Source organism: Kitasatospora sp. NPDC001159 (genome assembly GCF_053598235.1).
On the sequence record NZ_JBSFJV010000004.1, the window covers coordinates 57,672 to 115,342 of the forward strand.

At 72.0% G+C, this 57,671-nt stretch carries 44 protein-coding genes (2 of these 44 cut by a window edge); 23 read left to right on the forward strand and 21 right to left on the reverse strand.

What is annotated here, in order from left to right:
* From ACWC9T_RS03600 to ACWC9T_RS03610, 3 genes are all read right to left on the reverse strand, one after another.
* Positions 1 to 245, reverse strand: the 5' end (the start) of a protein-coding gene (locus ACWC9T_RS03600) for an epoxide hydrolase family protein (RefSeq protein WP_449819388.1). It extends 955 nt beyond the left edge of the window; 245 of the gene's 1,200 nt are visible here — the first part of the coding sequence; it begins with the start codon at positions 243 to 245; the stop codon falls past the left edge of the window.
* 163 nt (positions 246 to 408) lie between these two features.
* On the reverse strand, positions 409 to 1,284 hold the full coding sequence (locus ACWC9T_RS03605; RefSeq protein ID WP_449819389.1) for a DMT family transporter: 876 nt from the start codon (positions 1,282 to 1,284) through the stop codon (positions 409 to 411).
* Positions 1,285 to 1,521: 237 nt separating this feature from the next.
* The gene (locus ACWC9T_RS03610) at positions 1,522 to 1,971 is read right to left on the reverse strand and encodes an ATP-binding protein (RefSeq protein ID WP_449819390.1); all 450 of its coding nucleotides are present in this window, start codon (positions 1,969 to 1,971) and stop codon (positions 1,522 to 1,524) included.
* Between the two features lie 163 nt (positions 1,972 to 2,134).
* Here ACWC9T_RS03610 and ACWC9T_RS03615 point away from each other — a divergent pair, with 163 nt between their 5' ends.
* From ACWC9T_RS03615 to ACWC9T_RS03625, 3 genes are all read left to right on the forward strand, one after another.
* Positions 2,135 to 2,947 (forward strand): helix-turn-helix domain-containing protein, encoded by an 813-nt coding sequence (locus ACWC9T_RS03615; RefSeq protein ID WP_449819391.1) that lies wholly within the window; start codon positions 2,135 to 2,137, stop codon positions 2,945 to 2,947.
* Entirely contained in the window at positions 2,944 to 3,132 is a 189-nt protein-coding gene (locus ACWC9T_RS03620) for a DUF397 domain-containing protein (protein WP_449819392.1), read from the forward strand. The genes ACWC9T_RS03615 and ACWC9T_RS03620 overlap by 4 nt, the downstream gene beginning before the upstream one ends.
* 210 nt (positions 3,133 to 3,342) lie before the next feature.
* Positions 3,343 to 4,215 carry a hypothetical protein gene (locus ACWC9T_RS03625; protein ID WP_449819393.1) on the forward strand — a complete coding sequence of 291 codons (873 nt, stop codon included), beginning with the start codon at positions 3,343 to 3,345 and terminating at the stop codon, positions 4,213 to 4,215.
* A 254-nt stretch (positions 4,216 to 4,469) separates the two neighbouring features.
* Here the strand turns inward: ACWC9T_RS03625 and ACWC9T_RS03630 are convergent, their stop codons facing one another.
* The 4 genes from ACWC9T_RS03630 to ACWC9T_RS03645 form a co-directional block, all read right to left on the reverse strand.
* A complete protein-coding gene (locus ACWC9T_RS03630; protein ID WP_449819394.1) occupies positions 4,470 to 4,937 on the reverse strand; it encodes an ATP-binding protein in 468 nt (155 codons plus the stop codon).
* Positions 4,938 to 5,156: 219 nt separating this feature from the next.
* Complete coding sequence (locus ACWC9T_RS03635) at positions 5,157 to 6,371, reverse strand: L,D-transpeptidase (protein ID WP_449819395.1); 1,215 nt, start codon at positions 6,369 to 6,371, stop codon at positions 5,157 to 5,159.
* Between the two features lie 187 nt (positions 6,372 to 6,558).
* The gene (locus tag ACWC9T_RS03640) at positions 6,559 to 7,818 is read right to left on the reverse strand and encodes a L,D-transpeptidase (RefSeq protein WP_449819396.1); all 1,260 of its coding nucleotides are present in this window, start codon (positions 7,816 to 7,818) and stop codon (positions 6,559 to 6,561) included.
* A gap of 299 nt (positions 7,819 to 8,117) precedes the next feature.
* Positions 8,118 to 9,353 (reverse strand): L,D-transpeptidase, encoded by a 1,236-nt coding sequence (locus ACWC9T_RS03645; RefSeq protein ID WP_449819397.1) that lies wholly within the window; start codon positions 9,351 to 9,353, stop codon positions 8,118 to 8,120.
* A gap of 242 nt (positions 9,354 to 9,595) precedes the next feature.
* Here ACWC9T_RS03645 and glgX point away from each other — a divergent pair, with 242 nt between their 5' ends.
* The 3 genes from glgX to ACWC9T_RS03660 all read left to right on the forward strand — a co-directional run bounded on the left by glgX (position 9,596) and on the right by ACWC9T_RS03660 (position 15,747).
* Positions 9,596 to 11,824 (forward strand): glycogen debranching protein GlgX, encoded by a 2,229-nt coding sequence (glgX, locus tag ACWC9T_RS03650; RefSeq protein ID WP_449819398.1) that lies wholly within the window; start codon positions 9,596 to 9,598, stop codon positions 11,822 to 11,824.
* Between the two features lie 105 nt (positions 11,825 to 11,929).
* Positions 11,930 to 13,777 carry an ABC transporter ATP-binding protein gene (locus ACWC9T_RS03655; protein WP_449819484.1) on the forward strand — a complete coding sequence of 616 codons (1,848 nt, stop codon included), beginning with the start codon at positions 11,930 to 11,932 and terminating at the stop codon, positions 13,775 to 13,777.
* Complete coding sequence (locus ACWC9T_RS03660; RefSeq protein ID WP_449819399.1) at positions 13,774 to 15,747, forward strand: ABC transporter ATP-binding protein; 1,974 nt, start codon at positions 13,774 to 13,776, stop codon at positions 15,745 to 15,747. Before ACWC9T_RS03655 ends, ACWC9T_RS03660 begins: the two co-directional genes overlap by 4 nt.
* Here ACWC9T_RS03660 and ACWC9T_RS03665 read toward each other — a convergent pair.
* Together ACWC9T_RS03665 and glgP are read right to left on the reverse strand one after the other, a co-directional pair.
* The gene (locus ACWC9T_RS03665) at positions 15,744 to 15,950 is read right to left on the reverse strand and encodes a hypothetical protein (RefSeq protein WP_449819400.1); all 207 of its coding nucleotides are present in this window, start codon (positions 15,948 to 15,950) and stop codon (positions 15,744 to 15,746) included. The genes ACWC9T_RS03660 and ACWC9T_RS03665 overlap by 4 nt on opposite strands.
* Before the next feature lie 19 nt (positions 15,951 to 15,969).
* Positions 15,970 to 18,711: an alpha-glucan family phosphorylase gene (glgP, locus tag ACWC9T_RS03670; RefSeq protein ID WP_449819401.1), complete on the reverse strand. Its 2,742-nt coding sequence runs from the start codon at positions 18,709 to 18,711 to the stop codon at positions 15,970 to 15,972.
* Positions 18,712 to 19,797: 1,086 nt separating this feature from the next.
* On the opposite strand from glgP, the gene ACWC9T_RS03675 reads away from it, so the two are divergent.
* The 4 genes from ACWC9T_RS03675 (at position 19,798) to glgB (ending at position 27,614) form a co-directional block, all read left to right on the forward strand.
* On the forward strand, positions 19,798 to 21,753 hold the full coding sequence (locus ACWC9T_RS03675; RefSeq protein ID WP_449819485.1) for an alpha-1,4-glucan--maltose-1-phosphate maltosyltransferase: 1,956 nt from the start codon (positions 19,798 to 19,800) through the stop codon (positions 21,751 to 21,753).
* The gene (treS, locus tag ACWC9T_RS03680; RefSeq protein ID WP_449819402.1) at positions 21,750 to 23,474 is read left to right on the forward strand and encodes a maltose alpha-D-glucosyltransferase; all 1,725 of its coding nucleotides are present in this window, start codon (positions 21,750 to 21,752) and stop codon (positions 23,472 to 23,474) included. The genes ACWC9T_RS03675 and treS overlap by 4 nt, the downstream gene beginning before the upstream one ends.
* Positions 23,475 to 23,728: 254 nt before the next feature.
* Positions 23,729 to 25,219, forward strand: a complete 1,491-nt coding sequence (locus ACWC9T_RS03685) for a maltokinase N-terminal cap-like domain-containing protein (RefSeq protein WP_449819403.1) — start codon at positions 23,729 to 23,731, stop codon at positions 25,217 to 25,219.
* A 94-nt stretch (positions 25,220 to 25,313) separates the two neighbouring features.
* Positions 25,314 to 27,614 carry a 1,4-alpha-glucan branching enzyme gene (glgB, locus tag ACWC9T_RS03690; protein WP_449819404.1) on the forward strand — a complete coding sequence of 767 codons (2,301 nt, stop codon included), beginning with the start codon at positions 25,314 to 25,316 and terminating at the stop codon, positions 27,612 to 27,614.
* 36 nt (positions 27,615 to 27,650) lie between these two features.
* Here the strand turns inward: glgB and ACWC9T_RS03695 are convergent, their stop codons facing one another.
* A complete protein-coding gene (locus tag ACWC9T_RS03695; protein WP_449819405.1) occupies positions 27,651 to 28,055 on the reverse strand; it encodes a type II toxin-antitoxin system VapC family toxin in 405 nt (134 codons plus the stop codon).
* On the reverse strand, positions 28,052 to 28,333 hold the full coding sequence (locus tag ACWC9T_RS03700; protein ID WP_449819406.1) for a type II toxin-antitoxin system Phd/YefM family antitoxin: 282 nt from the start codon (positions 28,331 to 28,333) through the stop codon (positions 28,052 to 28,054). Before ACWC9T_RS03700 ends, ACWC9T_RS03695 begins: the two co-directional genes overlap by 4 nt.
* 177 nt (positions 28,334 to 28,510) lie before the next feature.
* On the opposite strand from ACWC9T_RS03700, the gene pta reads away from it, so the two are divergent.
* The 3 genes from pta to pyk all read left to right on the forward strand — a co-directional run bounded on the left by pta (position 28,511) and on the right by pyk (position 33,474).
* Positions 28,511 to 30,640, forward strand: a complete 2,130-nt coding sequence (pta, locus tag ACWC9T_RS03705; protein WP_449819407.1) for a phosphate acetyltransferase — start codon at positions 28,511 to 28,513, stop codon at positions 30,638 to 30,640.
* 73 nt (positions 30,641 to 30,713) lie between these two features.
* Positions 30,714 to 31,952, forward strand: coding sequence for an acetate kinase (locus tag ACWC9T_RS03710; protein WP_449819408.1), 1,239 nt, complete (start codon positions 30,714 to 30,716; stop codon positions 31,950 to 31,952).
* Between the two features lie 94 nt (positions 31,953 to 32,046).
* Complete coding sequence (pyk, locus tag ACWC9T_RS03715) at positions 32,047 to 33,474, forward strand: pyruvate kinase (RefSeq protein ID WP_449819409.1); 1,428 nt, start codon at positions 32,047 to 32,049, stop codon at positions 33,472 to 33,474.
* Positions 33,475 to 33,549: 75 nt separating this feature from the next.
* Here the strand turns inward: pyk and ACWC9T_RS03720 are convergent, their stop codons facing one another.
* From ACWC9T_RS03720 to ACWC9T_RS03735, 4 genes are all read right to left on the reverse strand, one after another.
* On the reverse strand, positions 33,550 to 35,013 hold the full coding sequence (locus ACWC9T_RS03720; RefSeq protein WP_449819410.1) for a hypothetical protein: 1,464 nt from the start codon (positions 35,011 to 35,013) through the stop codon (positions 33,550 to 33,552).
* Positions 35,010 to 35,669, reverse strand: a complete 660-nt coding sequence (locus ACWC9T_RS03725) for a DUF6114 domain-containing protein (protein ID WP_449819411.1) — start codon at positions 35,667 to 35,669, stop codon at positions 35,010 to 35,012. Before ACWC9T_RS03725 ends, ACWC9T_RS03720 begins: the two co-directional genes overlap by 4 nt.
* A gap of 151 nt (positions 35,670 to 35,820) precedes the next feature.
* Positions 35,821 to 36,492: a DUF6230 family protein gene (locus ACWC9T_RS03730; RefSeq protein WP_449819412.1), complete on the reverse strand. Its 672-nt coding sequence runs from the start codon at positions 36,490 to 36,492 to the stop codon at positions 35,821 to 35,823.
* Between the two features lie 746 nt (positions 36,493 to 37,238).
* A complete protein-coding gene (locus ACWC9T_RS03735) occupies positions 37,239 to 38,234 on the reverse strand; it encodes a tetratricopeptide repeat protein (protein ID WP_449819413.1) in 996 nt (331 codons plus the stop codon).
* A 498-nt stretch (positions 38,235 to 38,732) separates the two neighbouring features.
* Between ACWC9T_RS03735 and ACWC9T_RS03740 the strand changes: the two genes are divergently transcribed.
* Positions 38,733 to 39,284, forward strand: coding sequence for a TetR/AcrR family transcriptional regulator (locus ACWC9T_RS03740; protein ID WP_449819486.1), 552 nt, complete (start codon positions 38,733 to 38,735; stop codon positions 39,282 to 39,284).
* Positions 39,285 to 39,353: 69 nt separating this feature from the next.
* Here the strand turns inward: ACWC9T_RS03740 and ACWC9T_RS03745 are convergent, their stop codons facing one another.
* From ACWC9T_RS03745 to ACWC9T_RS03755, 3 genes are all read right to left on the reverse strand, one after another.
* Positions 39,354 to 41,039 carry an acyl-CoA mutase large subunit family protein gene (locus ACWC9T_RS03745; protein WP_449819414.1) on the reverse strand — a complete coding sequence of 562 codons (1,686 nt, stop codon included), beginning with the start codon at positions 41,037 to 41,039 and terminating at the stop codon, positions 39,354 to 39,356.
* 199 nt (positions 41,040 to 41,238) lie between these two features.
* Entirely contained in the window at positions 41,239 to 41,580 is a 342-nt protein-coding gene (locus ACWC9T_RS03750; protein WP_449819415.1) for a DUF3817 domain-containing protein, read from the reverse strand.
* 76 nt (positions 41,581 to 41,656) lie between these two features.
* Positions 41,657 to 42,193: a MarR family winged helix-turn-helix transcriptional regulator gene (locus ACWC9T_RS03755; protein WP_393031633.1), complete on the reverse strand. Its 537-nt coding sequence runs from the start codon at positions 42,191 to 42,193 to the stop codon at positions 41,657 to 41,659.
* 497 nt (positions 42,194 to 42,690) lie between these two features.
* On the opposite strand from ACWC9T_RS03755, the gene ACWC9T_RS03760 reads away from it, so the two are divergent.
* Positions 42,691 to 44,319, forward strand: a complete 1,629-nt coding sequence (locus ACWC9T_RS03760) for a M4 family metallopeptidase (RefSeq protein ID WP_449819416.1) — start codon at positions 42,691 to 42,693, stop codon at positions 44,317 to 44,319.
* 448 nt (positions 44,320 to 44,767) lie between these two features.
* Positions 44,768 to 46,396 carry a M4 family metallopeptidase gene (locus tag ACWC9T_RS03765; protein ID WP_449819417.1) on the forward strand — a complete coding sequence of 543 codons (1,629 nt, stop codon included), beginning with the start codon at positions 44,768 to 44,770 and terminating at the stop codon, positions 46,394 to 46,396.
* A 99-nt stretch (positions 46,397 to 46,495) separates the two neighbouring features.
* On the opposite strand, the gene ACWC9T_RS03770 is transcribed toward ACWC9T_RS03765, so the two are convergent.
* On the reverse strand, positions 46,496 to 46,813 hold the full coding sequence (locus tag ACWC9T_RS03770) for a DUF3817 domain-containing protein (protein WP_449819418.1): 318 nt from the start codon (positions 46,811 to 46,813) through the stop codon (positions 46,496 to 46,498).
* 291 nt (positions 46,814 to 47,104) lie between these two features.
* On the opposite strand from ACWC9T_RS03770, the gene ACWC9T_RS03775 reads away from it, so the two are divergent.
* The 5 genes from ACWC9T_RS03775 to ACWC9T_RS03795 all read left to right on the forward strand — a co-directional run bounded on the left by ACWC9T_RS03775 (position 47,105) and on the right by ACWC9T_RS03795 (position 50,861).
* A complete protein-coding gene (locus ACWC9T_RS03775; RefSeq protein ID WP_449819419.1) occupies positions 47,105 to 47,926 on the forward strand; it encodes a DUF2127 domain-containing protein in 822 nt (273 codons plus the stop codon).
* A gap of 92 nt (positions 47,927 to 48,018) precedes the next feature.
* Positions 48,019 to 48,657 (forward strand): AIM24 family protein, encoded by a 639-nt coding sequence (locus ACWC9T_RS03780; protein WP_449819420.1) that lies wholly within the window; start codon positions 48,019 to 48,021, stop codon positions 48,655 to 48,657.
* Positions 48,657 to 49,307 (forward strand): AIM24 family protein, encoded by a 651-nt coding sequence (locus tag ACWC9T_RS03785; protein ID WP_449819421.1) that lies wholly within the window; start codon positions 48,657 to 48,659, stop codon positions 49,305 to 49,307. The genes ACWC9T_RS03780 and ACWC9T_RS03785 overlap by 1 nt, the downstream gene beginning before the upstream one ends.
* Before the next feature lie 197 nt (positions 49,308 to 49,504).
* Positions 49,505 to 50,305 carry an AIM24 family protein gene (locus ACWC9T_RS03790; RefSeq protein ID WP_449819487.1) on the forward strand — a complete coding sequence of 267 codons (801 nt, stop codon included), beginning with the start codon at positions 49,505 to 49,507 and terminating at the stop codon, positions 50,303 to 50,305.
* Positions 50,306 to 50,345: 40 nt separating this feature from the next.
* Positions 50,346 to 50,861 (forward strand): MarR family winged helix-turn-helix transcriptional regulator, encoded by a 516-nt coding sequence (locus ACWC9T_RS03795; protein ID WP_449819422.1) that lies wholly within the window; start codon positions 50,346 to 50,348, stop codon positions 50,859 to 50,861.
* 145 nt (positions 50,862 to 51,006) lie between these two features.
* Here ACWC9T_RS03795 and meaB read toward each other — a convergent pair whose 3' ends face one another.
* Both meaB and ACWC9T_RS03805 read right to left on the reverse strand, forming a co-directional pair.
* Positions 51,007 to 51,963, reverse strand: coding sequence for a methylmalonyl Co-A mutase-associated GTPase MeaB (gene meaB, locus ACWC9T_RS03800; RefSeq protein WP_449819423.1), 957 nt, complete (start codon positions 51,961 to 51,963; stop codon positions 51,007 to 51,009).
* 118 nt (positions 51,964 to 52,081) lie between these two features.
* The gene (locus ACWC9T_RS03805) at positions 52,082 to 53,275 is read right to left on the reverse strand and encodes an acetyl-CoA C-acetyltransferase (RefSeq protein ID WP_449819424.1); all 1,194 of its coding nucleotides are present in this window, start codon (positions 53,273 to 53,275) and stop codon (positions 52,082 to 52,084) included.
* 246 nt (positions 53,276 to 53,521) lie between these two features.
* On the opposite strand from ACWC9T_RS03805, the gene mce reads away from it, so the two are divergent.
* Both mce and ACWC9T_RS03815 read left to right on the forward strand, forming a co-directional pair.
* A complete protein-coding gene (gene mce, locus ACWC9T_RS03810) occupies positions 53,522 to 53,965 on the forward strand; it encodes a methylmalonyl-CoA epimerase (RefSeq protein WP_449819488.1) in 444 nt (147 codons plus the stop codon).
* Positions 53,966 to 54,479: 514 nt separating this feature from the next.
* On the forward strand, positions 54,480 to 57,671 hold the 5' portion of the coding sequence (locus ACWC9T_RS03815) for a hypothetical protein (RefSeq protein WP_449819425.1). The gene runs 1,536 nt beyond the window's last position; only the first 3,192 of its 4,728 coding nucleotides appear in the window; it begins with the start codon at positions 54,480 to 54,482; the stop codon falls past the right edge of the window.

Consider the following 57,671-nt stretch of genomic DNA (forward strand, 5'->3'; position numbering starts at 1 on the left):
TCGACGGTCGTGGTGAACTGCGGCCACTGGTTGAGCCGCGCCTCGGCGGCCCGCCAGTCGTACTCGTGCCGCCAGTACCGCGCCAGCTCCATCAGGTAGCCGCGCGGGATCCCGTAGGCCCAACCGACCCCCGGCAGCTCGTCCGGCCAGCGCGTACGGTCGAGGCGCTGGCGCAGGTCCTCCAGGTCGCTCTCCGGAACGGCGATGCGGAACGGGTGGATGCCTTCGTCGGACGGCGTCGTCATATCGGCTCATCGTAGTCGCCCGAACACGGTCAAGTTGGATGAGCTACCACCCAGCTGAAGCAGGGGGTCTGCGCTCAAGAGTTCAGATCATGGAGCGGCGGCATCCACCTGGCCGTCGGCCCGCCCCTCCGGTCGGGCCGACGTCCCGTGCGACAGCGGGCGGCTACCGGCGGCCCGGCAGGGCTAGGAAGGCCAGGCCACCGGCGAGGACGGCGAGGCCGCACCAGGACACCACCGGCAGGCGCTCGCCCAGGGCGGCGACGCCGAGGACGGCGGCGACGGCGGGTTCGGCGAGGGTGAGGGTGGTCGCGGTCTGGGCGGAGGCGTGGCGCAGGCCGTGGCCGAACAGGCGGTAGGCGAGGAAGGTGGTGATCACCGCGAGGTGCAGGACGACGCCGGCGCCGCGCGCCGAGAGCAGCCAGCCGGTCGGGCCGGCCGGCAGCACCGGCAGCACCAGCAGCGCCGCGCCGCCGAACATCGCGCCCATCACCCCGCCGGACGGGTGCCCGGCCCCGATCAGTCGGCCGCCGATCAGCGAGTACACCGCGTACGAGAGCCCCGAGAGCGCCGCCAGCAGCACCCCGACGGGGTCCACCGCCGCGCCGCCACCGGCGAGTTCGGGCCCGAGCACCAGCACACCGCAGCCGAGCACGGCCAGCGCCGTGGCCCCGGCCCAGCGTCCGCCGGGGCGGCCCTGGCGGGCGAGCCAGCCGAGCAGCCCGGTGAAGACCGGAGCGCTCCCCAGGGCGATCACGGTGGCCACCGCCACCCCGGTGCGGGCCACCGCCGGGTAGAAGGTGAGCGGGTATCCCGTCACCGCGACCGCCCCGAGCGCGAGAAGCCACCGTTCCCGAACACCGCAGGAGCGTGCCAGCGCCCAGACGGATCGGTCGGTGAGGAACAGCAGCAACCCACCGAGCACCAGCCCGGCGGCCCCGATCCCCACCGCCGGGGCACCGGCGGGCGCCAGCGAACTGGCGGTCCCGGTGGTGCCCCAGAACAGCGCGGCGATGAGGATCGTCCCAGGCCCGTCGATCAACCGGACAGGGCGAACAGCAGAGGTCGGGCGAGTACGCACAGGCGCAGACAAACGATTCGGCACAGTCGTGAACTTCCGTCGTCGAAGACCGTCAGAGGAACTGGTTCCGAGAACGGGCGCACGCCGCCGCCCCACAGCGGCCACACCAGGCCGAGCCGGGGGTTTCAGGGATCAAGCCACCGAAGCGCGCGCCCGATCAGGCGCTGAGCGGTGGCAGCACGACGTGCCAGTAGAGCTTCACCCGGCCGATGCTACCCGGGAAGAGCGGGCAGGCGAGGGGAGTGCGAGTTCGAACCAGACGGTTTTGCCGATGTAGCCCTCGCCGCGCGGGTGGGCGCCCCAGGACGTGGCGAGGGCGGCAACGAGTTCGAGGCCCCGGCCGGACTCGTCGTCGGGCGCCGCGTGACGGGCGACAGGGAGAGCGGGGCTCGCGTCGGAGACCTCGACGCGGAGGAGGGTGGGGGTGGGGAGGAGAAGGCGGACGCCGATCAGGCGGTCGCGCGGGGCACGGGCGTGGTGGCAGGCGTTGGTGACGAGTTCGCTGAGGAGGAGCATGGCGATCTCGGTGCACTCGTCGTGGATCTGCCAGTCGAAGGCCTGCCGGAGGAGACGGATGCGGGCACGGCCGACGGTGCGGGGGTGGCGGGGGAGCATCCACTCGATGGCGTCGACGGGCTGAGTGATCATCAGAGTCCTTGGGGTGTTGACTTTCGGGCGTCACTCACAAGGGGGCTGAGTTCGGCCATTTCACCCTTCAAGAGTCGGGAGCCAGGCATACCCTCAGTAGTCACACCGTTGGTACAGCGTGAGAGTCGACCGCTGGATGACCAGGGACGATGAGGGGGCCGGGATGACCACGCCGAAGCAGAACCCGATGGCCTGGAAGTACTGCGGCGATCAGATCAAGCGGTGGCGGGAGCAAGCCGGGGTCACCCGAGAGCAGTTGTGCAAGGCGGCGTGCTACGACTACGAGAGCGTGCGGTCGATGGAGGCGGGGAGGCGGAAGCCGTCGCTCAAGTTGCTCTCGGTGGCGGATGAGTTGTGCGATGCGAGGGGAATGCTGCTCGGGGCGGTGGACTACTTGAAGCCCGAGAAGTTTCCGTCCTACTCGAAGGGCTACACGGAAGCCGAGATTGAGGCCATTGCGATCCACTGGTACGAGGCACTGCTCATCCCCGGCCTGCTCCAGACCGAGGAGTACGCCAGGGAGCAGATCAGCCACTCGTTCCCGCCACTGGATGACGAGACCATCGACGCTCGCGTAGCCAGCCGGATACAGCGGCAGGAGAAGCTACGCCGCTCGCCCACCGTGATGTTCGGCTTCGTCATCTACGAGGCGGCGTTCCGTGCGCTCGTCGGCAGTTCCAGCATCATGAAGCACCAGCTTGAGCACCTGCTCGACGTCGGCAAGCTGCGGAACGTCACCATCCAAGTGCTGCCCGTCGACCGCGTGGCCCATGTAGCGCTGGAGGGCCCGATGGTGCTGCTGGAAACGCCCGACCATGAGCAACTTGCTTACTTGGAAGGGCAGTACGCGGGGGTCCTGTACGCCGAAATCGAGAAGGTGAGCGTCCTCGTGCAGCGCCATGGCATGATCCGCTCGCAGGCCCTCAGTATTGAGGAGTCGGAAGCGTTCATCAGAGCACTGGCGGAGAAGCTATGAAGTGGTTCAAATCCAGCTACAGCGATTCGCAGGGCGGAGCTTGCATCGAGGTGGCCTCCTCCCCCGCCACCGTCCACGTCCGTGACTCCAAGGACAAGGCTGGCCCGACCCTCGCTTTCTCCCCCGACGCCTGGTACGCCTTCGTCGCCTTCGCGGCCGAAGCTCAAGTCGCCAAGCCCGAGTGACCCCTTAGTGGAACGGGTGGGCAACCACCTTCCAACCATCCCCGCGCGCAGCAGATATGACTTATCGTCACGGCTTCACCACGGCCGGTCGCGCCGTGTAGCGTGCCCACTAACGAATCAACCCCCGCCGGTGCTACCAACACCGAACGGGGGTCTGACCATCACGATCGAAGAGGACTCGATCCTGTGGCTGCCCACGACTCTACCCCCATGGCCTCCCCCGGATACGGCAAGCAGACCGCCCCGGGGGAACTCCCTCCGGCTGCCGATGACTTCGCGCACCTCCCGGCCCGCGAGGCGTACCTCGCCAGCCTGATCAACCACCTCCCCGACGGCGCCGCGATGGACGTCAAGACCCTCGCCGTCTACCAGCCCCTCTTCGGGCAGATGGCCGTCCGCACAGCCCTCAACAACCTCTCCGCCGCTGGTCACCTGCGTCGCGTCCGCGAGCGCGTGAACACCGACCGGCCCCAGTGGGTGTTCCGCACCTACTTCTCCCGCACGCCTCGCAGCGACGCCTGGTGGAACCACTTCCTCGCCGCTGGAGAAGCACCGGGGGCGTCAACGGATTCGGCACCCGATCCCCCGGAGGAGCGAAGCGCCACCTCGCCCTCCCCGACGCCCCCGTCCTCCCCGGCCTACGCCGCCCTCGCCGGCCTGGGCGTCGCGGACACCCGCCTGGCCCTCTCCGCCGCAGACTGCGAGGCCCTCGAACCGCTCGCCGCCGAGTGGCTCGCCCGGGGCGCCACCCCCGCCCTCTTCACGGCGGCCCTCACGGCAGGCCTGCCGACCCCGGTCCACAGCCCGGCGGCCTTCACCCGCCGCCGCCTGCTCGACAAGATGCCACCGGAACGCCCCCACGGCCTCGCCCGTCACCCGCATCATCGAGTGCACCGACTGCCGCACCCCCTGCCGCCCGCACGCCCTCCTCGGCGGCCTCTGCCGCACCTGCCGTGGCACCCCCAAGGCCCCACCGCCGCGCCAACGCCTCTCCCCCGCCGCCGTTCGCGCACATGCTGCGCGCGCCCGCCAAGCGGTGATCACGTCATCGCGATCATGAATATTCACAGGTTGCGGCGTTAACCTATGCAAAATCTAAAGGTGAAGTAGGTTACAAACCTTGCAATCCAAGACGCCTGGTTTGCCCATATGCTGAGATCCGTGCGATAGTCAAGACATCGGACTTCGGCGGGCCCGACCTGGCACTGCCGACGCCCATCGCGCGGCACGCACCCCCTTGGCCGGCGCGATGACTTGCAGGGGCCCCCATCCGCCGGAACACGGCGAGCCCGGGGGCCCTGCGCGTATCCGGGGCCGAAGCCGTCCGCTCAGTGCCGCTAGCGCACCCGCAGCTCGAACCAGACGCCCTTGCCGCGCGGCAGCAGGTCCGCACCCCACCGGTCCGCGAGGTCGTCGACGATCTTCAGCCCGCGCCCGCGCTCGTTCACCGGCTTGGCCTCGGCGAGGATCATGCAGGGCAGCGCGCGGGAGGAGTCGCGGACCTCGACCCGCAGCCACCCGGGCTTGCGGCTGACGTGGAGGCCGATGGTGCGCCCGGCGGCGTGCCGCACCGCGTTGGAAACCAGCTCACTGGTGAGCAACTCCCCGGCCTCCAGGAGCTGGTGGAGCTCCCAGGACTCCAGGACGTCCAGCACCAGCTTGCGGGCCACCGGGCCCGACTCCGGCCGGGACGGCAACCGCACCTCGTTCGGCGCGGACTGATCGCACAGCCTGCCGGAATACATCTCCTGCAACTCCTCGGAACTGAGCCGCTCCAGCGCCGAGAGCGCGCTCCGCACGTCCATCCACGACGACTCCGCGACCACGCCGACCCCGGGAACCGATGACTGATCCGTTTCGCCCCAACCCGCCATGCGGACCATCATTGCGGAACGCAAGCGGCCGCGTACGGACAATGAGCAAACGATCTCCCCAGAGTTGGCATATGCCCGGGGCAGGAAAGCGACAACCCGGGCCTGCACTCGTCAAGCCCGGGTTGACCTCAAGACGCCCCTACCCGGCGGTTACCACTGGCTCCACGACACGTTCCAACCGCTCAGCCCGTTCGCCGGGTCGAGCGTCTCCTTCTTGGTGGAGTTCTTCACGATCACCACGTCCCCGACCATCGAGCCGTCGTAGAACTTGCCCATCGAGGTGCCGCCCCCGCCGCCCTTGACGTCGCGCAGACCCACGCAGCCATGGCTGACGTTGTCCTCGCCGAAGGCGTCGCTCCAGTAGTTGCCGTGCACGTACGTCCCGCTGGTGGTCAGCCGCATCGAGTGCGGCACCTGGAGGTCGTACGGCGAGCCGGTCATGCCGGGCAGGGTGCTGGACTGCATCCGCACCGTGCCCTCCTTGGACATGATGACCATCGTGCCGTTCCAGGTGGGGTGTTCGGTCGAGCCGGAGGTGATGTCGATGTCGCTCGACTGCCCGTCCCGGACCACCGTCATCTTGTGCGTCGCGGCGTCAACCGTCGAAACCTGGGATCGCCCGATCGTGAAGGGCTCGTCCCGGTCGGTGCCGTACACCCCCGGGGCGATCTCCACGCTCTTGAGGCGGTAGTGCACGGTCACCTTGGTGCCCGGCTTCCAGTACTGCTCCGGGCGGAAGTCCAGCCGGCGGTCGTCGAACCAGTGGCCCTTGACCGCGGTGCCGTTGTCGGTCTCGAAGGTGATCCCCTTCGCGACCGCGTCCTTGTTCTTGACGTCCTTGCTGAAGTCCACCGAGACGATCATGCCGACGCCGTAGGTGGCGTTGTCGTCCACGTTGTCGGAGGCCTTGGCCAGCGCCTCCGGGGTCAGCGTGGTGAAGCTGCTGTCCGCCGTGGCCACCACGCCGTTGGCGTCCGCGGCCATCGCGCTGACCTGGTAGGCGGTACCCACCGAGAGACCGGTGGACGGGGTCCAGCTGGCACCGTCCGCGGCGATCGTGCCGGGGACCTCCTTGCCGCTCTTGTCGCTCACCTTGACGGTGGTGAGCTTGCCGCCGGCCGCTCCGATCTTGAGGGCGCCCGGAGCCACGTCCACCGCGCCGGTCTTCGGCTCGATGCTCACCGTGGCCGCCGACACCTTCGGCGCCGAACTGGTCGTCGCGGCGGCGGGCTTGGAGGCGGCCGCACCGGCCCCCAGATCGGCCTTCGCGGCGCTCCCGCCCCCGTCACCACCGCCACAGGCCGCGGTCAGCGCCATCGCCCCGCCGACCAGACCGGCGGCCACCACCCTGCGTATCGACCTCAACGTCGATCCCTCCCTCAGAACTCCCCGTGGACCCCGACGCACCCGACCTACCGGAGGACCCGCCCCCTACACGCGCCCGGCCATCGGAAAGGTTGCGCCATTCGAGGGGCTTCTTGCCCCGAAAACCGGGCGGCCCGACCACCCCAACGGGTGAGGTTCGGGCCGCCCGGCGACAAACCCCCCGGGCCTACCAGTTGGCCCAGGACACGTTCCAGCCGCCCAGCCCGTTGGAGGGCGCGACGGTCTTCTCCTTGGTGTTCACGATCTTCACGACGTCGCCGACCATCGAGTCGTTGAAGAACTTGCCCGCGACCGAGGAGTCGCTGCCGCCCTTCACATCGGCCATCGCGACACAGCCGTGGCTGCCGTTGCTCTTGCCGAAGGGGGCCGGGTTCGCCCAGTAGTTGCCGTGCACGAAGGTGCCGGAGGTGGTCAGCCGCATCGCGTGCGGCACGTCCTGGATGTCGTACTCGCCGCCGAGGCCGACGGTCTGCGAGTTCATCCGGGTGACCTTCTCCTTTTCCATGATCACCATCGTCCCGCCCCAGGACGGCGTCGCGTCCGCGCCCGTGGTGATCGGCACGGTGGTGCTCGTGCCGTCCCGCTCGATGGTCATCTGGTGCGACTTGGCGTCCGCGGTGGAGACCATGGAGCGGCCGATGGTGAACGGCTCGTCCTTGTCCACGTCCCCGTAGATGCCCGGCGCGACCTCGACGCTCTTCAGCCGGTACTTGACGGTCACCTTGGTGCCCGGCTTCCAGTAGTTCTCCGGGCGGAAGTCGAGCCGGTTGTCGCCGAACCAGTGGCCCTTGACCGTGGTGCCGTCGCTGGCCTCGAAGGAGATGCCCTTGAGGACGGCGTCCTTGTTCTTGACGTTCCTGCTGAAGTTCACCGAGACGATCATGCCGACGCCGTAGGTGGCGCCGTCGCTGATGTTGTCGTTGGTGGAGACCTTCTTCTCCGGCGTCAGCGTGGTGAACGAGGTGGTCGACGCGGACACCATCCCGGCGTCGTCCTTGGCCTGCGCGTTCACCTTGTACGCCATGCCGACGGCGAGCCCCGCCGAGGGCTTCCAGCCGGTGCCGTCCGGGGTGATCGCACCCTCGACCGGCTTGCCGTTCTTGTCGGTCACCTCGACCGTGGTGAGCTTGCCGTTGGACACGGACACCTGCAGCGCGTTCGGCGCGACGTCCTGGGCGCCGTCCTTCGGCTCGACCGCGAGCACGGCCGCCGAGGCCTTCGGCGCGGCCGCATTGCCCCCCGGGGCGGCCGTCCCGTTCGCGTCCGCCGACGCCGTCGCGGCGGCGTCGCCCGACGTACCGCCCTTGTCGTCGTTGCACGCCGCGGTGAGCAGCAGCACCCCACCCATGACCAACGCCATCGCAGCCCTGCGCCCGTAGCGGTTGCTGGTGCGTATCGCGGCACTGGCCGCCTTACCCGTCTTCACGGAATGTCCCCTCCCGGTGTCCACTCTCTTGACGCGTTGAGTGCCCCCATGAGTTGCACCGGGCGCCGATCTTTCGCGCTGCTACTCGCCCGCTCGCCTCCAGGGCGCTCGGACCCGGTGCCGAAGCTCGTCGCTCCGGCGCTCGTCCCTCGCTTGTCGCTCCTCACTTTCGGCACCGGCGCGCCCCTTCGGCTCGGGGCGACCCCGACGCGCCGGAGCAGGATAGCTGGGCCGTCTGAGCGAAAACTCGGGGGAGGTGGGTGGAACGGGGGTGAATCACGGGTGAAGACGGCGGGCGGTCAGCGCAGGGCGCTCCCGGCCACCCACTGGTCCCACGGCACGTTCCAGTCGCCCAGCCCGTTCGACGGCGGCACGAAGTCCCCGGCCGAGGCCTTCACCTCCAGCACGTCCCCCGGGACGGTGTGCTCGAACAGCCAGCCCGCCGGGGTGTCCTTGCTCGTGCCGCCCTTGGTGTCGGCCAGGCCGATGCAGCCGTGGCTGGTGTTGGCGGTGCCGAACACCCCCGGGTCGGCCCAGTAGTTGCCGTGCAGGAAGGTGCCGGAGGTGGTCAGCCGCATCGCGTGCGGGACGTCCTTGATGTCGTACTCGTCGCCCATCCCGACGGTCTGCGAGTTCATCCGGGTCAGCTTGTACTTCTCCGACACCACCATCACCCCCCGGTAGGTGGAGTGGTCGGGGCTACCACCGGACACCTTGAGCACCCGGACCACCTTGCCGCCCTGCCCGGCCCGGACGGTCAGGGTGTGCGCGTCCAGGTCGACGGTGGAGACCTGCGCCCGGCCGACGGTGAAGTGCAGGTCCCGGTTCTGGGTGCCGAACTCGCCCGGCGCGCCCTGCACGTCCTTGAGCCGCAGGGCCACGGTGACCTTGGTGCCGGCCGCCCAGTACCGCTGCGGGCGGACGTCGAGGCGCTGGTTGCCGAACCAGTGCGCGGCCACCGGCACCGGCGGGTCGGCGGTGACCTGGACGGCCTTCTCCACCGCGGCCCGGTCCGTGATCGGGCGGCTGAAACGCAGCGAGACCGGCATCCCCACGCCGACCGTGGAGCCGTCCTCCGGAGTGAAGAAGGCGACGAAGGTGTGCGCCCGGGCGACCGTCGAGAACGCCGAGTGCTGGGCCGCCCGCTGTCCCTGGTCGTCCTCGGCGACCGAGTCCAGGGTGAAGGCGGTGCCGAGCGGCAACGGGTCGTCCGGCGCCCAGGTGGCGCCGTCCGGGCTGATGGTGCCGGGCAGCTCGGCGCCCCTGGCGTCGGCCAGCCGGACCGAGACCAGCCGCCCCTGGGTGGCGTTCACCCGCACCGGGCCCTCCGGCGGCACGTCCTGGGCGCCGTCCGCGGGCAGCGCGGTGAGCACCGTCCGGGACGGCGGCGGGGGCGGGGTGTACGACGCGCCCGGCGCGGCCCGGTCCTCCGCCGGGACGGCCGGGGAGCCACCGCCGCCGCACCCCGTGAGCACCACGAGGCACCAGCACGCCACCACCGCGCGCCGTGCCCACACCCGAACTCGGCGCCGCATCCCGGGGCCTCCCACTACTCGGGTCCGACGCCTGGAGCGTCCGACGCCGGGAACAACGACGGCGAACCGGGCGGGGACACGCGGAGCGGCACGGAATCGGGCCCGCTCCCCCGCCCACCCGGCACACGACCCCCCGCCCGCCATCCGCCGGTAAGCCTCCGTTCAGCGGCTTCCTCCCCCCTCAATCCGGGAAAGAAAAGGTGAACGGGGTCCGGGACACCCCGTCCAGGGAGGGTACGGCCATGGCGTCAGGGCAGGAGCTGGAAGCCGGGGTGCGGCCGAACGGCGGTCCGGACACCGCCGAGCCACCGTGGCCCGGCAGCTGGCAGCCGCTCGGCGCCCGCTTCCGAACCGACCAGAGCGGCGGCGAGGGCACCAACTTCGCGCTCTGGGCGGGCGGCGCCGAAGCCGTCGACCTGTGCCTGTTCGACGAGGACGGCCGGGAGAGCCGGCACCGCCTCACCGAGCAGGACTTCCAGATCTGGCACGGCTTCCTGCCCGGCGTACGCCCCGGCGCCCGCTACGGCTTCCGGGTGCACGGCCGCTGGGACCCGTGGACCGGCGCCCGCTGGAACCCGGCGAAGCTGCTGCTCGACCCGTACGCCCGCGCCGTCGACGGCTGTTACACCTCCCACGACGCCGCCTGCTCCGCCGTCCGCAACTGGCCGGAGGCCGACGTGGCCGACACCGTCCGGGACAACCGCGACTCCGCCCCCTACGTGCCCAGGTCCGTGGTCGTCCACGATGACGACGACTGGTACGACGACCACCGCCCGAAGACCCCCTGGGCCGAGACGGTGCTCTACGAACTCCACGTCCGCGGCTTCACCATGCGTCACCCCGACGTCCCGCCCCACCTGCGCGGCACCTACGCCGGCCTGGCCCACCCCGCCGCCGTCGCCCACCTCACCCGCCTCGGCGTCACCGCCGTCGAGCTGCTGCCGGTGCACCAGTACGCCAGCGAGGACCACCTACAGGCCCGCGGTCTGGTCAACTACTGGGGCTACAACACGATCGGCTACTTCGCCCCGCACGCCGGCTACTCCGCCTCCGGCTCCCGCGGCGGCCAGGTCGGCGAGTTCAAGCGGATGGTCCGCGCCCTGCACGCCGCCGGGATCGAGGTGATCCTCGACGTGGTGTTCAACCACACCGCCGAGGGCGGCGAACTCGGCCCGGCGCTCTCGCTGCGCGGCATCGACAACGCCGCCTACTACCGCCTCGCCCCGCACCGCCCGCGCGGCTACGCCGACTACACCGGCTGCGGCAACACCCTGGACACCCGCCGCCCGCAGGTGATCCGGCTGATCACCGACTCGCTGCGCTACTGGGTCGCCGAGATGGGCGTGGACGGCTTCCGCTTCGACCTCGCCGCCGCCCTGGCCCGGGGCACGGACGGGGTCGACATGGAGCACCCCTTCCTCGCCGCCGTCGCCCAGGACCCCCTGCTCAGCCGGGTGAAGCTGATCGCCGAGCCCTGGGACGTCGGCCCGGGCGGCTACCAGGTCGGCGGCTTCCCCCCGCTGTGGGCCGAGTGGAACGACAAGTACCGCGACACCGTACGGGACTTCTGGCGCGGCGCCCGCCCCGACGTGCGCGAGCTCGGCTACCGGCTCTCCGGCTCCTCCGACCTCTACCAGCGCGGCGGCCGCCGCCCGTACGCCTCCGTCAACTACGTGACCGCGCACGACGGTTTCACCCTGCGGGACCTCGTCTCCTACGACCGCAAGCACAACGACGCCAACGGCGAGGCCAACCGGGACGGCACCGACGACAACCGCTCCTGGAACCACGGTGCCGAGGGCGAGACCACCGACCCCGAGGTCAACGCCCTGCGGCTGCGCCAACTGCGCAACCTGACGGCCACGTTGCTACTCTCGGCCGGCGTCCCGATGATCACCGCCGGGGACGAGCTGGGCCGCACCCAGGGCGGCAACAACAACGCCTACTGCCAGGACGGCGAGGTCAGTTGGCTCGACTGGTCGCTGCTGGAAGAGCCCGGCTGGCGGGAGCTGTGCGAGCTGACCGCCCGGCTGATCCGGCTGCGCCGCGCCCACCCGGTGCTGCGCCAGCGGGCGTTCTTCTCCGGCCGGGCCGCCACCCCCGGCGGCCAGCCGGACCTCGCCTGGTTCACCCCGCTCGGCAAGGAGATGACCGAGGCGGACTGGTTCGCCCCCACCGCCTGCCTCGGCATGCTGCTCTCCGGCGGCGCGATGTCCGAACGGGACGAGACCGGGCGGCCGTCGTGGGACGACAGCTTCCTGCTGCTGCTCAACGCGGGCCGTGAACCGGTCGCGTTCACCCTGCCCGGCGAGCCCTGGGCGGCACCGGAGGCCGCGTACGAGACGGTGGTCGACACGGCCACCGCGGGCACGGGCGAGCCGCACCCGCGGGGCGCGGTGGTACTCGGCGGGCGCTCGCTCCAGCTGCTGCGCGCGCCCGCCCACAGTGATCCGGAGAAGCCTGCGGCGTGACCGGCCTCGCCCTGCTCTCCGCCCGCGCCCCGCCCGTCCGGGTGGCCGGTTCTCGCCGGACGCCGCCGACAGGGGCGAAAAACCGGATGAGAAGTGACGGGCTCTCTGCCTACCCTCACCGCGATGGCCGAGAACCGACAAGACGATGACGCCGTGATCGGGAGTCACCGCTCCACGGTCCGCTCCCTGCTGCGCCTGTGGCCCTACGCCCGGGCCGTGCGCGGCCGGCTCGCCGTCTCGGTGTCGGCCGCCTCGCTCGCCATGCTCAGCACCCTCGCCGTCCCGGTCGTGCTCGGCCGGATCGTCGACGGCCCGCTCGCCGAGCGCGACCTCGCCGGCCTCTGGCCGCCGGTCGGCCTGCTGCTGCTCCTCGGCATGGTCGAGGCCGCGCTGTTCTACACCCGCCGGGTGGTCCTCTCCCGCCCGCTGGGCCGGCTGGAGGCCACCATGCGCGCCGACCTCTACGCCAAGCTCCAGCGGCTGCCGGTCTCCTTCCACGACCGCTGGGGCTCCGGCCAGATGCTCTCCCGGGCCACCACCGACATGAACGCCATGCGGCTCTTCCTGGCCTTCCCCCTGGTGTTCCTGGTCGTCAACTCGGTGACCTTCCTGGCCGGCACCGTGGTGATGTTCACCCAGGACTGGCGGCTCGCCCTGATCGTCCTGCTGCCCGCCGCGCCGCTGTTCGTGCTCACCCGGCGCTTCGAGTCCGGCTACTCCGGCGCCGCCCGCCACGCCCAGGACCAGAACGGCGACCTCGCCACCGTGGTCGAGGAGTCCATCCTCGGCATCCGCGTCCTCAAGGCCTTCGGCCGCCACCGCTCGATGGCCGAGCACTTCCGTGAACAGTCCCACCGGCTGCGCCGCACCGAACTGCGCAAGGCCCACCTGCTCGCCAACCTGTGGGCGGTGATCGTCGGCCTGCCGGAGCTCGCCCTCGGCTGCGCCCTGGCCGTCGGCGCCTACCTGGTCGCCCACGACGAGCTGAGCGCCGGCACCCTGGTCGCCTTCCTCTCCACCGCGCTCGCGCTGCGCTGGCCGGTCGAGTCGCTCGGCTGGCTGCTCGCCTACGCCAACGAGGCCGCCACCGCCACCGACCGCTTCTTCGAGGTCATGGACGAACCCGAGACCGAGGACCCGGGCACCGCCACCGCCGGACAGGCCCCGGGCGCTTCGGACGGCATCCGCTTCACCGGCGTCCGCTTCCGCTACCCCGACGCCCCCGCCGACAGCCCCGACCTGCTGGCCGGCATCGACCTGCACATCCGCAGCGGCGAGACGATGGCCCTGGTCGGCGCCACCGGCAGCGGCAAGACCACGCTCACCGCACTGCTCCCCCGGCTGTACGAGGCCACCGCCGGCCGCATCACCCTGGACGGCCGGGACATCCGCGAGCTGCCCCGGGAGAAGCTGCGCGCACTGGTCGCGGTGGCCTTCGAGGAGCCCACCCTGTTCTCCGCCACCGTCCGGGAGAACGTCCTGATGGGCGCCCCCGGCGCGGACGAGCGGCAGCTGCGCTCCGCCCTCGCCACCGCCCAGGCCGGCTTCGTCGACAAGCTCCCGGCCGGGGTGGAGACCGAGGTCGGCGAACAGGGCCTGAGCCTGTCCGGCGGCCAGCGCCAGCGCCTCGCGCTGGCCCGCGCGGTGGTCGGCGAGCCGGCCTTCCTCGTCCTGGACGACCCGCTCTCCGCCCTCGACGTGCATACCGAGGCGCTGGTCGAACGGGCACTGCGCGAGGTGCTCGGCTCCACCACCGCCCTGGTGGTCGCCCACCGCCCCAGCACCGTGCTGCTCGCCGACCGGGTCGCGGTGCTCGCGGACGGCCGGATCGAGGCCGTCGGCACCCACCAGGAGCTGCTGCGCGACTGTCCGCACTACCGCGAACTGATGTCGGGCGAGGCCGCCCTCGTGCCGGACGGCCCCTTCGCCTTGGACAGGAGCCGCACCCGATGACCACCACCGCCCAGCCCGCCCAGCCCGCCCAGGCCGAACCGGTCGAGGAGGAGCTGCCCCCGCCCCCGGACGACGAGGAGGACATCCCCGTCCCGCCCGGCGCGCCGAGGGCACTGCTGCGCTCGCTGCTCTGCCCGCACCGGGCCCGGATCGCCGTCGCGATGGTGGTGATCCTGGTCCAGCAGGCCGCGCTGCAGTCCGGCCCGCTGCTGGTCGCCGTTGCGATGGACCGCGGCATCCCGGCCCTGCGCGAGCACGACTCCGGCCCGCTGGTCGCAGTGGTCGCCGGCTACCTCTTCTGCGCCCTGCTCAGCCCGCTGCTGCAGTGGGCGTTCATCAAGATCAGCGCCCGGATCAACCAGGACATCCTGCTGGAGCTGCGCGGCCGGATCTTCCGGCACGCCCAGCGGCTCAGCCTGGACTTCCACGAGCGCTACACCTCGGGCCGGATCATCTCCCGCGCCACCAGCGACATCGACGCGCTGCGCGAGCTGCTCTCCGAGGGCCTCCAGGAGCTGCTGACCGTCTTCCTGTCGGTCTGCTACATCTCGGCGCTGCTGGTGGTGCTGGACTGGCGGCTCGGCCTGGCCTCGCTGCTCTCCATCCTGCCGCTGGCCCTCATCGCCCACTCCTTCCGCACCCGCTCCCGCCGGGTCTACCGCCGCTCGCGGACCGCCGCCGCCGCGATGATCGTGCGCTTCACCGAGACCATGAACGGCATCCGCCCGGTGCAGGCCTTCCGCCGCGAGAAGAGCAACGACGCCGCCTTCGCCGTGGTCAACTCGCAGTCCTCCGCGGCCAACGCGGAGGGGTTCCTGGAACTCGCCCGCTACGTCGGCCTCTCCCGCGCCACCGCCAACCTCTGGACCACCGGCGTCGTACTGCTCGGCGCCTACCTGGTGGTGGACGACGCGCTGGAGCTGGGCGTGCTCACCGCCTTCGTGCTCTACCTGCGCCGCCTGTTCGACCCGATCGACCAGCTGGCGATGTTCCTGAACAGCTACCAGGCCGCCGCCGCGGCGCTGGAGAAGATCGCCGGCCTGCTGGCCCACGAGCCGACCGTCGCCGAGCCGACCGAGCCCGTGGAGCTTCCGCCACCGCCCCGAGCCGAAGGGCGCGCCGGTGCCGAAAGCGATGAGCGACAAGCGACCGACGAAGGAGGGAGTGCGGGAGCGGAGAGCGTCGGCACCGGGTCAGAGCGCCCGGAGGCGATTGGGCGAGTATCAGTCGGCAAGGGCCGCGAGGTCTCCTTCGAGCGGACCCGCTTCGCCTACCGCACCGGCAAGGAGGTGCTGCCGCCCTTCGACCTGCTGATCCCGGCCGGGCAGACGGTCGCGGTGGTCGGCGCGACCGGCGCGGGCAAGTCGACGGTCGCCAAGCTGCTGGCCCGCTTCTACGACCCGACCGACGGCCGGATCCGGCTGGACGGGGTGGACCTGCGCGACCTCGCGACCCCCGAACTGCGGCGCGGGGTGGTGATGGTGACCCAGGAGTCCTTCCTGTTCTCCGGCACCGTCGCGGAGAACATCGCGATCGGCCGCCCCGGCGCCACCCGGGCCGAGGTCGAGCAAGCCGCCCGCGACATCGGCGCCCACGAGTTCATCACCGCGCTCCCGGACGGCTTCGACACCGATGTGCGCAAGCGCGGCGGCCGGATCTCGGCCGGCCAGCGCCAGCTGGTCGCCTTCGCCCGCGCCCTGCTGGCCGACCCGGCCGTGCTGATCCTGGACGAGGCCACCAGCTCCCTGGACGTTCCCGGCGAGCAGGCGGTCCAGCGGGCGATGCGCACCGTGCTGGCCGGCCGGACGGCGGTGATCATCGCGCACCGGCTCTCCACCGTGGAGATCGCCGACCGCGTCCTGGTGATGGACCAGGGCAGGATCGTCGAGGACGGCTCACCGCAGGAACTGATCGACGGCTCCGGCCGTTTCGCCGCCCTCCACCAGGCCTGGCGGGACAGCCTGGTCTAGTGCCTGTCGCCGGGCCCCCGAATGTGCCCGGCCGGGTGCGCCGTCACGCACCCGGCCGGGCCGCCACCCCTTGGGAGCGCGGCCGGGCCGCCGTCCGCCGTGAAGTCGGTGTGCCGGTCCGGCGAGGGGCGGTCCGCCTGCCCGGCCACGTCCAGCGTGCCGCCCGGCAGCACCTGGCCGGCGACCGTCGAGGAGTCGATCACGTGTCGGCACCCGCGGGTGTCAGCGCAGCAGCCCCGCGTCCATCCCCGCCGACTCCGCCGGGAGGGCGACCAGCCCCAGTTCGGCCGGCGAGGCCAGCCGGGGGTGCGCGGGCAGCACCCGGACGGTGTAGCCGAACGGGCCGGTGCGGCAGAGCTCCAGCGAGCCCTCGTAGCGGGTGCGGCCGTCCAGGTCCGGACCGCCGACCGGCTTGAGGGCGAGCACCGAGGCGTCCGAGATGCCGTCGGTCTCGTCCACCCGGCCGGAGACCACCTGCACCTCGACGTCGCCCGGCTCCAGCGACCCGAGCGCGACCTGCACCCGCAGCGCCAGCGAACTGCCCAGCTCCTGTGCCTCAGCCGGGCAGTCGGCCTCGACGTGCTCGACCCGCACGGTCGGCCAGCCCTCCCGGACCTTCGCCTTCCAGAGCGCCAGCTCACGGGCGGCCGTGACCCGCCCGCCCGCCTCCGGGCACTCGGCCCCGGTGCCGACGCCTCCCTCGGCTCGGGGCGGGAGTTCCGCCCTCAGCTCCCGCTCGGCCAGCGCCGCCGGGGCGTACAGCCGCTCCACGTACTCCCGCACCATCCGCCCGGCCAGCACCTTGGGACCGAGGGTGACCAGGGTGTGCCGGACCATGGCGATCCAGCGGTGCGGCAGCCCGTCCGTGTCCCGGTCGTAGAACCGGGCGGCGACCTGCTTCTCGATCAGGTCGTACAGCGCGGCGGCCTCGATGTCGTCGCGCCGCTCGGCCTCGCTGCTCTCCGGGTCGAGCACGCCGCTGCCCTCGTCGGCGGTGGGGATCGCCCAGCCGTTCTGGCCGTCGTACCACTCGTCCCACCAGCCGTCCAGGACGGACAGGTTGAGGCAGCCGTTGAGCGCGGCCTTCATCCCGGAGGTGCCGCAGGCCTCCAACGGGCGCAGCGGGTTGTTCAGCCAGACGTCGCAGCCCGGGTAGAGGTGCTGCGCCATCGCCATGTCGTAGTCCGGCAGGAAGACGATCCGGTGCCGCACCGTCGGGTCGTCGGCGAAGGCGACCATCTGCTGGATCAGCCGCTTTCCGCCGTCGTCGGCCGGGTGGGCCTTGCCGGCGACCACGATCTGCACCGGCCGGGTGGGGTGCAGCAGCAGGGCGCGCAGCCGCTCCGGGTCACGCAGCATCAGGGTGAGCCGCTTGTACGAGGGCACCCGGCGGGCGAAGCCGATGGTGAGCACGTCGGGGTCGAGGACCGAGGAGACCCAGCCGAGCTCGGCCTCGCCGGCCCCGCGCTGGCGCCAGGAGGCACGCAGCCGGCGCCGGGCCTCGTCCACCAGCTGGGCCCGCAGGCTTCGGCGCAGGTCCCAGATCTCGGGGTTGCCGATCCGCTCCAGGCCGGTCCAGCGCTGGGTCTCGCCGGTGGTCATCGCCTCCTCGGCGCGGTCGGCGCCGATCTCGGTGGCGCCGAGGCGGACCACGGCCGGGTCGATCCAGGTGGCGGCGTGCACGCCGTTGGTGACCGAGGTGATCGGCACCTCGGCTGGGTCGAAGCCGGGCCAGAGGCCGTTGAACATCGAGCGGCTGACCTCGCCGTGCAGGGTGGAGACCCCGTTGGCGCGCTGGGCGAGCCGCAGGCCCATGGCGGCCATGTTGAACAGCTTCGGGTCCCCTCCGCGCCAGGTCTCGGCGCCGAGCCCGAGCACCGACTCGACCGGGACGCCGGGCAGCGCGGCGTCGCCGCCGAAGTGACGGGCGACCAGCTCGCGGTCGAAGCGGTCGATGCCGGCCGGGACGGGAGTGTGGGTGGTGAACAGGGTGCCGGCCCGGACGGACTCCAGGGCGGCGGCGAAGTCCAGACCGACGTCGTCGGGGGCGGCTGGGCCGGCGGCGACCAGTTCGCGGATGCGTTCGACGCCGAGGAAGCCGGCGTGGCCCTCGTTGGTGTGGAAGACCTCGGGGGCGGGGTGGCGGGTGAGCCGGCAGTAGGCGCGCACGGCCCGGACGCCGCCGATGCCGAGCAGCATCTCCTGGAGCAGCCGGTGCTCGCTTCCGCCGCCGTAGAGCCGGTCGGTGACGTCCCGTTCGGCGGGTGAGTTGGCCTCGATGCCGGAGTCGAGCAGCAGCAGCGGGACCCGTCCGACCTGGGCCTTCCAGATGTGGGCGGCCAGGGTGCGGCCGCCGGGCAGGGCGAGGTCGATCCGGCTGGGGGTGCCGTCGGCCTCCCGGAGCAGGCTGACCGCGAGCTCGTCCGGGTCCAGCAGCGGGTAGCGCTCCTGCTGCCAGCCGTCCCGGTTGAGGGACTGGCGGAAGTAACCGTGCCGGTAGAACAGCCCGACGCCGATGATCGGCACGCCGAGGTCGCTGGCCGCCTTGAGGTGGTCGCCGGCCAGGATGCCGAGGCCGCCGGAGTACTGGGGCAGCGTGGCGGCGATGCCGTACTCGGGCGAGAAGTAGGCGATCGCGGCGGGCGGCGGGGTGGCGTCGGCCTCCAGCCGGGTCTGGTACCAGCGCGGCCCGGTGAGGTACTCGCGCAGGTCGTCGGCGAGGTCGCCAAGTCTGCGCAGGAACCGCCGGTCGGCGGCGAGCGCGGCGAGCCTGGCGGCCGGGACCTCCCCGAGCAGCCGCACCGGGTCCTCGCCGGTCGCCGCCCAGACCTCCGGGTCCACGGACCGGAAGAGGTCCCTGGTCTCGGGGTGCCAGGACCAGCGCAGGTTGAGGGCCAGCTCGTGCAACGGCTGGAGTTGTTCGGGCAGGACGGTGCGGACGGTGAATCTGCGGATTGCCTTCACAGGCGTGAAGCGTAGCCTTCGGGATCGCCCTGTTAGTGGGTCAAGTGGGCTATTGGGCATCCGTTCGGCCTATTGATGAGATCGCATTCGGCGCACTGGTCTGCACAGGGGGCGCGCGCGGCGCACATTCCGGGGCTTCGCGCTACCAATGCGTGAACTCTGCGGAACAGATCCATTTCCGGTTGCCCGTCCACGCCGGACAAAGCCCGAAACTACTGTCGTACCGCTGCGAAAACCTGGCTCCCGATGCGAGGATGACCGAAGGTCGTCGGTGCTGCGGGGACGCCTCCCGTCGCCGTGAAGCAGCACGTCCGAATCCATTTCGCGTTGATCGTTCCCCTTCTTCCTTAACCCATTCGGCGCTCACCGCGCGGTGACGCGTGTCCTCGCCCTCGGTCGGCTCGTTCACGGGTGGACCGGGCCGCCAGGAGCGTGCCCCTGGCGGCGTGCGCCGGGACGCGCACGGGCTCCGGGGTGTACCGCCACCGGCGCGGCGGGCGCCGGGCAGGTTGCCGGGGACAGCGGCGCGGGCAGGATTCCGGTCGCACGTCCTCCCCACCCAGCAGTCCTCCCGGCACTCCCCTGGCCCGACCCCCCCGGCCCGCGGGAGCTGCCGCCGATCTCGGGCAGGAGTTTGGCATGCACGGCGACACGCGGGACCAGTCCACACCGGTGGCCGAAACCCACGACGCAGCGGTCGCGGAATCCACCGGACGGATGGATTCTGACACTCGGACAGACCCGGCGATGCCGTCGCCCAGGGCGTCCGTGGCGGTCGGTGCCGAATCCTCCGAAGCCACAGCACAGCCCTCCGCAGCGGCCCGACAACCCGGGGCCGAGGAGGGCCGGACCGCGGCACCGCGCAGGCGCACCACCACCACGCGCCGCACCGCCGCCACCGCGACGGCCACCACCCGCCGGGCCGCCGACCCCGAGGCCGCCGCCTCGACCGCTCCCGCCGCGAAGGCCGCTGCCCGCAAGGGCGGCGCGAAGAGCGGCACCGCCGCGAAGAGCAGCACCACCAAGAGCGGCACCGGCAAGACCGCCACCAAGCCCTCCGCCCGCAAGACGACAGAGAGCGATACCGTGATCGGCCGCATCCCCGTCCTGGACGTCAGCCCACTCGTCGACGCCGGCCGCCGCCCGGCCAAGGCCGTCGTCGGCGAGACGTTCCCGGTGACCGCGACCGTCTTCCGCGAGGGCCACGACGCCGTCAACGCCAACGTGGTGCTGCGCGACCCGCGCGGCCGCAGCGGCCCGTGGACGCCGATGCGCGAGCTCGCCGAGGGCACCGACCGCTGGAGCGCGCACGTCACCCCGACCGCGCCCGGGCGCTGGTCGTACCTGGTGGAGGCGTGGAGCGACCCGATCGCCACCTGGCGCAAGGCCGCCTCGATCAAGCTGCCGGCCGGGATCGACACCGCGTTGGTGCTGGAGGAGGGCGCCCGGCTACTGGAGCAGGCCGCCGCCGGGGTGCCGAAGAAGGAGGGCCGGGCGCACGTGCTGGCCGCCGCCGACGCGCTGCGCGACCCGGGGCTGACGCCGCTGTCCCGGCTGGCTGCCGCGCTCGCCCCCGAGGTGCTGGAGCTGCTGGCCCGCCACCCGCTGCGCGAGCTGCTCAGCGCCTCCCGTCCGCTGCCGCTTCAGGTGGACCGGGAGCGCGCGCTGTTCGGCTCCTGGTACGAGTTCTTCCCCCGTTCGGAGGGCGCGGTGGTGGACCCGAACGGGGTCGAGCCGCCGCGTTCGGGCACCCTGCGCAGCGCCGCCGAGCGGCTGCCGGCGATCGCCGCGATGGACTTCGACGTGGTCTACCTGCCGCCGGTCCACCCGATCGGACGAGCCTTCCGCAAGGGCCCGGACAACACTCTGACGGCCGGTCCGCACGACGTCGGCTCGCCCTGGGCGATCGGCTCCCCGGAGGGCGGCCACGACGCGGTCCACCCGGACCTCGGCACCATCGAGGACTTCGACCACTTCGTCGCCGAGGCCCGGGCGCTGAACCTGGAGGTGGCGCTGGACTTCGCCCTCCAGTGCTCCCCCGACCACCCGTGGGTGAACAAGCACCCGGAATGGTTCAGCCACCGCGCGGACGGCACCATCGCGTACGCCGAGAACCCACCGAAGAAGTACCAGGACATCTATCCGATCAACTTCGATCAGGACATGGATGGAATCGTCAAGGAAACCATCCGGATCCTCCAGTTCTGGATGTCCCACGGCGTCAGGATCTTCCGGGTCGACAACCCCCACACCAAGCCGGTGGTGTTCTGGGAGAAGGTGCTCGGCGACATCGCCCGCACCGACCCGGATGTCCTGTTCCTGGCGGAGGCGTTCACCCGCCCGGCGATGATGCACACCCTCGCGAAGATCGGATTCCACCAGTCGTACACGTACTTCACCTGGCGCAACACCAAGACCGAACTCACCGAGTACCTCACCGAACTCACCGGTGACGCGGCGGCCCACATGCGCCCCAACTTCTTCGCCAACACCCCGGACATCCTGCACTCCTTCCTGCAGCACGGCGGCCGCGCCGCCTTCGCGCTCCGCGCCGTGCTCGCCGCCACCCTCTCCCCCAGCTACGGCATCTACGCCGGCTACGAGCTGTTCGAGAACGAGCCGGCCCACCCGGGCTCCGAGGAGTACCTGCACTCGGAGAAGTACGAGCTGCGCCCGCGCGACTGGAACCGCACCGACACCCTCGCCCCGCTTCTCACCGTGCTGAACCGGCTGCGCCGGCGCCACCCCGCCCTGCAGCAGCTGCGCGACCTGCGCTTCCACCCCACCGACAACGAGCAGGTGCTCGCCTACTCCAAGACCGCGACCACCCCCGAGGGCCTGACCGACCACGTGATCACGGTGGTCAACCTCGACCCGCACCACGTCCAGGAGGCCACCGTCAGCCTCGACGGCGACGGCCCGTACATGGTGCACGACGAGCTCACCGGCGCCGCCTACACCTGGGGCCGGCACAACTACGTCCGGCTCGATCCCTCAGCCGAGCCGGCTCACCTCCTCACGGTTCGGAGGAACCCAGCGTGACAGTGAACGAGCCCGTCCCCGACACCTTCCCCGAGACCTCGAAGAAGAACCTGGACCCCGAGTGGTTCAAGCGTGCGGTCTTCTACGAGGTGCTGGTGCGGTCCTTCCAGGACAGCAACGGCGACGGGGTCGGGGACCTCAAGGGGCTCACGGCCAAGCTCGACTACCTCCAGTGGCTCGGCATCGACTGCCTCTGGCTCCCGCCGTTCTTCGCCTCGCCGCTGCGCGACGGCGGGTACGACGTGGCCGACTACAAGTCGGTGCTGCCGGAGTTCGGCGACCTCGCCGACTTCATGGAGTTCGTCGACGCCGCGCACGCCCGCGGCATGCGCGTGATCATCGACTTCGTCATGAACCACACCAGCGACCAGCACCCGTGGTTCCAGGCCTCCCGCGCGGACCCGGACGGGCCGTACGGCGACTTCTACATGTGGGCCGACGACGACAAGCAGTACCCGGACGCCCGGATCATCTTCGTCGACACCGAGACCTCCAACTGGACCTACGACCCGGTCCGCAAGCAGTACTACTGGCACCGGTTCTTCTCGCACCAACCGGACCTCAACTACGACAACCCCCGGGTCCAGGACGAGATGATCGCCGGCCTGCGGTTCTGGCTCGACCTCGGCATCGACGGCTTCCGGCTGGACGCGGTGCCGTACCTGTTCGCCCGCGAGGGCACCAACTGCGAGAACCTGCCGGAGACCCACGAGTTCCTCAAGCGGCTCCGCAAGGAGATCGACGCCGACTACCCGGACACCGTGCTGCTCGCCGAGGCCAACCAGTGGCCGGAGGACGTGGTCGACTACTTCGGCGACTTCGCCGGCGGCGGAGACGAGTGCCACATGGCGTTCCACTTCCCGGTGATGCCGCGGATCTTCATGGCGGTGCGCCGGGAGTCCCGCTACCCGGTGTCCGAGATCCTCGCCAAGACCCCGCAGATCCCGGGCGGCTGCCAGTGGGGCATCTTCCTGCGCAACCACGACGAGCTGACCCTGGAGATGGTCACCGACGAGGAGCGCGACTACATGTACGCGGAGTACGCCAAGGACCCCCGGATGCGCGCCAACGTGGGCATCCGCCGCCGGCTCGCCCCGCTGCTGGAGAACGACCGCAACCAGATCGAGCTGTTCACCGCCCTCCTCCTCTCCCTGCCCGGCTCGCCGGTGCTCTACTACGGGGACGAGATCGGCATGGGCGACAACATCTGGCTGGGCGACCGGGACGGCGTGCGCACGCCGATGCAGTGGACCCCGGACCGCAACGCGGGTTTCTCCTCCGCCGACCCGGGCAGGCTCAGTCTGCCGCCCATCATGGACCCGGTGTACGGCTATCAGGTGACCAACGTCGAAGCGCAGCAGAGCAGTTCGAGTTCGCTGCTGCACTGGACGCGTCGCATGATCGAGATCCGCAAGCTCAATCCGGCGTTCGGCCTCGGCACCTACACCGAACTGCCGTCCAGCAACCCCGCCGTGCTGGCCTTCGTGCGCGAGTACGAGAGGGACCTGGTCATGTGCGTGAACAACTTCTCGCGGTTCGCGCAGCCGACCGAGCTGGACCTGCGGCAGTACGGCGGGCGGTACCCGGTCGAGCTGATCGGCGGGGTGCGATTCCCGTCGATCGGCGAGTGGCCCTACCTGCTCACGCTGGCCGGGCACGGCTTCTACTGGTTCCAGCTCCGGCAGCCCCCGCGCCTGAGCGGCACCAGGCGCTCGAAGTAACGATCCGCCACGCCCCGCCGCGCACCGGTCCACACAGCACCACCAGACCCTCCGGGGGCGCGAGTTGAACCCCCGCGCCCCCGGAGTTCTCTGCACCGCCGCGTACGGAGAACAGCCCAACGGCCACCCACACGAAGGCGTGACACCCGAGCCGTGCTCGCGTGCCGCGACCGCCGCGCCGCCGAAATCCGGAAGACTGACGGACCCGGCCACGACCCGTCGGGCAGTCCGCGTGCTTCCGGGGAAAGGGAGTCATGTCCGAAACCTCCCGTTCTCAAGCCCATGTGCAGCACGACGCCCCGGCCGGTTCCGCCGCGCCGGCGGGCGCGCGGGGCACCGGGGTCCGGAGAACCGCCCTGGGGGTCAGCGAGCTCGTCCAGGCGGCCCTGCCGCTGATCGCCGAGTGGCTCCCCACCCAGCGCTGGTACGCCGGGAAGGGACGGTCCATCACCGGACTCACCCCAATGGTCGGAACCCCGCTACAGGTCGGCGACCCGGCCCTGCTGCACCTGCTGCTGCGGGTCGAGCACGCCACCACGGTCGGCGCCCCGCACGGCGACATCTACCAACTCCTGCTCGGCATCCGCTCACAGGGCCCCGCGGGCATCGAGCCCAGCGCGGTGCTCGGCCGGCTCAGCCAGGGCCCGTACGACGGCGCCGCGCTCTACGACGCGGTGCACGACCCCGAACTCACCGGCCGGCTGCTGGAACACCTGGCGACCGGCGACCGCTTCGGCTCGCTCTCCTTCCGCCGCACCCCCGGCTCCGGACTGCCCGCCAACCTCCCCGGCCGCGCCTCCACCGCCGAGCAGTCCAACAGCTCGGTCATCTACGGCACCTCGTACATCCTCAAGCTGTTCCGGCGCATCCACCCCGGCACCAATCCCGACCTGGAGCTCTCGCTCGCCCTCTCCCGGGCCGGCTCCACCCGCATCCCCCGGGTCGCCGCCTGGTTCGAGAGCCGGATGGAACGCGCCGAGCCCGCCACCCTCGGGTTGCTGCAGCGCTACCTGCCGGACGCCGAGGACGGCTGGGAGCTCGCCCTCGACCAGGTCGGCCGGCTCAAGGGCGACCGCTCCCCCGGCAACTTCGCCATCGAGGCGCACCGGCTCGGCCGCGCCACCGCCGAGGTGCACCGGGTGCTGGCCCGCTCGATGCCGGTCACCCGGCTCGACCGCACCCAGACCGGCCGACTCGCCACCGCGATGGCCGACCGGCTGGACAGCGCGGTCGCCGCCGTCCCCGGGCTGCTGCGGTTCCGGGCCGCGCTGCGCACCGCCTTCCAGCAGCTCGCCGACGCCCACCCGGACGGCCTGCCGATCCAGCGCATCCACGGCGACCTGCACCTCGGGCAAGCCATGCGCACCCCGCACGGCTGGGTGCTGCTGGACTTCGAGGGCGAGCCGGCCAAGTCCGTCAACGAGCGCCGCGAGCCGCAGCCCGCCCTGCGCGACGTCGCCGCGATGCTGCGCTCCTTCGACTACGCGGCCGCCCACCTGCTGGCCGGCGGCCCGGTCGACCCGGAGCTGGCCCACCTCGCCGCCGCCTGGGCCCAGCGCAACCGCACCGCCTTCTGTGCCGGCTACACCGCCGGGGGCGGCGCCGACCCGGCCGCCTCGCCGGAGCTGATGCGGGCGCTGGAGATCGACAAGGCGGTGTACGAGGTGGTCTACGAGGCCCGGCACCGGCCCAGCTGGCTGCCGATCCCGCTGGCCGCGATCAACCGGCTCGCCCTCTCCGTCTGATTCGAAAATCCCCTGACCCCGCGCTCCACCCGTCCCGCCCGAAGTCCACGCACCCCCGCCGTACGCCCACCCCCCGCCGCAGGAGGACCACGCCGTGACGCCGCTCGACCCGACCGGCCGCCCCACCCGCCCCGTTCCGGCCACCTTCCTGGCCGGGGCCTCCGTTCCCCCGGATGCTCCAGCGGACGCCCCCGTCGGGGCACTGCGCCTCCCCGAGGCGCCGCTGCCGCCGGCCGAGGTGGACCGGCTGGTGGGCGGGCAGCACCACGACCCGCACGCGCTGCTCGGCGCGCACCCGGTGCACGGCGGGACGGCGATCCGGGTGCTGCGCCCGTTCGCCGAGCGGGTGGTGGTGGAGACCGCCCAGGGCCCGGTCGAACTCACCCACCAGCAGGGCGGGTTGTTCACCGGCCTGCTGGCGGGCGGCGAACTCCCGGACTACACCCTGCTGGTGACCTACCCCGGCGGCGAGCCGCTGCGCCAACACGACGGCTACCGCGCCGCGCCCACCCTCGGCGAGCTCGACCTGCACCTGATCTCCGAGGGCCGGCACGAGCAGCTGTGGCGGGCGCTCGGCTCGCACGTGCGCACCGTCGGCGGCGTCACCGGCACCGCCTTCGCGGTCTGGGCGCCGAACGCCGCCGGGGTCCGGCTGATCGGCGACTTCAACCACTGGGACGGCACCGGGCACCCGATGCGCTCGCTCGGCTCCTCCGGGATCTGGGAGCTGTTCGTCCCCGGCCTCGCCGAGGGCACCACGTACAAGTACGAGATCCACACCCGGCAGGGCTGGGTGCTCGACAAGGCCGACCCGCTGGCCCGGGCCGCCCAGTGCCCGCCCGGCACCGCCTCGGTGGTCACCTCCTCCGACCACCGGTGGCAGGACGGCGAGTGGATGGCCCGCCGGGCCCGCGCCGCGCACCACCGCGCGCCGATGTCGGTGTACGAGCTGCACCTGGCGTCCTGGCGGCCCGAACTCACCACCTACCGCGAGATCGCCGAGGAACTGCCGCGCTACCTCAAGGAGTTGAACTTCACCCACGTGGAGTTCATGCCGGTGATGGAGCACCCCTTCGGCGGCTCCTGGGGCTACCAGGTCTCCGGCTACTACGCCCCCACCGCGCGGCTCGGCGGCCCCGACGACTTCCGGTACCTGGTGGATGCCCTGCACCAGCACGGCATCGGCGTGATCGTCGACTGGGTGCCCGCGCACTTCCCCAAGGACGACTTCGCGCTCGTCCGCTTCGACGGCGAGCCGCTGTACGAGCCGGCCGACCCGCTGCGCGCCGAGCACCCGGACTGGGGGACGCTGGAGTTCGACTACGGCCGCAAGGAGGTGCGCAACTTCCTGGTCGCCAACGCCGTCTACTGGTGCGAGGAGTTCCACGTCGACGGCCTGCGGGTGGACGCCGTCGCCTCGATGCTCTACCTCGACTACTCCCGCGAGGGCGGCGCCTGGACGCCCAACCAGTACGGCGGCCGGGAGAACCCGGACGCGGCCGCGTTCCTGCAGGAGATGAACGCCACCGTCTACCGCCGCTGCCCCGGCGTGATCACCGTCGCCGAGGAGTCCACCGCCTGGGACGGCGTCACCCGCCCCACCGACGCCGGCGGCCTCGGCTTCGGCCTGAAGTGGAACATGGGCTGGATGCACGACTCGCTGGTCTACATGTCCAAGGAGCCGGTGCACCGCAAGTACCACCACAACGAGATCACCTTCTCGATGGTGTACGCCTACTCCGAGAACTACATCCTGCCGGTCTCGCACGACGAGGTCGTCCACGGGAAGCAGGCCCTGGTCTCCAAGATGCCCGGCGACTGGTGGCAGCAGCGCGCCAACCACCGCGCCTACCTGGGCTTCATGTGGTCCCACCCGGGCAAGCAACTGCTTTTCATGGGGCAGGAGTTCGCCCAGGGCGCGGAGTGGCACCACGAGCAGGGCCCGCAGTGGTGGGTGCTCGACGAGCAGTGGCCGGCTCATCAGGACCACCTGGGCGTGCGCCGGCTGGTCCGCGACCTCAACCGGATCTACCGGGACACCCCGGCCCTCTGGGAGCTCGACACCACCCCGGACGGCTTCCGCTGGCTCGACGGCGGCGCCGCCGAGGACAACCTGCTCTCCTTCGTCCGGTACGCCGCCGACGGCACCCCGCTGGTCGCCGTCTGCAACTTCTCCCCGGTGGTCCGGCACGGCCACCGGGTCGGCCTGCCCGCCCTGGACGGCCGTGAGCAGCTCTGGGAGGAGGTGCTGAACACCGACGCCGAGACCTACGGCGGCAGCGGCGTCGGCAACTCCCACCCGGTCAAGGCCGACCCCGCCGGGTGGAACGGCCAGCCCCGCTCCGCCGAACTGGTCCTGCCCCCGCTCGCCACCATCTGGCTCCGCCCCGCCTGAGCACCGCCGAGCGCCCGCCCGCTCCCGGGCGGGCGCTCACCTCGGAGCCGTCACCGGGAACCCGAGATCCTCGGCGGCCCTGCCGAGCTCGCGGTCGTAGGTGACGAAGTCGGTGAGCTCGGCACGGAACGGCTCCGCGCTGGCCAGATGGAGCGCGTCCAGCGACCCCAGTCGCGGAGTGCGGTAGGCGAGGGCCCGGGCGAGCACCGCGCTGCTGAGATCGACCCGGTAGGCGCCCCGGAGCGCCTGGCCGACGTGGTACGGGACCAGTTGGTGCGAGAGGCCGGCGCGGATCAGCGTGCGGGTGATCTCCAGGCGGGCCAGCTCGCTGGTGATCAGTTCGGTGCCGTCGGGAAGCGCCTCCCGCCAGGCTCGCAGCGCGGCCGTCTCGGGCTCCGGCTTGATGAACTTGAGCAGCGCGCAGGAATCGAGATAGATCAACGGTTGCGCTCCTGGTCCCGGTCCTCGATCAGGAGGTCCGACAGACTGCCGACGTCCGGCAGCAGGTCGAGGGTGAGTTCGGGCATGCCGCGCTCGGCGGGCGGAGTGACCTCGCCGGCCGCGACCATGCGTTCGAGGGTCGTCTCCGGGGCCGTTTCCGGCACCAGTCTCAGCACGGGCCGCCCACGGTCGGTCACGACGATCGTCACACCGGCCCGGACCCGCGCGACCGCCTTCGACGGGTTCTGGTTCAGCTCACGCAGTCCCATGGTCTCCATGCCAGCCAATGTAACTACATCACGTAGGTACATCAAGGTCGAGCAGCGGCGCGAATCCCGGACCAGGCCCTTCGCCCCTTGCCTCCCTTGTCCGGTTCTGCTCGCGGACGGCCGTACGGGGTGCGAAGGTATGGTCGATATGACCACCTTCCGAGACGACGGAACGGAGACACCCACGTGGCGCGCAGCGTGTACGTGACCGGGATCGACCGGGGGGACGGCCGGCAGGCGGTCGAGCTCGGGGTCATGGAGCTGCTCACCCGCCAGGTGGACCGGGTCGGGGTGTTCCGGCCGCTGGTGCACGCGGCCTCGCCCGGTGAGGCCGGGTCGGACCACGTGGTGGAGCTGCTGCGCGGGCGGTACCGGATCGAGCTGCCCGGCTCGGAGCTGTACGGGCTGACCTACGAGGAGGCGGCCGCGCTGCAGGCCGCCCAGGGGCAGGACGAGCTGGTCTCCACCCTGGTCGACCGCTTCCGCGCACTGGAGCGGCGCTGCCAGGCGGTGCTGGTGCTCGGCACCGACTTCGCCGACACCAACATCCCGGACGAACTGGCCTTCAACGCCCGCCTCGCCAACGAGTTCGGCGCCGCCGTGCTGCCGGTGGTCGGTGGCCAGGGCAAGGACCCGGAGGCCGTGATCGCCGAGGTCCGCAACGCCCACCGGGCGTACACCGACCTCGGCTGCGAGACCCTGGCGATGATCGCCAACCGGACCGCGCCGCGCGCCAAGCAGCGGATCCAGCGCACCCTCACCGAGAAGCTGCCGATCCCCGTCTACGTCATCCCGGAGGAGCCGGCCCTGGCCGCGCCGACCGTCGCCCAGCTGGTCGAGGCGACCGGCGCCGACGTGCTGCTCGGCGACGCCGCCGGCCTGGCCCGGGACGTGCGCGGCTTCGTCTTCGGCGGCGCCATGCTGCCCACCTTCCTGGACGCGCTGACCGAGGGCGCCCTGGTGGTCACCCCCGGGGACCGCGCCGACCTGGTGATCGGCTCGCTGGCCGCCCACGCGGCCGGCGCCCCGCCGATCGCCGGCGTACTGCTGACCCTCGGCCAGCACCCCGGCCCGAACGTGATGGCGCTCGCCGCCCGGCTCGCCCCCGGCACCCCGGTCGCGGTCGTCCCCGAGGGCAGCTGGCCCACCGCCGCCACCCTGACCCACCTGGAGGGCAAGCTCACCGCGGCCAGCCCCCGGAAGGCCGAGGTCGCCCTCGGCCTGTTCGAACTGCACGTCGACACCGCCGAGTTGACGAACCAGATCGAGGTCGGCCGGTCCGAGCGGGTCACCCCGATGATGTTCGAGCACGAGCTGCTGGAGCGCGCCCGGGCCGGCCGTCGGCACGTCGTACTGCCCGAGGGCGCCGAGGAGCGGGTGCTGCGCGCGGCCGAGATCCTGCTGCGCCGCAACATCTGCGACCTCACCCTGCTCGGCGAGGTCGACGCGGTGCGCCGCAAGGCCGCGAGCCTGGGCATCGACCTCCCGCAGGAGGCGCCGGGCGCCGACCGCGCCCAGGTCCACCTCGTCGACCCGGCCACCAGCCCGCTGCGCCGCCAGTTCGCCGAACTCTACGCCCGGCTGCGCGCCCACAAGGGGATGACCGTCGAACTGGCCCTGGACGTGGTCACCGACGTCTCCTACTTCGGCACCCTGATGGTCCAGGAGGGCATCGCCGACGGCATGGTCTCCGGCGCGGTGCACTCCACCGCGGCGACCATCCGGCCCGCCTTCGAGGTGATCAAGACCTCGCCGGGCGCCTCGATCGTCTCCTCCGTCTTCTTCATGTGCCTGGCCGACAAGGTCCTGGTGTACGGCGACTGCGCGGTCAACCCCGACCCGGACGCCCAGCAGCTGGCCGACATCGCGATCCAGTCCGCCGCCACCGCCGCCCAGTTCGGGGTGGAACCGCGGGTCGCGATGCTCTCGTACTCCACCGGCACCTCCGGCTCGGGCGCGGACGTCGACAAGGTCCGCAAGGCCACCGAGCTGGTCCGCGAGCTGCGCCCGGACATCCTGGTCGAGGGCCCGATCCAGTACGACGCGGCGGTGGACGAGCACGTCGCGGCCACCAAGCTGCCGGGCTCGCCGGTGGCCGGGCGGGCGACCGTGCTGATCTTCCCGGACCTCAACACCGGCAACAACACCTACAAGGCCGTCCAGCGCTCGGCCGGCGCGGTGGCGGTCGGCCCGGTGCTGCAGGGGCTGCGCAAGCCCGTCAACGACCTCTCGCGCGGGGCGCTGGTGCAGGACATCGTCAACACCGTCGCGATCACCGCCATCCAGTCGCAGGAGCACAAGGAGCCCGTCGTATGAGTGAGCGCAGCGAGCGAATCACCAGAAGGTGCGTGTTTCGCGAAGCGACCGCCGAGCGCAGCGAGGTGGGCGCATGAGTGAAGGTACGCGCGTTCTCGTGCTGAACGCCGGCTCCTCGTCGGTGAAGTACCAGCTGATCGACATGCTGGACGGCGCCAGGCTGGCCTCCGGGCTGGTCGAGCGGATCGGCGAGTCCAGCGGCCGGCTGGCGCACACCCCGCGCTCGGGCGAGCGGCGCGAGGTGCTGCAGGTCTTCCCGGACCACTCGGCCGCGCTGAAGGCCGTCGCCGAGGAGCTGGCCGCCGACGGCCTCGGGCTGGACGCCCCCGAGCTGGCCGCGATCGGCCACCGGGTGGTGCACGGCGGCATGCGGTTCACCGAGCCCACCGTGATCACCGACGAGGTGCTCACGGAGATCCGCCGACTGATCCCGGTCGCGCCGCTGCACAACCCGGCCAACATCACCGGCATCGAGGTGGCCCGCGCGCTGCGGCCCGACCTGCCGCAGGTGGCCGTGTTCGACACCGCCTTCCACTCCTCGATGCCCGAGCACTCGGCCCGGTACGCGATCGACAAGGCCGTCGCCGACGAGCACCGGGTGCGCCGCTACGGCTTCCACGGCACCTCGCACCAGTACGTCTCGCGGGCCACCGCGCGGCTGCTCGGCAAGGACCCGGCCGAGGTCAACGTGATCGTGCTGCACCTGGGCAACGGCGCCTCCGCCTCGGCGGTCAGCGGCGGGCGCTGCGTGGACACCTCGATGGGCCTGACCCCGCTGGAGGGCCTGGTCATGGGCACCCGCTCGGGTGACATCGACGCCGGTGTGGTGTTCCACCTGCACCGGGTCGGCGGGCTGTCCGTCGACGAGATCGACGACCTGCTCAACCGCCGCAGCGGCCTGCGCGGCCTGTGCGGCGAGAACGACATGCGCGAGATCATGCGCCGCGCCGACGAGGGGGACGCGGACGCCCGGCTCGCCTTCGACGCCTACATCCACCGGCTGCGCAAGTACATCGGCGGCTACTACGCGGTGCTCGGCCGGGTGGACGCGATCGCGTTCACCGCGGGCGTCGGGGAGAACGCGGCGCCGGTGCGCGCGGCGGCCACCGCGGGGCTGGAGGAGCTGGGCATCGCCGTGGACCCCGAGCTGAACTCGGTGCGCTCCGGCGAGCCCCGGATCATCTCCCCCGCGTTCGCCCGGGTGGCGGTCGCGGTGGTGCCCACCGACGAGGAGCTGGAGATCGCCCGACAGGCCTTCGCCCTGGTGCACCGGGAGGGTGGGCAGTCCGAGAGCGGGCAGTCCGAGGACTGACACGTCGTCGTCTCACTCCTCGGAATCCTTCGTCGGCGATTCCCCACGATTCGTGCCGAATGCACCTATAACACGAACGGATAGACTGATCCATATGCGCCGAGCGAAAATTGTCTGCACCCTGGGTCCGGCGACGGACTCCTACGAACAGCTGAAGGCCATCGTCGAGGCGGGCATGAACGTCGCCCGCCTGAACATGAGCCACGGCAACCACGCGGACCACGAGGAGCGGTACCGAAAGGTCCGCCAGGTCTCGGAGGACACCGGCAAGGCCATCGGCGTCCTGGCCGACCTCCAGGGTCCCAAGATCCGTCTGGCGACCTTCGCCAACGGTCCGGTGACCGTCGACAACGGCGACGAGTTCACCATCACCACCGAGGACGTCCCCGGTGACCAGCACATCTGCGGTACCACCTACAAGGGCCTGCCCGGCGACGTGAAGCCCGGCGACCCGATCCTGATCAACGACGGCGTCATCGCCCTGGAGGTCGTCAGCGTCGACGGCCCGCGGGTGAAGACCGTGGTGATCGAGGGCGGCGTGCTCTCGAACAACAAGGGCATCAACCTGCCCGGCGCGGCCGTGAACGTGCCCGCCCTGTCCGAGAAGGACAAGGAGGACCTGCGCTTCGCGCTGCGTCTGGGCGTCGACATGGTCGCCCTGTCCTTCGTCCGCAACGCGGACGACATCAAGGACGTCCACGAGGTCATGGACGAGGTCGGCATCCGGGTGCCGGTCATCGCCAAGATCGAGAAGCCGCAGGCCGTCGAGGCCATGGAGGAGATCGTCCTCGCCTTCGACGCCATCATGGTCGCCCGCGGCGACCTGGCCGTCGAGTACCCGCTGGAGCGGGTGCCGCTGGTCCAGAAGCAGCTGATCACCCTGGCCCGCCGCAACGCCAAGCCGGTCATCGTCGCCACCCAGATGATGGAGTCGATGATCCACGCCTCGCGCCCGACCCGCGCCGAGGTCTCCGACGTCGCCAACGCCATCCTGGACGGCACCGACGCGGTGATGCTCTCCGCCGAGTCCAGCGTCGGCAAGTACCCGGTCGAGACCGTCCGCACCATGAGCCGGATCTGCGAGAAGGCCGAGGAGGAGCTGGTCTCCCAGGGCCTCCAGCCGCTCAACCCGGGCCGCAAGCCGCGCACCCAGGGCGGCTCGGTCGCCCGCGCCGCGTGCGAGCTGGGCGACTTCCTGAACGGCAAGGCGCTGATCGCGTTCACCAAGTCCGGTGACACGGCGCGTCGGCTGTCCCGCTACCGCTCGCCGATCCCGGTGATCGCGTTCACTCCGGACGCGGCCACCCGCAACCAGCTCTCGCTGAGCTGGGGCGTCTCGTCGTACGTCACCGAGCAGGTGGCCACCACCGACGCGATGGTCGAGCAGGTCGACCGCGAGCTGCTGAAGATGGGCGAGCTGACCGAGGGCGACACCGTCATCGTCACCGCCGGTGTCCCGGTCGGCGTCCCCGGCACCACCAACATGGTGCAGGTGCACCGCCTGGGCAGCCACGGCGAGTGACGCCCCGGTAGTACGAACGTCGGTGGGGCGGTCCTCCTTCACGGGAGGGCCGCCCCACCGGCGTTACGGCGTCCCCTACTTGTCGCTGTAGGGCGCGTCGTCGTTGAACAGGTGCATCCCGGGGATGTGCAGGGTGCCGCCGAACTGGCCGGCCTGCTTGGCGGTGACCTGGGTCAGCTCCAGGTCCAGCGGGATCGGGATGGCGCCGATCAGGTCGTACAGCCAGCGCGGCAGGGTGTCCGGGGTGAGGGTGATCTCGCCCAGGTCGATCGGGATCGGCAGGCCGAGCAGTTTGGACAGGTGGCCGGAGAGCCGCTCCACGTACATGGTGACCGGGCCGTTGCGCATGGTCGAGGTCGAGCCCGGCGCGCCCTGGACGTGGAAGGTGACGCCGTTGCCCTCCAGGGTCGACATGTCGAGGTTCTCGATGTCCACGCTGTCGACCACGAACTTCAGCACCCGCTTGGTGCCGGTCGGGGTCTTCACGTCGTAGACGCCGTGGAAGACCGAGCCGTGCAGGCCCAGGCGGCTGGTCTGCAGCGTCCAGTTCTGCTCCGGGACGACGTGTCCGGAGGAGGCCGCGCCGGCGGTCAGACTCCGGGTGTCCACCGCGCAGTTGGGGTTAGCGGTGGGCGAGGCGGACGGCGAGCCGGAGGCGCTCGTGCTCGGCGCCGGGGTCGCCGAGGCGCCCGCCGAGGGGGTCGCGGACGGGGACGCCTTGAAGCCGGCCTTGCCGGTCGGCGCGGCGGCCGCCGGCGAGGGCTGCCCGCCGGAGGGCTGGCCGCCCGAGGACTGCGCGGCGGGCGGCGCGGCCTGCTGGGCACCGGCGGCCGGGGCCTGCGGCTGGGCGGGCTGCGCCGGGGTGCCGACCCGCGGGGCCGGGGCGCCCGGGGCCTGGGTGGCGGCCGGCGCGGGGGTGGCGGTCGGCGTGGCACTCGGTGCCGGGCTCGCCGAGCCGCCCGGGTTCAGCAGGTGGTTGATGCCGCCGACGATGTCGTCGATCAGCCCGGCCTGGCTCGCGGTGGCCGTCCCGCCGCCGGTGCCCTGGTAGACCGCGCTCACCGCGCCCGAGCCACCGGTGTCGGTGGAGCGGACGACGGGCGGCTTCACCGGCGAGGTGGTCGGCGCGGCCGGCGGCTTCACCGGCGAGGTGGTCGGCGCGGCCGTCTGCGCCTGGGTAGGCACCGAGCTCGGACCGGTCGAGGGCGCGGCGGGCGCCCCGGAGGTCGGGGCCCCGGTCGGCGTACCGGACGGGCCGGGCGGCGGCTCGGGCAGCTCGCTCTTGGGGACCGGCGTCTCGATCGGCGCGACGTCCGGGACGGCGGCGGGCGCGGTGGGGCAGGGCTTGCCCGCCGCGGACTCGGCGACCGCCGGGTTGGGCGTGTACGCGGCGGCCATCAGCAGCGCCGTCGGCACCGCGGCCATCGCCAGCGCGCGGCCTCTCAGCCGGACCCGGACCGACGTGCGGGGCGCCGCGTGCCGGCCGGAGCGCTGCGCTGGGACGGCCGTGCCCTCTGCTTGCTCGGCCGACCCGGTCACCGCGCCTCCTCCTGGTCCCCAGCACCGCCCTGCTGCGGAACGGCGGCCTCGGCGGCGGGCTCGGCCGCTGCGGGCTCCTTGGGCGCGCCCTGGGCAGGCAGCTTCGCGGTGGGCGCCTCGGCGGCCTCGGCGGTCTTGGCCGTGGCGGTCGCGGTCTCGGCGGTGGCGGCGCTCTCCGCGACCGCGCCGTCCCCCGCCTTCTCGGCCCGGCGCGCGCGCCGTCCCTTGGCCGCCTCCTCGGCCTTCGGCTCCGGCAGCGCCGCCCAGGAGACCATCAGCCCGCCGCCGATCAGGCCCGGCAGCAGCGCCATGCCGAAGCCCGCGAGGTTGGAGACCGGGATCGAGACCAGGGTCAGCAGGATGGTCGCGATGCCGCCGAAAACCCGGACGGCGGGCTGGAACCAGGCGGTCACGCCGAGGATGATCATCAGCACCCCGATGATCAGCGACCCGGCGCCCGCCGTGGTGGACATCGCGATGGTCAGCCCGCCGAACGACAGGTGGGCGTACGGGAAGTAGAGGATCGGGACGCCGGCGATCATGGCCAGCAGGCCGCCCCAGAAGGGCCTGGTGCGGCGGAATTCACGGAAGTGCCGCCAGAGCCACCCGATGGGGTTCTGCTGACGGGGCCGCGTCTCGACCGTTGCGCTGGACATGGTGCAACTCCTCGACGTCGCTACGAGGGAAGAACAAAAGGGGGGTGGGCCGGGAACGGCGGTCGCCCGCCGCCCCCGGCCCCAGGTGGACCCGTCGCCCGGCACGCCCGGAGGCGCGCCGTCAGACTCGGCCCGGTGTGTCAGGCGAGGCTCAGAAGCACTCGTTGCCCGCGCCGTCGCCGCTCTTCAGCGCGAGGCTCAGGCCGTTCAGCTTGAACGTGCCGGCCGAGGTGGCCCGCGCGGTCTGCTGAACGCCGCTCAGGTCGGCCTTCTGAGCGGCCTGGGCGAAGCCGGTCGGACCGGACGGCAGACCCGCGCCGCCGCCCGCCTTGGTGACGCCCGGGTGCGGGGCCCAGCCCTGGGTGGCCGAGCCGGAGAGGGTGGAGGCGTCCTGACCGATGTTGATGTTGGTGAAGGTCGCGTCCGCCTTCAGCTGCTCCAGGTCGATCAGCAGGTTGTCGGCCTGAACCGGCTTGCCCGCCTCGGTGCCGGCGTGCAGCTGCAGGGTGATCTTGCCCAGGCCGAACGCGGACAGGTCGGTCACCACCGACTGGCACAGGTTGGTGATGTCGGCGTGGTCGAAGGCCGAGACCGCGACCGGGTGCGGCTTGCCGTTCGCCTCGATGTCGACCGAGCCGAACTGGGCGAAGTTGGTGCCGTGCAGCTGGTCGGTGCTGACCTTGAACTGCTGGCCGGAAATGCTGAACGAGGCGGCGAGCGCGCTGTTGGCGATCGAGACGCCGACCATCGCGGTGGCCGCGACGCTCGGCACCATCACCAGGGCGAAGCGCTTCCAGCGGGTCTTGCCGTAGGTCTTGGACATGCGAGTCCTCCTTCTAGGACGTACATCTCCGGCTCCCCGGCGGCGCGTCCCGCGCCGGTGGGGGCCTGGGATGGGAGAGAGCTACGTCCTCGGTAGCGGAGAGCGCCTTGGGCGTCGTCGGACGCGGGAGCGGCCGGCGCTATGCGGCACTCCCGTCCCGAAACCGGCCGTCCTTGCGGGACGACGGGTCGGACCGACGACATCGGCGATCACCCCCGAGCGACAACCAGCGACCGCGCAGGGCCGCGCGGCCGGTCGAGGACAGGAACCGCCGTGGGACCGCGGATACCCCCCTGCCCTCCCTACCGCCGGCCGGGGCCGGCGGATCACCCGGTGGGGATCCCGCGCTCCGCATCGGCCGACCGGCTGTCGGAGGGTGTGGAGTCTGGGACCGGGCGTGGCCGATCGTGCTTGAATCCCGGGCGAAGCACAAGGGGTGCCTTACTGACGGGTAATGCAACAGCAGGTGGCGTTGATCATGAAAACGTCCGAATTTACACCCTGCGTGACGACTTGAAGGAAGCGTGTCGACGAAATACGCCGGAAACACCAGCGAAACACCCGTGGGTGGTCACTGAACGTGACCACCCACGGGTGAAATCAAGATTTGGTAAACCTCTGTCCGGTTGACCGGATTGTCGCCAAATCACCAGCGACACCGCAGGTCATCCGCCGTGCCAGGCACCCGGTGCCAGGCACGGTCCCCGCACCCGGCCCGCTCCGGCCCGAAACGGCCGGAACCGGGCTCAGAACAGCACGCGCGCCAGCGCCGTACGGGCCGCGACGACGCGCGGGTCCTCGGCGCCGATCACCTCGAACAGCTCCAGCAGGCGCAGCCGGGCGGTGTCCCGGTCCTCGCCGAAGGTCCGGCCGACGGTGTCCACCAGGCGCCCGAAGGCGTCCTCGACATGACCACCCACCAGGTCCAGGTCAGCCGCCTGCAGCTGGACCCCGACGTTCTTCGGGTCGGCCGCGGCCGCCGCCCGGACGGCCTGCAGGTCCAGGCCCTCGACCCGCTGCAGCAGCTCTGCCTGGGCCAGGCCCAGCTTGGCCTCGGTGTTGCCCGGCTGCTCGGTCAGCACGTTCTTGTACGCCTGGATGGCGCCGCCCAGGTCGCCGGCGTCCAGCGCGTCGTGCGCCGCGGACAGCGCCGGGTCCTCGGGCCGCCGCGGGGCGGCGGCCGGGGCCTCGCCCGGGGCGACCGCGCCGCCGGAGATGCCGAAGCGCTGCTCGGCGACCAGGATCAGCTGGTCCAGCACCTTGCGGATGTTGGCGGCGCTCTCCGCGCCCTGGAACAGCGGCACCAGCTGGCCTGCCACCACGGCCATCACGGCCGGGATGCCCTGGATGCCGAACTGCTGGGCGATCAGCGGGTTGGCGTCCACGTCGATCTTGGCGAGCACGAACTGGCCGGCGTACTCCTCGGCCAGGCCCTCCAGGATCGGGCTGAGCTGCTTGCAGGGGCCGCACCACTCGGCCCAGAAGTCGATGACGACCGGCACCTCGGTGGAGCGCTGGACGACCTCCGCCTCGAAGGTGTCCTCGGTGACGTCGATGACGAGCTGGTAGGCGGCGGACTGGGCGGGGGCGACTCCGGCCGCTTCCGCGGCGGCCGCCTGACGGGCCCGCTCGGCCCGGGCCTGCTCGGCCTTCTGGGCGGCCTCGCCGGCCGCCTTCACTGCGGCGAGGTCGACCGCGCCGCGCAGGGCGGAGCTGTTGAGACGCGAATTCCGTGGCTGCATGGCACCATCCTCCCCCGTCCGCGCTGCCCGCGGGCACCAACCTCCGGAAAGTCGCCCCGCGCGGGCTGCGCGGCGACGGGTTCCCGGGGCGCTGCGCCCCTCTTTTCAGAGCCCCCAGTGGCCATGAACCGTTCGGCGCGGATCCCCACCCGCACCCGCGCCGCCCCCGTCCCACGGGATGCGGCGCCTGGTTGTCACTGCTTTCGCTACAGGTCGTAGCGTAACTGGAGCCGGTGCCCCGACCGCAACCCCAACCGGCGCTTCGGGGACGTGACCTGTCCCACTTTCCCGGTCCGCCCGACTGCCCGAATCGACGAACAGTCGCTACCGTTACCTGCCCCATCCAAGTTACTTACCAGTAAAGCGCAAGGAGACCCGGTGCCGGCCGCCCAGCCCTCCGCGAGCCCGGACAGCACAGTCCGGGGCAGCACAGTCCAGGAGGGGGCGAACGCGTCCCGGGCCAAGGGCCGCCCGCGCAGCGCCGCCGCCGACCTCGCGATCCTCGACGCCACCCGCGAAGCCCTCGCCGAACTCGGCTGGGGCGGACTGACCATGGGCCACGTGGCCACCCGCGCCGGGGTCGCCAAGACCACCCTCTACCGCCGCTGGCCGTCCAAGAACGAGCTCGTGGTGGACGCCGTCGCCAGCCTCTTCGACGAACTCGTGATGCCCGACCTGGGCAACCTGCGGGACGACATCGAGGCCGTGGTCGGCCAGTTCGCCGACCTGCTGGCCCGCCCGGAGACCCAGGCCGCACTGCTCGCGCTGTTCGCCGAGGGCACCCGCGACCCACAGCTGCGCCGCCGGATCCGCGAGGCGATCGTGGACCCGCAGAAGCGGCTGGTCCGGCAGGGCCGGGCAGCCGCCCAGGCGCGCGGCGAACTGGAGCCGGACACCGACGCCGAGTCGGCCCGCGAGGAGGTCGACATCATCTTCGACACCATCGCGGGCACCGTCGAGCACCGCGTCCTGGTCAGCGGCGAGCCGATCACCCCGGAGTGGATCCGCCGCTTCACCGACCTGCTGCTCGGGCCGCTCACCACCGGCTGAGGGCATGCCGAAGCCGTCGTACGGAACCCCGTACGACGGCTTCGCCGGCTCACCCGCCGGCCAGGACGGTCAGAACGCCGCGTTCTCCTGGTAGGTGCCCCACTCCTGCCGCAGCGCGTTGCAGATCTCGCCGAGGGTCGCCTCGGCCCGCACCGCGTCCAGCATCGGCGGGATCATCGACTCGCCCGAGCGGGCCGCCGCCAGCATGGCGTCCAGCCCGGCGCGCACCGCGGCCTCGTCCCGGGCCGCCTTGCGCTCGCCCAGCACGCGCACCTGCTCGCGCTCGACCTCGTGGCTGACCCGCAGGATCTCCAGGTCGGGGGTGACGCTGCGCGGGTGGCAGTTGACGCCGACCACGCGCTTCTCGCCCTTCTCCACCGACTGCTGGTACTGGAAGGCCGCTTCGGCGATCTCGCCGGTGAACCAGCCCTCCTCGATCCCGCGCAGGATGCCGGAGGTGATCGGGCCGATCTCGTGGTCCTCGCGGCCCTTGTCGAGGATCCGCTGGAAGATCGCCTCGGCCTGCTGCTCGATCCGGTCGGTCAGCGCCTCGACGTACCAGGAGCCGCCCAGCGGGTCGGCCACGTTGGTGACGCCGGTCTCCTCCATCAGCACCTGCTGGGTGCGCAGCGCGATCTCGGCGGCCTGCTCGGAGGGCAGCGCCAGGGTCTCGTCCAGCGCGTTGGTGTGCAGCGAGTTGGTGCCGCCGAGCACCGCGGAGAGCGCCTCGACGGCGGTGCGCACCACGTTGTTGTACGGCTGCTGCGCGGTGAGCGAGACGCCGGCGGTCTGGGTGTGGAAGCGCAGCCACTGTGCCTTGTCGGTCTTGGCGCCGAAGCGGTCGCGCATCCAGCGGGCCCAGATCCGGCGCGCCGCGCGGAACTTGGCGATCTCCTCGAAGAAGTCGAGGTGCGCGTCGAAGAAGAAGGACAGGCCGGGCGCGAAGACGTCCACGTCCAGGCCGCGGGACAGCCCCAGCTCGACGTAGGCGAAGCCGTCCGCGAGGGTGTACGCCAGCTCCTGCGCGGCCGTCGCCCCGGCCTCGCGGATGTGGTAGCCCGAGACGGACAGCGGCTTGTACGCCGGGATGCCCTTGGCGCAGTGCTCCATCAGGTCGCCGATCAGGCGCAGGTGCGGCTCGGGGGCGAAGAGCCACTCCTTCTGGGCGATGTACTCCTTGAAGATGTCCGTCTGCAGGGTGCCGTTGAGCACCGCCGGGTCCACGCCCTGGCGCTCGGCGGCGACCAGGTACATGCAGAAGATCGGGACGGCCGGGCCGCTGATCGTCATCGAGGTGGTGACCTCGCCGAGCGGGATGCCGTTGAACAGCACCTCCATGTCGGCGGCCGAGTCGATGGCCACGCCGCAGTGGCCGACCTCGCCGAGCGACTTGGGGTCGTCGGAGTCGTAGCCCATCAGGGTGGGCATGTCGAAGGCGACCGAGAGGCCGCCGCCGCCCGCGTCCAGGATCATCCGGTAGCGCTCGTTGGTCTGCTGCGCGTTGCCGAAGCCGGCGAACTGGCGGATGGTCCAGGTGCGGCCCCGGTAGCCGGTGGGGTGCAGCCCGCGGGTGAACGGGTACTCGCCCGGCCAGCCGATCCGCTCGAAGCCCTCGACGGCCTGCCCGGGGGCGGGCCCGTACACCGGCTCGACCTCGTCGCCGGAGAGGGTGGTGAAGTCCGCGTCCCGCTTGCGGGCCTTGTCGTACCGCTGCTGCCAGCGCTGCCGTCCGCGCTCGATCTCCTCGGCGTCCATGGGCCGAACTCCGCTCCGTACGGCCGCCACGGCACCGGGCGGCACAGCTGTTAGGACGTCCTACTAATTTACTCGGACGTCCTAGTAGTTGTCGATGGCAGTTGGCAAGGGGCGCGCACCGATGGACGACCGCCCCGGAAACGCCGAGAGCGCCCCTCCCCCTGATCAGGGAAGGAGCGCTCTCGCGGAGCTTCTCGACTCAGACGCCGGCCGGCTGGCGGGCACCGTCGCCCGCCGGGAGCCGCTCGGCGGCCTCGCGGGCCACCCGGCGCTCGAAGACGAAGGAGAGGAAGGGGATGCAGCCCGCCGCCAGGGTCAGCACCAGCCGGCCGAGCGGCCACTTCAGCTTCTGCCCGAGCAGGAAGGTCACGATGAAGTACCCGATGTAGAGGTAGCCGTGCAGCATCGCGACGTAGGTGGTCACGTCCGCGGCCGCGTCGAAGCCGTACTTCGCCACCATGAAGCCGCAGAACACCAGCAGTGCCACACCGGTCGCAATGGCCAGGCCGCGGTACCAGCCCAGCAGGGGGGTCGCCTTCATACTCTTCCTCGCCTCGCTCGGCAGTTTCGGCCGGTACGCCCGGATCCGCGCACCGCTCCCACGAGGGTAGCCGCCCTCACGGCCGCTCCTTCGCAGCCCCCTCGTCCGGCTCGGCGAAGTCCCCGGCCGCGATCCGCAGCGGCTTGAGGAGCTCGAACACCTGGCGGCACTGCTCGGGGCCGTACTCCTCCAGCCCGAACTCCATCGCCATCAGCTCCCGGGTGGCCTCCTCGACCACCTCGCGGCCGCGCCGGGTGATCGAGGCGAGCACGCCGCGGCCGTCCAGCGGGTTGGGGCGGCGGGCGACCAGGCCGGCCCGCTCCAGCCGGTCGACGGTGTTGGTGACGCTCGTCGGGTGGACCATCAGCCGCTCGCCGATCTTGGACAGCGAGAGCTCGCCGGTCCGGCTGAAGGTCAGCAGCACCAGCGCCTCGTACCGGGCGAAGGTCAGCCCGTAGGGCTTGAGCACCGCGTCCACTCTGGAGAGCAGGATCTGGTGGGCGCGCATGATCGAGGTGATCGCCGCCATCGAGGGCACGGCACCCCAGCGGCGGGCCCACAGTTCGTCGGCGCGGGCGATCGGGTCGAAGTCGAGTGCGAGGGGCTTGGCCACCCCCTTACCGTACCGGCGGACCGGACGTGTGCTACCAGCCGTCCTGATGGTGGACAAGTGCGATGTGTGGCGGGATCCCGCCAACCGGACGGCCAGGTCCATACCTGGACATTGCACCGGTGTGAACGCGCGGCAACAGCGTTCCGGCGTACGGGGGTTGGCCGTCAAAGGACTCAACACCGCACTATCAGGCCTCGGTTCGGACCGTAACCCGCTGAAAGTCCGGGCAAAAGATCCCCTTTGTCCGTCCGTTCACATTCTCCTTCCTTGGCGGGACTTGGCCAATTCATGAAGAAGACCTGTCATTTGATTTGCTCGATTGTCATGCTTTCCGCCAACCCCGTTCGACAGCCACCACCCCCACCCGACAGGTGGCAGCCGCACGACCGCTCGGGGTCCTCGCACGTCAGCGCCCGTTCCGCCCCTCAGGTGCCGACCCCGGCCCCCGGGACGAGGTGCGACCGCGCCCACACGCGGTTTCCCGGAAGGACTCGTCCGTGAAGCGAAAGCTCGCCGCAGTCGCCGTACTCTCCGCCACCGCCCTGCTCACCGGCGTCGTCCAGGTCAGCGCCGCCCAGGCGGATCCCGCCCCGCACGCCCGGCCCACGCAGCAGCGCGCCGACCTGATCGCGCTGGCCAACGGCCAGGCGGGCAAGGTGGCGCACGCCCTGGCCCTGGGCGGCCAGGAGCAGCTGGTGGCCAAGGACGTCGTGGTGGACGCCGACGGCTCCCGCCACTTCCGCTACGAGCGCTCCTTCGCCGGACTCCCCGTCCTGGGCGGAGACCTGGTGGTGCACCAGAAGGCGGACGGCTCGACCACCGCCGTGGACAAGGCCGTCGGCGCGCAGCTCGCCCTGCCGAGCCTCACCCCGCAGATCCCGGCGGACAAGGCCGCCGCCCAGGCGACCGGCGCCGTGCAGTCCACCGTCGGCATCACCGTCGACGAGGACGAGTCCCCGCTGACCGAGGTGCACCAGGCCGGCAAGGCCGAGCTGGTCGTCTGGGCCGCCGACGGCAACCCGCGCCTGGCCTACCGCACCACCGTCGAGGGCCTGCGCGCCGACGGCACCCCGAGCAGCCAGCTGCTGGTCACCGACGCCGCCACCGGCCAGGTGCTCTCCACCCACGAGCAGGTGCAGACCGCCTCCGGCACCGGCAAGGGCGTCTTCGTCGGCAGCGTCCCGCTGACCACCACCCAGTCCAGCAGCACCTACTCGCTCAAGGACGCCACCCGGGGCAACCAGTCCACCGTCAACATGAAGAACCGGACCTCCGGTTCGGGCACGCTGTACAGCAAGAGCACCAACACCTGGGGCGACGGCACCGTCTCCAACGGTGAGTCCGCGGCAGTGGACGCCCAGTACGGCGCGGCGGCCACCTGGGACTTCTACAAGAACACCTTCGGCCGCAACGGCATCAAGAACAACGGCGTCGGCGCCACCAGCCGGGTCCACTACGGCTCCAACTACGTCAACGCGTTCTGGAGCGACACCTGCTTCTGCATGTCGTACGGCGACGGCGCGAGCAACACCCACCCGCTCACCGAGATCGACGTGGCCGGCCACGAGATGACCCACGGCGTCACCTCCGCCACCGCCGGCCTCAACTACTCGGGCGAGTCCGGCGGCCTCAACGAGGCCACCTCGGACATCCTCGGCACGATGGTCGAGTTCTACGCCAACCTGCCCTCCAACCCGCCGAACTACTGGATCGGCGAGCTGATCAACCTGAACGGCAACGGCACCCCCCTGCGCTACATGGACAAGCCCAGCAAGGACGGCAAGTCCGCGGACTCCTGGTCCTCCGGCGTCGGCAGCCTGGACGTCCACTACTCCTCGGGCGTGGCAAACCACTTCTTCTACCTGCTCTCCGAGGGCAGCGGCGCGAAGACCATCAACGGCTTCAACTACAACAGCCCGACCTCCAACGGCTCGACGGTCACCGGCATCGGCCGGGACAAGGCCGCGCAGATCTGGTACCGCGCGCTGACCGTCTACTTCACCTCCACCACCGACTACGCGGGCGCCCGCACCGGCACCCTGAAGGCCGCGGCCGACCTGTACGGCGCCAGCAGCGCCGAGTACAACGCGGTCGCCGCCTCGTGGAGCGCCGTGAACGTCAACTGACCTACGGCACACGGCGAGCAGGACGCCCGGGGCCTCGTTGGAGGGTAGGCCCCGGGCGTCCGCCCATGCGCGCGCCCGGGCGCCGCCCACCCCGTGCCCGGGGCTCCGCCAGCCCCGGAGGCTGTCAAGGCCGGCCGGCTGGCGGAGTCCCGCCAGCAGGACGAACCGCGGATTCCGGGCAATGGGCGGCAGCCGAACCATCCGTACCGGCCCTGGCGACTCCTGGCCAATCCCCGACGGCGCCCTGTCCTTCACTGCCGTGGATTGTCATGCTTCTGACCAAGCCCCCGTCCGACGCCCCGCCACCCCCACCCATCCGGCGGCACGTCAGGAGCCGCACGGGAGCAGCACGTCCGCGCCCCTACCGCCCCAACGGCGCCAACCCCGGCGCCCCGGTACGCGGCGCACCCGCGGGAAAGCGCGGGTCTCGTGGAAGGAACCCCCACGCGTGAAGCGAAAGCTGACCCTCCCGGCCGTACTCTCCGCCACCGCACTGCTGGCCGGCGTCGTCCAGATCGCCGCCCTCCCCGCCGCCCAGGCCGCCGCCCCCGCGCCCGACCAGCTGTCGGCCGCGCCGCTCGCGCTGGCCGCCGCCCAGAGCGCCCCGCTCGCCCGGCAGCTGACCCTCGGCGACCAGGAACGGCTGGTGGTCAAGGACGCCGTGGTCGACGCCGACGGCACCCGGCACCTGCGCTACGAGCGCACCTACGCCGGCCTGCCGGTGCTCGGCGGCGACCTGGTCGTCCACCAGCGCCCCGACGGCTCGGTGAGCTCCGTGGACCGCGCCTTCGCCGGCCGACTGGCACTGCCCGCCGCGATCCCGGGCCTGACCGCCGACCAGGCGGCCGAGCAGGCCACCGCCGCGGTGCGGGCGACCGTGGGCCTGGCCGCCGACGCGGACGAGTCGGCGCTCAGCCGGGTGGACGGCGCCGGCGCCGCCGAGCTGGTGGTCTGGGCCACCGACGGCAACCCGCGCCTGGCCCACCGCACGGTGGTGCGCGGCGAGCGGGCCGACGGCACCCCGAGCAGCCAGCAGGTGGTCACCGACGCGGCGACCGGCGAACTGCTCTCCACCCACGAGGAGTTCCAGACCGCGACCGGCACCGGCAAGGGCGTCAACGTCGGCACCGTCACGCTCACCACCACCCAGAGCGGCTCGACCTACTCGCTCAAGGACGCCACCCGGGGCAACCAGTCCACCACCGACCTGAAGGGCGCCACCTCGGGCAGCGGCTCGCTCTTCACCAGCACCAGCAACAGCTGGGGCAACGGCCTGGCCTCCAACCGCCAATCAGCCGCCGTGGACGCCCAGTTCGGCGCGGCGGCCACCTGGGACTACTACAGGAAGACGTTCAACCGCAACGGCATCAAGAACAACGGCGTCGGCGCCACCAGCCGGGTCCACTACGGCTCCAACTACGTCAACGCGTTCTGGAACGACTCCTGCTTCTGCATGACGTACGGCGACGGCTCCGGCAACACCCACCCGCTGACCGCCATCGACGTCTCCGGCCACGAGATGACCCACGGCGTCACCTCCGCCACCGCCGGACTGATCTACTCCGGCGAGTCCGGCGGCCTCAACGAGGCCACCTCGGACATCTTCGGCACCATGGTCGAGTGGTACGCCAACCTTCCGGCGAACCCGCCGAACTACTGGATCGGCGAGAAGCTCAACCTCTTCGGCAACGGCAAGCCGCTGCGCTACATGGACAAGCCCTCCCTGGACGGCAAGTCCGCGGACTCCTGGTCCTCAGGCGTCGGCAACCTGGACGTCCACTACTCGTCCGGCGTCGCCAACCACTTCTTCTACCTGCTCTCCGAGGGCAGCGGCGCCAAGAGCATCAACGGCTACAACTACAACAGCCCGACCTCCAACGGCTCGAAGGTGACCGGCATCGGGCGGGACAAGGCGGCCGCGATCTGGTACCGCGCGCTGACCGTCTACTTCACCTCCACCACCAACTACAAGGCCGCCCGCACCGCGACCCTGAAGGCCGCCGCCGACCTGTACGGCGCGACCAGCACCGAGTACAAGGCGGTGGCCGCGGCCTGGAGCGGGGTGAACGTCAGCTAGGGCGCGTCCTGGACCACTCCCGGCAAGAAACGGCGACAGGCTGCCGCGGCCCTTTGGGAGAGGAGGCCGTGGCAGCCTGTCGACGTCCACGCGTTCGCGTCAGGCGGTGGCGGCGGCGGGCTCCAGCTCCCCGCGCTCCTCGCGGCCGAGCATCCGCTCGGCGACGAAGCCGCCGAACGGCAGCACCGAGAGCACGAACAGCAGGATGCCGCGCTTGGCGTCCCACTTCTGCGCCTGCCAGGCCTGGATCCAGAAGATCACGTACAGGATGAACAGGATGCCGTGGACCATGCCCATCACCGGCACGGCGTCGAAGGACGTGGTCCGCTTCAGCACCGAGCAGATCAGCAGCAGGACGAAGGAGATCCCCTCGGGGGTGGAGACCAGGCGCAGGCGGTGGACGGCGCTGCTGTTCACGATGGATACCTCAATACGGGGGTCGAAGGCGCGGGCGCGCTTGTGAAGCGACTCACAAGCCTTCCGGCCATTATCGCCGAGCGCGCGTCCGAGTCCCGGACCGGGGGTGGCCACCGTGCCCGATCTCACAGCGGCCGCCCCACGAGCGCTCCCGACACGCCCGCGATGTCACAGCTGTGCGCCGGATTCGCGGCCGACGGCGACGAACCGTCGCCCGTACCCCCTATCCTCTTGCCCGCGCGCCCACCGACTCCGGGCGCGGAACACATCGCACACGGGGGTGGCCACACCATGTTCAAGCGGGACTGGGACCGCAGGACCTGCGCCAAGCGCGGGCATATCACCTACGCGCCGACCGAGCCCGAGCTGGCCTCCCGGCTGCACGCCGCCACCGCCGTCGGCGACGCCTGGCGCTGCCTGCGCTGCGGGGACTTCGCGCTGGGCGCACCGCACGGCTCCGGCCCGGCCGCTAACGCCCCGCTGGTGCCGCGCGGCAAGGCCCTTCGGGACCTCTTCATCCTGCGTTTCCTCGCCGTCGAGCGAGTGCTGCGCGGCGTCATCATCATCCTGATGGCGTGGGGCGTCTGGAAGTTCTCCAACAGCCAGGAATCCGTGCAGCGGGTCTTCGACGAGGACCTCACGGTCTTCAAGCCGGTCGCCGACCACTTCCACTGGGACCTCGACCACGCCCCGATCGTCGATACGATCCGCAAGACCTTCGGCTACCAGAAGAAGACCCTGCTGATCGTCGCGGGCGCGCTGGTCTCCTACGCGCTGATCGAGATCGTCGAGGCGGTCGGCCTCTGGCTGGGCAGGCGCTGGGCCGAGTACCTGACCGTGGTCGCCACCGCGGCCTTCCTGCCGCTGGAGGGCTACGAGCTGCACGAGCACGTCAGCCCGGTGAAGATCTGCACACTGGCCCTGAACATCGCCGCGGTGCTGTGGATCATGCTATCCAAGCGCCTGTTCGGCCTGCGCGGCGGCGCGGTGGCCTTCGAGGCGGAGCGCCACTCGGCCTCGCTGCTGGAGGTCGAGGAGGCGGCCGGCACCGTCCCGCACCCCGACCACGGCCACGGCCACGGCCACGGCCCCGGGGCGCACGTCCGCGCCTGACCGGCGCGTTCGCCGCCGGGTTTGTCCCAGGCACGTACCAGTTCGTCCCCGCCCTCTCGCCCGGCCGCGCCCGCAAAAGCTAGATTGCGGCCGTGGCACAGTTCAGACTCCAGGGATCGCGGGTGCTCGCCGTCGAGTTGTCCGGCGACGCCGTCAAGGCCCGACACGGCTCGATGGTCGCCTACACCGGCCAGATGACCTTCAAGAAGCTGACCGGCGGCGGGGACGGACTGCGCGGCATGGTCGCCCGCAGACTCACCGGCGAGCGGATGACCGTCATGGAGGTGAAGGGGCAGGGCACCTGCTACTTCGCCGACAAGGCCACTGAGATCAACCTGGTCCGGCTGGGCGGCGAGACGCTCTACGTCGAGTCGGACAACCTGCTCTGCACGGAGGCCGGCCTGCACACCGGCACCAGCTTCACCGGGCTGAACGGCGTCTCCTCCGGCAACGGCCTCTTCACCACCAAGGTGGAGGGCCACGGCTGGGCCGCCGTCACCTCCAACGGGCCCGCCGTCATCCTGCGGGTCGGCAAGGACATGCCGCTGCGGGTCGACCCGGGCGCGTACCTCGCGCACACCGGCAGCCTGCACCGCAGCCTCAAGTCCGGCGCGGGCTGGACCACGGTGATCGGCGAGGGCGGCGGCGAGGCCGTCCAGATCGAGTTCACCGGCGAGGGCCTGGTGTACGTCCAGCCCTCGGAGAAGGTCACCATCGGGGGTGACGTCTGATGGGCTTCACCCGGATCAACGGCAAGCTGGTCGAGGCCCAGGTGGTGCCCGGGCAACGGCTGTTCAGCCAGCGCGGCGCGATGATCGCGTACACCGGCGACGTCCGGTTCACCCCGAACATCACCGGCGGCCAGGGCGGGGTGATGTCGATGATCGGCCGCCGGGTCGCCAACGAGGACACCCCGCTGATGACCGTCGAGGGCCACGGCCGGGTGATGTTCGGCCACGGCGGCCACCACGTCCAGGTGATCGACCTGGACGGCGACACCCTGTTCGTCGAGGCGGACCGGCTGCTCGCCTTCGAGGGCACGCTGCGCCAGTCCACCGTGTTCCTGGGCTCCCAGGGCGGGGTGATGGGCATGGTCCGCGGCCAGGTCAGCGGGCAGGGCCTGTTCACCACCCGGCTGGAGGGCCGCGGCTCGGTCGCGGTGATGGCCCACGGCGGCGTCTTCGAGCTGCCGATCACCCCGGGCCAGCCGGTGCACGTCGACCCGCAGGCCTACGTGGCGCACCGCGGCGAGGTGCGCAACAAGCTGTCCACGGCGATCGGCTGGCGCGAGATGATCGGCCGCGGCTCCGGCGAGGCGTTCCAGTTGGAGCTGTCCGGGCAGGGCGCGGTGTACGTCCAGGCGAGCGAGGAGAAGCTCTGATGTCCCACCCGCCGCAGCCGCCGTACGGGCAGTCGCCGCACGACCAGCCGACCCAGCCGGGCTTCGCGGTGCCGCCGGTCCCGCCGAACTACGGCCCGCCGCAGGGCTATCCGCCACCGCCGCCCGGCTACCAGCCGCAGCCGCCGCAGCCCCAACAGGCTTACGCCCAGGAGCAGTTCGGCGGCCCCCAGGCCCCGCTGCCGACCACCCACGGCGGCGAGGGCCCGGTGGCGTACGACGCGTACACCCTGCCGGCCAACGACAACGTCAACCCGTACGCCTTCGCGGTCGACCTGAACGGCTCCTACTTCCTGCAGAAGGGCAAGATGGTCGCCTACTACGGCGACATCACCTTCCGCGGCGTCGGCGCCGGGATGATCGACCGGGTGCTCGGGCAGCACTTCAACTCCCCGCTGCACGCGACGGACTGGGTGGTCGCCCAGGGCACCGGCAAGCTGCTGCTGGCCGACCGCGCCTTCGACCTCAACTCCTACGACCTGGACGACGGCAACCTGACCGTCCGCTCCGGCAACCTGCTCGCCTTCGACCCGACGCTGCGGCTCAAGCAGTCGATCATCCCGGGCTTCCTGACCCTGATTGGCACCGGCCGCTTCGTCGCCGCCTCCAACGGGCCGGTGCACTTCGTCGAGCCGCCGATCCGGGTGGACCCGCAGGCGCTGGTCGGCTGGGCGGACTGCCCGGCGCCGTGCCACCACTACGACCACGAGTACCTGCACGGGGTGGTCGGCGGGCTGCGGCGACTGACCGGCATCGGCGGCGCCTCCGGTGAGGAGCACCAGTTCGAGTTCATCGGCGCCGGGCAGGTGCTGATCCAGTCCAGCGAGAAGCTGCTGGCCGAGCGGTCGGTCGGCGTGGTGGACGCCGAGGCGGGCGTCCCGGTCGGCGGGGTGCCCACCCAGCAGGCCAACGTCGGCGGCAACCCCAACGCGCCGGGCCTCGGTAACCTGGGCGAACTCGGACGGCGTTTCGGCCTGTAATCTTGTACAAAATTGAACTAAATCGGCTATGCTGGATCCCATGGATGCGCACACGATCGACACTGCGGACAACCCTCCGTCGCCGCCCGAGGAGGAGACTCCCTGGCTGACCGCCAGGGAGCAGCGGATGTGGCGCGCCCATCTGGAGGTCGCCAAGCTGCTGGAATACCAGCTCAGCCGCGAACTCCAACCCCACAACCTGGCGATCAACGACTACGAGATCCTGGTCGTCCTCTCCGAGGCCCCCGACCACCGGATGCGGATGACCGACCTCGCGACCGCCACCCTGCAGTCGAAGAGCCGGCTCTCGCACCAGATCACCCGGATGGAGAACGCCGGCCTGGTGCTGCGCCAGGAGTGCCCCGGCGACCGCCGCGGCCTCTACGCCCACCTCACCGAACAGGGCTGGGAGACCATGCAGCGGGTCGCCCCGGACCACGTCCGCAGCGTCCGGGCGCACTTCATCGACCGCTTCACCCCGGAACAGCTGGACGCCATGTACGAGGCGCTGGCCCCGGTCGCCGAACACCTCCGCGGCCTGCGCGGCCGCTCCTAGACCACCGCTGCTCTTCTCCGCGTAGGAAGTCGGCCTGGCCGACTTCCTACGCAAAGGGCCCGGACAATGCCGTCGCCGCTTCGGTCATGCCGAAGCGGCGACGGGGGCGATCAGGGGAGGCGGATCACCAGGCGCACTGCCGCACTCAGCTCTGCGTCAGCCCGGCGACCAGCTCGTCGGCCGCCCCGTACGGGTCCAGTTCGCCCGCGACCACCCGCTCGGCCAGCCCGGCCAGATGGCGGTCCCCGGACAGGTCGCCGATCCGGGCCCGCAGTTCGGCCAGCGCGATCGCCTCGATCTCCTGCGCGGCCCTGCGGCGGCGGCGCGCCGCCAGCTCGCCGTGCTCCTCCAGCCAGGCGCGGTGCTTCTCCAGCGCCTCGACCACCTCGTCCACGCCCTCGCCGCGGGCCGCGACGGTCTTGACGATCGGCGGGCGCCAGTCCCCCGCCTCCCGGGCCTCGCCGAGACCCAGCATGTGGTTCAGCTCCCGGGCGGTGGCGTCGGCGCCGTCCCGGTCCGCCTTGTTGACCACGAAGACGTCGCCGATCTCCAGGATGCCGGCCTTGGCGGCCTGGATCCCGTCGCCCATCCCGGGGGCCAGCAGCACCACGGCGGTGTCGGCCTGGGCGGCGATCTCGACCTCGGACTGCCCCACGCCGACGGTCTCGACCAGGATCACCTCGCAGCCGGCCGCGTCCAGCACCCGCAGCGCCTGCGGCGCCGCCCAGGACAGCCCGCCGAGGTGGCCGCGGGTGGCCATCGAGCGGATGAACACCTCGGGGTCGGTCGCGTGGTCCTGCATCCGGACCCGGTCGCCCAGCAGCGCCCCGCCGGAGAACGGCGAGGACGGGTCGACGGCCAGCACCCCGACCCGCTTGCCGAGCCGCCGGTAGGCGGAGACCAGTGCCGAGGTGGAGGTGGACTTGCCGACCCCGGGCGAGCCGGTCAGGCCCACCGTGTAGGCCTGCCCGGTGTACGGCGCGAGCGCGGCCATCGCCTCCCGCAGCTGCGGGGCGGCGTTCTCGACCAGCGTGATCAGCCGGGCGACCGCCCGTGGCCGGCCCTCCCGGGCCTGCTCGACCAGCGTGGCGACATCGAACATGAGGATCTCCTTGCGCAGATGCCGGCGGATGTCGGCACGTGCCGGCGGTAGTCGGCAGATGCCGAAGGGGCTGCGGACCACTTGTGGCGGTCCGCAGCCCCGGGAGTCAGGTCAGCGATCAGGCCTTCGGCACGCGCACGATCAGCGCGTCGCCCTGGCCGCCGCCGCCGCACAGCGCGGCCGCGCCGACGCCGCCGCCGCGGCGCTGCAGCTCCAGCGCCAGGGTCAGCACCACGCGGGCGCCGGACATGCCGATCGGGTGACCGAGGGCGATCGCGCCGCCGTTGACGTTGACGATGTCGGCCGAGACGCCCAGGTCCTTCATCGACTGGTGGGCGACGGCCGCGAAGGCCTCGTTGATCTCGATCAGGTCGAGGTCGGAGACCTCCAGACCCTCCTTGGACAGCGCGTGCTTGATCGCGTTGGACGGCTGCGACTGCAGCGAGTTGTCCGGGCCGGCCACGTTGCCGTGGGCGCCGATCTCGGCGATCCAGGTCAGGCCCAGCTCCTCGGCCTTGGCCTTGCTCATCACGACCACGGCGGCGGCGCCGTCGGAGATCTGCGAGGAGGTGCCGGCGGTGATGGTGCCGTCCTTGGCGAAGGCCGGGCGAAGCTTGGCCAGGCCCTCGACGGTGGTGTCGGCGCGGATGCCCTCGTCCTGGCTGAACAGCACCGGCTCGCCCTTGCGCTGCGGGATGGCGACCGGGACGATCTCGGCGTCGAAGACGCCGTCGGCCTGCGCCTTGGCGGCCCGCTGGTGCGAGGCGGCGGCGATCTCGTCCTGGACCTCGCGGGCGATGCCCAGGCGGGTGTTGTGCTTCTCGGTGGACTCGCCCATCGGGATGTTCTCGTAGGCGTCGGTCAGGCCGTCGTGGGCCATCGCGTCGAGCATCCCGATCGCGCCGTACTTGAAGCCCTCGCGGGACTTCGGCAGCAGGTGCGGGGCGTTGGTCATCGACTCCTGGCCACCGGCCACGACGATGTCGAACTCGCCGGCCCGGATCAGCTGGTCGGCCAGCGCGATGGCGTCCAGGCCGGAGAGGCAGACCTTGTTGATGGTCAGCGCCGGGACGTTCATCGGGATGCCGGCCTTGACGGCGGCCTGGCGGGCCGGGATCTGGCCGGCGCCGGCCTGCAGCACCTGGCCCATGATCACGTACTGGACCTGGTCACCCGTGATCCCGGCCCGCTCCAGCGCGCCCTTGATCGCGAAGCCGCCGAGTTCGGCACCGGAGAAGCCCTTGAGGGAGCCGAGCAGGCGACCCATCGGGGTCCGCGCACCGGCGACGATCACAGAGGTGGTGTTGGTCATGGGACGGGCCCCTTCGCACGTCGTGGCCAGGTGAGGATGCGCTCAATGTACTGACCTGTTTTCCGCCCGTCACCGGAGCGACGGTGTGATCGAGCGCACTGGCACCGTCCAGTCAACACCGTGTCAACACGATCCGGGTGAACCCCGCCCCGTGTGAGCAGGCTCGCACCCCGGGCGCTGGCGCGGCTTGAGGCCCGTACGCTGCACTGGGTGTCACCTTCTTCCCTACCCGCCCCGGAGGTCGCCGTGCTGACCCGTATCGACCACATCGGCATCGCCTGCCGAGACCTCGACAAGACGGTCGAGTTCTACCGCGCCACCTACGGCTTCGAGGTGTTCCACAGCGAGGTCAACGAGGAGCAGGGCGTCCGCGAGGCCATGCTCCGGATCAACGGGACGGACGACGGCGGCGCCTCGTACCTCCAGCTGCTGGAGCCCACCCGGCCGGACTCCACCGTCGCCAAGTGGCTGGAGAAGAACGGCGAGGGCGTGCACCACATCGCCTTCGGCACCGCCGACGTCGACGGCGACGCCGAGGCGATCCGGGGCAAGGGCGTCCGGGTCCTCTACGAGCAGCCGCGGATCGGCTCGATGGGCTCGCGGATCACTTTCCTGCACCCCAAGGACTGCGGCGGCGTGCTGACCGAGCTGGTCACCTCGGCCGAGCCGGGCGCCCACGGAGGGCATTGAGACCCCACGAAGGGCACTGAGAGCCCGCGCGGTGCCGCCCGCCCCGGGGCGGCACCCCGAGGATCGACCCTAGCGACCCGTCAGTAACCTGGTCCGACGGCCGGAAAACCCCCACGCGGACATTCCCCCGCAGTGCGCTCCCACTACAATGCCCAGGTGCGCGAAGACTCCGGGGGACGGAGGAGACGAGCACGGCCGAAGACAGGCCCGTCCGCCCTCCGGTGGTCGGCCCGTCGCAGGGGAGTCCAGTACGCGGGCACGGCTGAACAGTCGCAAGACGGATCTGTCACCATTCTCCACAGGCAAGAGTTCGCCCAGGAGTCCACCCGGACGAGGGAACGCGGCACCCCCGCGCTCCCGCACCGAGGATTCCGACGACCGCGGCGGACGGCCCCGGCTTGGCCGGGGGTCGTCCATGGCTGCGGATGCAAGGACCAGTCGGACCGGCGCCCCACACGGGAGCCCGGAACCGGCCGGGTCGAGGACGCAACCAGGAGATGGATGGGACCGCGGAGTGCGGGGCAACGACCGCTACGAGGTTGACGATCACCTCTCCCAGTTCGAGGCCGAGATGGGTCGGACTCGGAAGGAGCGGGACAAGGCAGTCGAGCATGCCGAGGATCTCGCCTACCAGGTGGAGGTGCTCCGGGCCAAGCTGCACGAGTCCCGTCGCATGCTCGCCCAACCGCGCGCCTTCGACGCCGTCTCCGGCCAGGCCGAGCAGATGCTCCGCACGGCCGAGATGCAGGCCCAGCAGCTGCGCGCCGACGCCGAGCGCCAGCTGCGCGACTCCCAGGCCGCGACCCAGCGGATCATGGCCGAGGCCGCCGAGCGCACCGCCCGGCTGGAGGCCGAGCTCACCGCCCGCCGCCGCCAGTTGGAGGAGGAGCTCGCCGAGCTGCGCCGCTCCGCTGAGCAGCACGTCAACGGCTGGGCCGAACAGACCCGGGCCGGCTCCGAGCAGGAGGCCCAGCGCCTGCTCCAGGAGGCCCGCGTCGAGGCCGAGCGGATGGTCGCCGCCGCACGCGCCGAGGCCACCGCGCTCGCAGACCAGGCCCGCGCCCAGACCGCCGCCGACGTGGACGCCGCCCGCGGCGAGGCCCAGGCCGCTGCCGAGGCCGCCCTGCAGCGGGCCCAGAGCGACGCCGAGCGCCTGCTGCGCGCCGCCTCCGAGCACGCCCAGCAGGCCGGCGCCCAGGCCGCCGCCGACGTGGACGCCGCCCGCGGCCAGGCCCAGCAGGAGCTGGCCGCCGCGCACGCCGCCGCCGAGCAGCAGCTGGCCGTCGCCCACACCGAGATCAGCCGGCTCAAGGAGCAGGCCGCCGCCGAGCAGGCCCGCGCCGAGCAGCAGCTCGGCGCCGCGAAGGCCGAGATAGAGCGGCTGCGCGCCGAGGCCATCAGCGAGGCCGAGCGCACCCGCCAGGAGGCCGCCGAGCTGCGCGCCCAGGCCGAGCAGGCCGCCGAGCAGCTCCAGGCCGACGCCGAGGCCGCCGCCGTGCGCAAGGTCGCCGACGGCGAGGCCGCCAGCGAGCAGCGCTCGCAGACCGCCCGGGCCGAGGTGGCCCGGATGGTCGCCCAGGCCACCACCGAGGCCTCCGCGATCCGGGCCGAGGCCGAGGCGATCCGGGCCGAGGCCGCCACCAGGCAGGCCGAGGCGGACGCCGCCAAGGCCGCCGCCGCCGAGGAGGGCGAGCGGCTGCGGGCCACCGCCGAGTCGGTCGCCGCCGAGCTGAAGGCCGAGGCCGAGGCCGCGATCGCCGAGCTGCGGGCCCAGGCCGACCGGGAACTCGCCGAACTGCGGGCGCAGGCCGAGGCCGAGGCCCAGCGGCTGCGCAGCGAGGCCGAGGAGGAGGGCCGGGCGGCCGGCGCCAAGGACGCCACCGTCCACCTCGCCAAGGCCGCCAAGACCGCCGAGGAGGTGCTCGGCCGGGCCAACCAGGACGCCGAGGCCGCCCGCGGTGAGGCCGCGGCCGAGGCCGAGCGGATCCGCGCCGAGGCCCGTGCCGAGGCGCAGCGACTGCGCGAACAGGCCCAGGCTGCCGTCGAGCAGGCCCAGAACGCCGCCCTGGACGACGCCGCCGCGATCCGCGAGCGGATCGAGCAGATGCAGGACGAGGCGGCCCGGCTGAGGGCCGAGGCCGAGGAGCTGCGCGCCCAAGCCGCCGCCGAGGCCGACCGGGCCCGCAGTGAGGCCCGCCGCCAGGCGGTGCTGCAGATCGAGGAGTCGGCGAAGAACGCCGAGGAGCTGCTCACCAGGGCCAAGGCCGACGCTGACGAGCTGCGTGCCGGCGCCGCCGGGGAGATCGAGCGGCTGCGCGAGCAGGCCCAGGAGCAGGCCGCCGAGACCCAGGGCCGGGCCGAGCAGACCCTGACCCGGGCACGCGCCGAGGCCGGGAAGATCACCGCCGCGGCCGAGCAGCAGGGCCAGGACGCCCTGGCCGCCGCCAAGGCCGCGGCCGCCGAGAACCGGGTCGCCGCCGAGCGCGAGACCGCCGAACTCCGGCGCGACGCCGCCGAGTTCGGCCAGCGGGTGCGCGCCGAGGCGAGCGCCGCCGCGGAGGCGCTGATCGCCGACGCCCAGGCCGAGGCGAGCGCGGTCCGGGACGCCGCGGTCGGCGACGCCGAGCGGGTGCGCACCGAGGCCGACGCCGAGGCAGCCCGTACCCGGGGCGAGGCCGAGGCCGCCGCGAACGCGCTGCGCGAGGAGAGCCTGCGCGAGCACGAGGCCGCCGCCACCGGGCTGCGGCGCGAGCGCGAGGAGACCGCCGAGCAGCTGGCCGCCGCCCGCTCCGCCCGTGAGCAGGCCGAGCAGGCCGCAGCCGAGCTGACCGAGCGCACCGCCCGGGAGACCGCCGAGGTCCGCGCCGCGGCCGAGCAGCACGTCGCGGAGATCCGCGGCGCCGCCGACCAGTACGCGGCCCAGCAGCGCGAGACGGCCGACCGCGAGACGGCCGAGCTGCGCGCCCTGACCCGGCAGCAGACCACCGAGCAACGCGAGAGCGCCGAGGCCTACGCCAACCGGGTCCGCACCGAGGCCGAGCAGCACGCCGGCGAGCTCGCCGAGCGCATCGCGACCGAGACGACCGAGCAGCGCGAGGCCGCCGACCGGTACGCCGCCGAGCAGCGCGAGAGCGCCGACCAGTACGCCGCCGCCCAGCGCACCGAGGCCGACGAGCTGCTGGAGCAGGCCCGGACCGCCGCCGAGCAGCGCCGGGCCGAGGCCGCCCAGGACGCCAAGGCCACCCGCGAGAAGGCCGCCGCCGAACTGGCGCTGGCCAACGAGCAGGCCGAGACGGTACGGGCCGAGGCCGGCCGCGAGCTGTCCGAGGCCCGCGCCACCGCCGACGGCATCCGGGCCGAGGCCACCGCCGTCCTGGAGCAGGCCGGGGCCGACGGTGCGGACGTGGTCGCCGCCGCCCGGGCCGAGGGCGCCGAGCTGGTCGCCGCCGCCGAGGAGGAGGCCGCCGAGGTCCGCCAGTCGGTGGCCGGCCTGCACGAGGCCGCCGCCGAGCAGATCGCCGCGCTGAAGGCCACCGCCGAGCAGGAGGCCGCCGAGGTCCGCGACCGGGCCGAGCAGGACGCCGCCGAGACCCGCGCCCTCGCCGACCGGGAGACCACCGAGCAGCGCGCGGCGGCCGACGCGTACGCCGTCGAGCAGCACGAGGCGGCCGACACCTACGCCGCAGAGGTCCGCGAGCTCACCGAC

Bases quoted from the DNA above. Each gene is read 5' to 3' on its own strand.
- ACWC9T_RS03610 (WP_449819390.1), bottom strand. From the start codon at position 1,971: ATGATCACTCAGCCCGTCGACGCCATCGAGTGGATGCTCCCCCGCCAC.
- ACWC9T_RS03615 (WP_449819391.1), top strand. From the start codon at position 2,135: ATGACCACGCCGAAGCAGAACCCGATGGCCTGGAAGTACTGCGGCGAT.
- ACWC9T_RS03620 (WP_449819392.1), top strand. From the start codon at position 2,944: ATGAAGTGGTTCAAATCCAGCTACAGCGATTCGCAGGGCGGAGCTTGC.
- ACWC9T_RS03625 (WP_449819393.1), top strand. From the start codon at position 3,343: ATGGCCTCCCCCGGATACGGCAAGCAGACCGCCCCGGGGGAACTCCCT.
- ACWC9T_RS03630 (WP_449819394.1), bottom strand. From the start codon at position 4,937: ATGGACGTGCGGAGCGCGCTCTCGGCGCTGGAGCGGCTCAGTTCCGAG.
- ACWC9T_RS03645 (WP_449819397.1), bottom strand. From the start codon at position 9,353: ATGCGGCGCCGAGTTCGGGTGTGGGCACGGCGCGCGGTGGTGGCGTGC.
- glgX (WP_449819398.1), top strand. From the start codon at position 9,596: ATGGCGTCAGGGCAGGAGCTGGAAGCCGGGGTGCGGCCGAACGGCGGT.
- ACWC9T_RS03660 (WP_449819399.1), top strand. From the start codon at position 13,774: ATGACCACCACCGCCCAGCCCGCCCAGCCCGCCCAGGCCGAACCGGTC.
- ACWC9T_RS03685 (WP_449819403.1), top strand. From the start codon at position 23,729: ATGTCCGAAACCTCCCGTTCTCAAGCCCATGTGCAGCACGACGCCCCG.
- ACWC9T_RS03700 (WP_449819406.1), bottom strand. From the start codon at position 28,333: ATGGAGACCATGGGACTGCGTGAGCTGAACCAGAACCCGTCGAAGGCG.
- ACWC9T_RS03710 (WP_449819408.1), top strand. From the start codon at position 30,714: ATGAGTGAAGGTACGCGCGTTCTCGTGCTGAACGCCGGCTCCTCGTCG.
- pyk (WP_449819409.1), top strand. From the start codon at position 32,047: ATGCGCCGAGCGAAAATTGTCTGCACCCTGGGTCCGGCGACGGACTCC.
- ACWC9T_RS03725 (WP_449819411.1), bottom strand. From the start codon at position 35,669: ATGTCCAGCGCAACGGTCGAGACGCGGCCCCGTCAGCAGAACCCCATC.
- ACWC9T_RS03730 (WP_449819412.1), bottom strand. From the start codon at position 36,492: ATGTCCAAGACCTACGGCAAGACCCGCTGGAAGCGCTTCGCCCTGGTG.
- ACWC9T_RS03735 (WP_449819413.1), bottom strand. From the start codon at position 38,234: ATGCAGCCACGGAATTCGCGTCTCAACAGCTCCGCCCTGCGCGGCGCG.
- ACWC9T_RS03745 (WP_449819414.1), bottom strand. From the start codon at position 41,039: ATGGACGCCGAGGAGATCGAGCGCGGACGGCAGCGCTGGCAGCAGCGG.
- ACWC9T_RS03750 (WP_449819415.1), bottom strand. From the start codon at position 41,580: ATGAAGGCGACCCCCCTGCTGGGCTGGTACCGCGGCCTGGCCATTGCG.
- ACWC9T_RS03775 (WP_449819419.1), top strand. From the start codon at position 47,105: ATGTTCAAGCGGGACTGGGACCGCAGGACCTGCGCCAAGCGCGGGCAT.
- ACWC9T_RS03785 (WP_449819421.1), top strand. From the start codon at position 48,657: ATGGGCTTCACCCGGATCAACGGCAAGCTGGTCGAGGCCCAGGTGGTG.
- ACWC9T_RS03795 (WP_449819422.1), top strand. From the start codon at position 50,346: ATGGATGCGCACACGATCGACACTGCGGACAACCCTCCGTCGCCGCCC.
- meaB (WP_449819423.1), bottom strand. From the start codon at position 51,963: ATGTTCGATGTCGCCACGCTGGTCGAGCAGGCCCGGGAGGGCCGGCCA.
- ACWC9T_RS03805 (WP_449819424.1), bottom strand. From the start codon at position 53,275: ATGACCAACACCACCTCTGTGATCGTCGCCGGTGCGCGGACCCCGATG.